Below are 57,671 nucleotides of genomic sequence, written 5' to 3'. Positions count from 1 at the left end.
GCAGAGCTGGTCGATTACTTACGTGACCCGTCAAAATTCCAGAAACTCGGTGGTCGTATTCCATCGGGCGTGTTAATGGTGGGTCAGCCAGGTACGGGTAAAACCTTATTGGCAAAAGCCATTGCCGGTGAAGCCAAAGTACCATTTTTCAGTATTTCCGGTTCTGACTTCGTCGAAATGTTCGTCGGTGTCGGTGCATCACGGGTGCGTGATATGTTCGACCAGGCGAAGAAATCAGCGCCTTGTATCATCTTTATCGATGAGATCGATGCGGTTGGTCGTCAACGTGGTGCCGGTCTTGGCGGTGGTCACGATGAGCGTGAGCAAACCTTGAACCAGATGCTGGTTGAAATGGATGGTTTCGAAGGTAACGAAGGCGTTATTGTTATCGCTGCTACTAACCGTCCAGACGTATTGGATCCTGCTTTATTACGTCCGGGTCGTTTTGACCGTCAGGTAACCGTAGGCTTACCGGATATTCGTGGTCGTGAACAGATTCTAAAAGTGCATATGCGTAAAGTGCCTTTGGGTGATGACGTAGATGCAGCCGTGATTGCCCGCGGTACGCCGGGTTTCTCCGGTGCCGATTTGGCTAACCTGGTCAATGAAGCTGCGCTATTCGCTGCTCGCACCAGTCGCCGCTTAGTATCTATGGCTGAGTTCGACAAAGCCAAAGATAAGATCATGATGGGTGCCGAGCGTCGTTCGATGGTGATGAGCGAGGCGGAAAAAGAAATGACTGCCTATCATGAAGCGGGTCACGCGATTGTGGGGCGTATGGTGCCTGAGCATGATCCGGTTTATAAAGTCAGTATTATCCCTCGTGGTCGCGCATTAGGGGTAACCATGTACCTACCGGAACAGGATCGTGTTAGTCACTCGAAAATGCATCTGGAAAGTATGATCTCCAGCTTGTATGGTGGTCGAATTGCCGAAGAAATCATTTATGGTGCCGAAAAAGTGTCCACTGGTGCTTCAAATGATATCGAGCGAGCGACCGAAATTGCTCGTAAGATGGTAACTCAGTGGGGCCTGTCTGAGAAAATGGGACCCATGCTCTATGCCGATGAAGAAGGCGAAGTATTCCTGGGGCGTACCGCTGCTAAATCCAAGCATATGTCCGATGACACAGCGAAAGATATTGACGAAGAAGTGCGTGCATTTATCGAGCGTAACTACAAACGTGCCGAAGATATCCTGAAAAATAATATGGATATCCTGCATTCGATGAAAGATGCGTTGATGAAGTACGAAACCATTGATGCGGGACAGATTGATGATCTGATGGCGCGTGTTCCGGTTCGTGAACCGAAAGGTTATGGCGATGAGAGCACGTCTGGCAAACCACCAAGTGGTTCAGCGAATGCCACCGTTGATGTCAACAAGCCGGAAGAAAATCCAGCAAATTAAGGTGATTTTCATTAAAGCCCTCGCGATTGCGGGGGCTTTTTTTTTAATATTTGTTATCTGGCCTTTATCTATCGCCAGGATACACTTAAAATTGCTATAAGCGCCCGCAGTGGCGAGACCCGCAAATCCAAATAACAACAAATCGGACATGACAGTCACACAATTTTCCATTAACAATCAAATTCTCGATTTAACCACCCCTAAGATCATGGGCATTTTAAATGTGACCCCGGATTCGTTTTCCGATGGCGGTAGATTTACCAATGTCGACATAGCCGTTAACCAGGCCGAACAAATGATCAAAGATGGTGCCAGTATTCTTGATATTGGTGGTGAATCGACACGCCCCGGTGCCGCAGAAGTTTCGTTGCAGGATGAGCTTGAGCGCGTTGTCCCGGTAATCGAAGCCATTAAGAAACGCTTCGATATTTTGCTGTCGATTGATACCAGCAAAGCTGGGGTCATGTTTGCCGCCGTTGATGCCGGGGCAGATATCATTAACGATGTCAGGGCACTACAAAACCCGGGATGCATTGAAGTGGCAGCAAAAACTCAATTACCGGTTTGTTTGATGCACATGCAGGGGATGCCAAGAACCATGCAGGAAAACCCGCAGTATGAAGATGTCGTCAATGACGTTAAACAGTTTTTTATTGAACGTGTGCAGGTGTGCGAGCAGGCGGGGATTAAGCGAGACAATATCATTCTCGATCCTGGTTACGGTTTTGGCAAAACGCTACAGCAAAATTATCAACTGCTTGCCAATCAGGCCGAATTGCTGGATTTAGGCCTGCCGTTGTTAGCCGGTATATCCCGTAAATCGATGATTGGTAACTTATTAAACCGTCCGGTAGACGAACGTCTGCCCGGAAGCCTTTCAGCGGCAGTGATAGCCGCAATGAATGGCGCATCCATTATTCGTGTTCATGATGTGAAAGAAACGGCGGATGCGATCAACGTATTAAATGCAACTCATAAGGAGATTCGTTAAGTGAGTTCTAGAAAGTATTTTGGTACCGATGGGGTACGTGGCCTGGTTGGCAAGGCGCCAATTTCGCCAGAGTTTGTGATGAAGCTGGGTTGGGCCGCCGGTAAGGTATTAGCGACCAGTGGCACCAAAAAAGTGATGATTGGAAAAGACACACGAATTTCCGGTTACATGCTTGAGTCTGCGCTTGAAGCGGGTTTCAGTGCAGCCGGCATTGATATCGGCCTGATGGGGCCAATGCCAACACCTGCGGTTGCTTACCTGACCAAAACCTTTCGTGCAGAAGCTGGCATTGTGATCAGCGCCTCTCATAACCCTTACTATGACAATGGTATTAAATTTTTCTCTAATGATGGTGAAAAACTGCCGGATGACATTGAACTTGCCATCGAAAAAATGATTGATGAACCACTTGATTGTGTCGAATCCGCAAAATTGGGTAAAGCGGTTCGCATTAATGACGCTGCCGGACGCTACATCGAGTTCTGTAAAAGCAATTTCCCGTCCGCCTTATCACTGCAAGGGCTGAAAGTCGTGGTCGACTGTGCCAATGGTGCAACGTATCACATTGCACCAAACGTATTCAGAGAGCTGGGTGCAACGGTTATTGAATATGCGACGACGCCAAATGGTACCAATATCAATGATGAGTGCGGTGCTACGTCGATGGCCAATATCAGCCGCTTAGTGGTTGAACAAAGTGCCGATTTGGGAATTGCCTTAGACGGTGACGGTGATCGCTTGATGATGGTTGATCATCTGGGTAATGTCGTTGACGGTGATGAGCTCATTTTTGTGATTGCCCGCGCGGCACAACAGCGTGGCGAATTAACCGGCGGTGTTGTTGGTACCCTGATGAGTAACATGGGCCTTGAGCTGGCACTCGAGCAGTTGGACATTCCATTTGAACGCGCCAAAGTCGGTGATCGTTATGTGATGGAAAAACTCAAAGCCAACGACTGGCAACTTGGCGCAGAGAATTCAGGGCACATTATTAACTTAAACTGCACGTCCACCGGTGACGGCATCGTCGCAGCACTGAATGTATTGCAGGCGATTCAGGAATCCGGCAAGAATTTATTTACCTTGCGCCAAGGCATGCAAAAGCTTCCTCAGGTGCTTGTCAATGTACGTTTTGTTGAAGGCAGTGATCCTTTATCCGATGCAGCAGTGCAGCAGCAGGTAAAAGTGGTTGAGCAGGAGCTTGCTGGTCGTGGTCGCGTGTTATTGCGCAAATCCGGAACTGAACCTTTGGTTCGGGTCATGGTTGAAGGTCCGGATCAACATGAAGTGCGAACCCTTGCTGAGAGTATTGCCGACAAAGTACGCGAAGTTTAACTTCGCGTACTGGATTAAAAACGAATTCTGTTAATAAATTGTTTGTCTTTTAAGCAAATAAACCAGGAAGTGATTTATTCGCTTGTATCTTGTTTTCAGGTTCGTTAATATCTCGCCACTTGATAAGGGAAGCAATTATGAATAGAAAAACCATTGTTGCCGCGAACTGGAAAATGAATGGGGACTTGTCGTTAGTTAACGCAATGACTGCCGCATTAAATGCCATTAACATTCGCACAGAACAGCAGGTTGTCATTTGTCCACCGGCACCTTATCTTGGGGCGTTAACCCAGGCGAATCAAAACCCTGGTGTCGCAATCGGTGGTCAGAATCTGAGTGAGCATCAAAGCGGTGCTTATACAGGTGAAGTTTCAGCTTTAATGCTGAAAGATTTATCGGTACAATACGTGATTGTTGGTCATTCAGAGCGTCGCAGCATGTATGCGGAGAGCTCCGAGCTTGTTGCCAGCAAAACCAAAGCGGCGTTAGATCAAGGTTTGACACCAATTGTTTGTATCGGCGAAAGCGAGCAGGAACGAGAGCAGGGCGATACCGAGAAGGTGTTATCTGAGCAGTTAAATCCTGTACTTGCTACGTTGAATAGTAACGAATTATCAGGCGTTGTTTTTGCCTATGAGCCAGTATGGGCCATAGGAACCGGAAAAACAGCGTCCGCTGAGATGGCTCAGCAAACACATCGCTTTATCCGTGAACACATCGCTGCCACGGACACACAGGCAGCTGATAACGTCGCGATATTGTACGGTGGTAGCGTCAACGCTGGTAATTACCAGGAGTTGTTCGCCCAGCCAGATATCGACGGTGGCCTGATTGGCGGTGCGAGTTTGAAAGTAGAAGAGTTTAAGAAAATCTGCCTGGCAGAATAAAGGATTCATTCATGTACGAGTTATTAATCGTTGTTTACTTAATTGTTGCTCTTATCCTGATTGGTTTCATTTTGATCCAACAGGGTAAAGGTGCTGACATGGGCGCATCATTTGGTGCCGGTTCATCAGCTACTATTTTTGGTTCCAGTGGTTCAGGCAACTTCATGACCAAAACAACAGCGATTCTGGCAACATTATTTTTTGTCATTAGCCTGTTTCTGGGCAACCTGACTGCTCACAAGACCAAGCAGGGTGAAGAATGGAATAACCTGGGACAGGGCGCTGAGCAAACTCAGTCAATCGAGCCTACAGACGTTCCAGCGAGCGACGACAACAACGAGTCAGACGTTCCAAACTAATAAAAATTTCGCGGATGTGCTGGAATTGGTAGACAGGCAACGTTGAGGTCGTTGTGCTCGAAAGGGCGTGAGGGTTCAAGTCCCTCCATCCGCACCATCACAAGGTTCTAAGCGAACCGAAAAGAGCCGAAAATCCTATTATTAACAAGGGTTTTCGGTTTTTTTATGTCCTAAGAGATTTCACCAGATTTGTTGAAAACTGAGAATTAATGCGGTACTGCAAGAAGTACCGATGGTGAGTCAATCTATCGCTACTCCATCTGATAAATCCAAAGGCCCGTATCAAAGCACAGCCTGCAGCCAGGCCTTATACCAATCACATTAAGTTTGTGCACAACTCAGAGTTAGGGCAGAGGTTCATTTACAACATAGATTTCATAGATATAGTCATTCTATATTAATGAAATATAGGGTCGTAAATGGACCTCTGGTAAACTCCCTACGGGTGAGTTTTAAAGGCGTTTATCCTGCGTTACTGATTTTGCGCTAATTTTGACTGGGGAACGACCATTCTCTGCAATCAAAGCCTTGTCTAAACGCCTTTAAATTCTCACTGAGTGAGCAATAATTTAATGTGCTTGGTATTATCATGACTGCTTAATTAGAGAGTAACGGGTATTTAAAGCTTAAAAATCCATCATCAGCGGCGATGGTAGTGCCATTGATGCAATTTGCCTGATCCGACGCTAAAAACGCAAAGACGCTGGCAATTTCCTCTGGTTGGGTAAAGTCGTTACGCATTTGCTCTTTGCGAATATGTTCCCAAAGCCCTAACTCTTCATACTTTCTCAATAGCGGTGTGTCGACACGGCCAGGGGCCACCGCAACGACTCGTACACCCAGGGGCGCGAATTCTAACGCCGCACATTTGGTCATCATATCCACGGCAGCTTTGCTGACGTTATAAATGAAGGTCATTTCGGATGCCATTTGTCCATATACCGACGCGGTATTGATGATCACTCCCCCTTTATTCAGTCGTTTAAAGGTTTTTCCCGCCGCGACAATGCCATAATAAACGCCACGTTGATTGACATTGGTTACCGCATCAAAGTCGGTTTCGGGGTCGTGGTCAATGAGCGGTTTCGCTGAACCGATACCGGCATTATTAATGACAATATCGACGGTTCCAAACTCATCAATGGCCGATTGGATCATCCGCTCCTGATCCGCATAGTTGGTCACGTCAACCGCAACCCCTTTGACCTCGCCGTTATAACTGGATTGCAACGCTTCAACTTGCTGTTGATTTAAATCTGCCGCTATCACTTTTGCCCCTTCGGCCACAAGCGTTTTCACAATGGCCCGGCCAATGCCACCGCAGCTACCGGTAACAATGGCAACTTTATTGTTTAACATCGTTTATCTCCCCGTTATCAGGTGTACGAAATCTACGACTCATTGCAGAGCCAACGTCGTAGTGATCTAGCGCCGAAGATTTTTTCACCCAGCGCTAATCATATTCAGGGTTTGGGGAGTGAGTATAGTTCTCTACATGATATTTGAACATTTTCTGCAGGCTTGAAGATGGCGAGGGCTGGATTGCGCACAGAGTGTTGTTGCTCAATAAATAACAGGTGCGAAAAGGGAATGGCGTATGTCAAACGGCAGGATAATCTGGGGGAATTCATCCAACAATCCTGTCGTTAACTGGCTAATGAAACCTGCGGTTAGAGTCGCTTGTTGGCAGGCCTTTTATTTTCTCTTGTTTCATTTGTAGTATTATATTACGATACATCCTTGTAGTATTATATTACCAAAAGATCAATCAGTTAAACATAATAAAAAATTGATTAATAAAAACCTAAATAATGATACAAGAAAGCGAGGGGAGTATGAGAATAAGCAGAATAGCTTTCGCTGTCATCGGTGTCATGGCCGTAACCGGCTGTGGTGATGGTGGTAGTAAGGTCGGCGAAACCGTTAAGGCGCCGGAAGTCCAACTAACTGCAGCAATGCCTGAACTCAGTTCAAGTGTGCAGTTAAATCCAGATACAGGTGGAGTGAATTTTGAGAATATCGCGGTTCATGATCCATCGGTACTCAAAGTTGAGGACACCTATTATATTTTTGGTTCCCATCTGGCGGCGGCGAAATCTGCTGATCTGTTAAGTTGGGAATATATATCTTCATTGTCTGCCAATCATTTGGTCGATGAAAGCCCACTTTTTAATACCTATTCGTCCGAAATTTCTGAAGGTATCGCCTGGACAGATGGTTTCACCGGCAATTGGGCGGCCAATGTGATTCAGGCGCCGAACGGGAAATTCTGGTTTTACTACAATCACTGCGCTCAGGATAACCCGGATACCCCAGAATATGATGAAGTATGCTGGAATCGTTCCTATTTAGGGCTAGCAGAGGCCGATAATATTGAAGGCCCATACACAGATAAAGGTGTATTTTTACGGTCCGGTTATCGAAATGAAAGCGAATTTTCAGATTTCCCTCTCGATAATGAGCAGATGACTTACAATCCTGCCATCGATCCCAACGCCATCGATCCTGCTGCATTTTATGATAAAGACGGCCAGTTATGGATGGTTTACGGCTCCTACTCAGGCGGTATTTATGTTTTAGCCATGGATGAAGAAACCGGCAAACCAGAAACCGGACAAGGTTATGGCACACGCCTGGTCGGTGGTGATTTCAGGGCAATGGAAGGGGCATTTGTCATGTACAGCCCTGAAAGTGACTATTATTACCTGATGTGGTCGGTTGCCGGTTTTGCTGCAAACGATGGCTATAATATTCGTATTGCCCGGGCTAAGTCACCCCAAGGTCCTTATTTAGACCCAGCTGGTGTCGATATTTCGACATTGAATGATGGCCTGGTAGTTGGGGCAAAATTATTAGGGGGATTTGAATATACTCAGGAACTTGGCGAAGACGCACAAGCCTGGGGTTATCAGTCTCCTGGTCACAATTCCGCTTACTATGATGAAGACAGCGGACGTCACTTACTGGTGACCCATACTCGTTTTCCTGCGACATCAACTAAATATCCTGCCATCCCTGAAGCCCATGAGGTTCGGGTGCACGAGATGTTTGTTAACACCGATGGCTGGTTAGTGAGCTCTCCGCAACGTTATGTGCCTTTGGATGGAGATAATGTCGTTGCGAAAGATCAGGCTTTTGGTTATTACAAATTTATCAACCATGGCGTCGATAGCAATACCAGTGCTATCCGTTCCGGCAATATTGCACTGAATACCAATATGACGGTCACCGGAAGTGAAACCGGTGTATGGTACATGTTGGATCCGGAGAATATTAAGCTTGAGCTTGAGTCTGGAACCTATGTTGGCGTTTTAAAATGGCAGTGGGATGATGCCAATGCGAAACTGGTACCGACCTTTTCCGCATTATCGTCTGAAGGGGCTTCCGTATGGGGAAGTTTCGTAGACCCGATCAGTGCTACTCAGTCAGCATTACGGGCGACCTTTGACAGCCTGGACATTAAATCGGAATTAACCATTGCCGATGAAGGGTATCGCTTACCGACTGTCGGTAAACACCATGCCAGCATTAGTTGGCAAAGCAGTGATGAGTACTACATCTCTAATGATGGTTCTATCTTTATCCCAACCCCTGACCGTGGCGATCAAACGATTAGCCTGACGGCGATTGTGACGTTAAATGGTGAATCGATTGAGAAAGCGTTTACGGTAACATTAAGAGCCCGACCGGCATTTAAGAACGCCATTGCTCACTATACCTTTAATGATTCTTTAACGGACTCGCTTGGTAATTTAGCGGATGCCGTTACCACCGATAACAACCTGCTGAACCTTGGTATGGGGGCGCAATCCTACGCTCAAGGCTATGCGGATAACGCATTTAATTTTGATGGCAATACCGGCGTCCGCTTACCAGACGAGTTGATCACTTCTGCGGGATATACGGTGTCGTTCTGGATTAACCCAAGCGAAATACCGACTCACACGCCGGCGTTGTTCATGTCCCCGGCGGATAACTTCGATCAATGGATCAGCGTCATCCCTGGTAGTGTCTGGTTCAATCCTAACTTTACCGTCTGGAGTCGTTATTTAACCGAAGCGTCGGATGACTGGAACCAGATTGCGACCGCTTCGGCGACGCCATTAAATCAATGGACACACGTGGCAATTACCTATGCTGATGGCATCATGACCCTGTATCTTGATGGTCAATCAGCAGGTACAATGCCTCGTCCAGAAATGTTTAGTGGCCAGGGTGGCGATTTTGCACTCGGCGTAAACTATGGGTGGGATCTTCCCTATAAAGGTCTGATCGATGAATTTATTGTTTATGATTACGCATTAAGCTCTTTGGATATTAATGCCGCGGCGATCAACAACTTAACCGATCCGGCTCAGTTTGCCGCTTATGTGAAAGATGGCCTGACTTTGGGAGATACCTCGGCGATTCGAGATAGTTTTGCGTTGCCACGTGTTGGTCCGTTTGTGTCAGGCATTAGCTGGTCATCAGACAATCCGAAAGTCATTGATACCGTTAATGGCATGGCTGTTGTTACCCAGCCGGGGCCAACATCGCCAGATGCAACGGTAACCCTGACCGCAACGATTAACTTCCAGGGTGTGATCGATACCAAGACGTTTGAAGTCACGGTAAAATCGAAAGCCCCGGCAGAGTTTAATTTTGATGGTGATTTGATTTCCGTTGGCGAAGCATACGGTGAAGGAAAGCCTACCGGTAACTTCATTGATGTACTGAGCGGAACGGTTGATTACGTCGATGGCGTTGTTGGTCAGGCGGTTAAGCTCGATGGTACGAACGGCGTGCGCTTGCCGGATAATTTAATTACCACTCACCAGTACTCGGTCGCTTTCTGGCTGCGTCCCGATGCATTTACCGGTTTTAGCACAGCATTTTTCGGAGCCGCTAACACGTCGAGTTGGGTGAGCTTTGTACCGGCCTGGGGAGAAGACAATATTACCCGCTTATGGTCGGGCACGGCCTGGTATGATGCGGATCCAGGTGGACAGATACCGTTAAATGAATGGTCTCACATTGCGTTTACCGTAGATAATGGCACCGTGACTTTATACATCGATGGTGAAGTACGATATAGCGGTGAGAATTATCCGAACGTTTTTGGCAGTGGACAAACGACTTACTTTGGTGTTGGCGTCAACCACTGGGATGTGCCGTTTAATGGGGCAATGGATGAACTGAAAATATATAGCGAATCGATTAGCGCTGAATTAGTTCAGCAGCTTTATCTCGTTAAAGACGCGCAATAGCGAGCAATGGAGCGGTGTAAACCGCTCCTGAGTTGCCAGTATATATATTTTTATGGATAAGCCAGGCGCTTATCAGAGACAAATTTCAGGAGAATAGGTTATGTTCAAGCGTAACTTAATTAATAGCGCAGTCGTTGCCTCATTGGCGCTGTCGGCGCAACAAGTAATAGCAGCCGAAGACGCTGTCAACGATAATAACGAAGCCGATCAAATAGAAATTATCGAAGTCACCGGTATTCGCGGTAGTTTGAATAAAGCGATGAACATGAAGCGTTTTAACACGCAGATCGTTGATTCCATCGTTGCCGAAGATATCGGTAAATTTCCAGACAACAACGTTGTTGAAGCTTTGCAACGGGTGACAGGTGTGCAGGTTACCGGACGCGGTGGTGGCGAGGTCAGCACGGTATCGATTCGTGGTTTGAATGATGTACATACCACAGTCAACGGCCGCGATGTCTTCACCGGAGCAGGGCGGGCGGTCGCTTTGCAGGATATCCCAGCAAGTTTATTATCAACCGTCACTGTCTATAAAACACGCTCTGCTTCACAGGTAGAGCGCGGTATTGCAGGTTCCATTAATATTGAAACCCATCGCCCGTTTAATTTCGATGGTTCAAAAGTCGTGCTGGCCGGCCGTGGCATTTATGCTGACCAGTCGGAAGAATTAGATCCAAACATCAGTATGTTGGCTAGCAATCGTTGGGATACGGATCTTGGCGAAGTAGGGGCGCTGTTTAACGTATCCTACGTACAAACCAACTACCGCGATGATGATTTAGTCGCAGGCGCGGCATTCCCGTTCTTTACGGCCAATCCACCTTCGGATCACCAGCCATACAAGATCATGAATTTCGGCAGCGCGCTATCTTATTGGCAGCCTGGTTTAACTAATGGCTTGCCCAGTGCCGCTGGCTCCACATTATCCGTCGATGGTGATGACATTGAATATCTATTGGCGCGGGATGCGGTGTTCGGTCGGGTATACGAAGCAAAACGCGAGCGACCAGCGTTTAATGTGTCATTGCAGTGGGCACCGAGAGATGACCTGGAACTATTGGCTGAGGCCTTCTATACCGGCTATCGCAATGAGCAGCAAACAACCATGTGGTTTACCAATACTTTTGAGGAAGATGGTAATCACGGTAATTTGCAGATTGACACACCACTGGTTTTCGAAGGAACTAATGTCGTAAAAGAACGCCAGGTCTACGCGCCTAATGGTTTTCAGAGCGGCGATGGCTCAACCGGAAAAACTGACAGTTATTTATTTGCATTCGGTGCAAACTGGTCAGCGACGGATGATTTAACCGTTAAGTCGGAAATCTTATACCAGCAAAGTGATTTTGAAACGGAATTCTTTGCCATGCGTTTTGACCGTAAAGCTTACGGTCTGGATGTTGATTTTAATGACAATAATGGCATGCCAGGCATCTCTTTCTGGGATGATCCGGCAACCAGTATTGATGAATCGGATATGTCTGAGGCTGCAAACTGGAACAGCGGTACCGTTTATGACAATGGTGGTGGCAATGATGGAGACGCACTAACCTTTACGGTTGATGCGGATTGGGTCTTGCGTAATGGCTTTATTGATACCGTTAAATTTGGTGCTAAATACGAAAAGCGCGGCGCAGAAAGTTATACTCGTGAGCAAAGTGCTACATCGGTGATGCCGCTTGCTGACATGGCGCAGGCACTGGCTGATGCCGGCGCTTCAGGCGACGGTAGCGGCTTCATCTATCAGGTCAATGATTATATGGATGGTCGAGCCGATGTCTTCGACAACTATATCACTGCGAATGGCCTGTATCTGATCAACAATGCCGATGCGGTTCGTCAGGTGTATGGCTACGAACGAGACGCTACGCAAACAACCTTTGATATCGAAGAAACCTCTTATGCGCTTTACGCTACGGCTCAATATGCGCTGGGTGAAAGCATTAGTGGTGAAATCGGTGTGCGTTATGTCGACTACAGCCAGGATATGCAGTTTTGGGATCTGGCGGGTAACTATGACACAGCAAGCGGAGGTGCAAGCGAAGTACTGCCAAGCTTTGTGATGAGCTGGAATGTTACTGATGATTTAGTCGCTCGTGCGGCATATACCGAAACCCTGCGGATGCCGGAGTTTGGCCAGTTAAACGCACTACAGTTCTGGCAAGATCCGCTGACAGACGGTGTATCATACGGTACCGGTACTGGTGGAAACCCAGATTTGCAGCCAACCCATTCAAAAAATTATGATTTATCATTGGAATGGTACTTTGCTGAAGGGAGTTCGCTCTATGGTGCATTGTTTAAACGCGACATTGACGGATTGGTCATTGGTGGTTCAAAAGTCGTTCGTCGTGTCGGTGATGACGAGGTTGAACGGGATTATATCCTAGGTGCTCCGGTTAATGCGTCAGATGGCGAACTGTCAGGTATCGAAGTTGGATTCTTGTATTTTCCAACCAACTTACCCGGTGCTTTAGACGGTCTTGGCCTGCAAGCAAGTTACACCGAGCTGGATTCGAAACAGACAACGTCAGACTTTAACGAAGATGGTTCGGTCGCGGCGGTTGTTAAGTCAAAAATGTCTGGTGTATCGGATTCGTCATACAGTGTTGTCGGTATCTATGAAAAAGAACAATTCGATGTGCGCCTTTCCTACGTCTGGCGTGAAGAATTCTTCCAGGGCAATGAAGCTTCGTTTTTTGCAAACCCACTACAGTTTTGGAGCCGACCAGAGCAAAGCCTGGATTTTCAGTTTAGCTTTGATGCGACAGAGAACCTGGTGTTGACGTTTGATGCGACAAACATACTGGATGATGTTTACCGTAATTATTATGGTGAAGGCAACGATAACCTGTTTAATTTCGGCAACGCTATCTACTCACGCACATTTGCGCTTGGAGCTAGATATTCGTTCTAAATTACCGCATAATTTAGTTGCAAAAAGGTGCTGATATAGCACCTTTTTTTTTTAACTGAACCGCGCGGCATCAAAAGGTTGTAATGAATGGAAGATATTTCAGTTGGCAAATTACTATTTACCGTAGATGCGGCGAACCAATTGGGTGAAGGCGTGCAATGGCACGAGAATAGTCAGTCAATCTGGTGGACGGATATTCAGCGTTCGTTGTTGTTTAGTTATTGCGTTAGTAGCAATAAATTAAATCATTTTACCATGCCGGACCGGGTCGGAAGTTTCGCTTTTACAGACAATGATGAGCGGCTGATCATTGCGTTTGCAAAGGGGATCGCCTGGTATGATTTATCTAGCCAGAACCTGCAATGGTTACACCAACCCGAAATTGAGCTAGCCGCCAATCGATTTAACGACGGGCGTGTTGATCGTCAGGGCCGGTTCTGGGCGGGCACTATGGTCGAATCCGAGCATCAACAGACTGCAGGTGGGGCCTTATATATGGTCGATAGTGTAGGTATTCATAAAAAAGTGCCTGGATTACACATATCAAATAGCCTGTGCTGGAGTCCTGACGGCATGACTATGTATCATTCGGACTCGCCAGGTCGAGTCATATACCAGTATGATTTTGAACCGCAAACGGCAAAGCTTGGTAATAAAAAAACCTTCGCGACAACAGCACCAGGTGCGGTTCCGGACGGTGCTGCGGTTGATGCCCAAGGTGGTGTATGGTGCGCGCATTGGGGCGCTGCCAAAGTGGTTCGTTATTTTCCCAATGGCAAGGTTAGCACTGTGGTTGATTTGCCGGTACAAAACCCTACCTGTGTTGCCATCGGTGGTCCCAACTTCGACTGGCTTATCATCAGCTCGGCCCGGCAAGGCCTTGGTAAAGACAAGTTGCAGGCAGAGCCACAAAATGGTGACCTGTTGGTGTACTCCATCCATGGTGTAACAGGTTTGCCGGAAGAAAAATTCCGTCACAAGCCGCAAGCATAAACCATGCAAAGGTGGTTATCGCCGCTTGTCGTGATTCTCGAAGCGATGCAAACACCTCTCTTATGCCTGGTATTCGGTTTCGCCGTAATGGCTACTCTTTACCTGGCTAAGAAAGTCAAACCTTTGCCCCTCAGCCTAATGTTTCCTTACCGTCTCAGCACATTCCGTTCCACCTGGTAACAATGGTTTTTGCTACTTCTTTCAACTCCATCTATATGATTTTATTAAAGATAATAAAAATCTCTTCGCGACATTCTTAACACTCCAGTCGCTTAAAAATGAACACGCTGAACCAGTAAGAAAAAATAGTCGAATTCAATTTCTATTCATACTACAATAACACATATTCTATAGTATTATTGTAGTATGATTGTTTTTTAGAATGAGTTTCTAAGCAATATAGGTATTACAAAAAAAGCAATAAGGTATTTATATGGCTTGTTATGTTCTGGGTATTGATTATGGCTCTGATTCGGTCAGGGCATTGTTAGTCAATCCTGAAACTGGCGAAGAAGTGGCGACCAGTGTTGAATTATATCCGCGATGGAATCAGGGTTTGTATTGTGATCCAGGCAAAGACCAATTTCGTCAGCACCCGCTTGATTACATTGATAGTTTAATTAACGCGGTTGCCAAACTGTGGCAGGTGGCACCTGAAAATGCCGCGCAGGATGTGATTGCGATTGGATTTGACACCACCGGCTCAACACCGATTGCGGTAAATGAGGATGGTGTAGCACTGGCACTAACTGAGGAATTTGCCCACAACCCTAATGCCATGTTTGTCCTTTGGAAAGATCATACGGCGATTCAGGAAGCGAAGGAAATTACCGATGCTGCCAACCGTTCGGATGAGAATTATTTAAAGTACGAAGGTGGCATCTATTCATCGGAGTGGTTCTGGGCGAAAGCCTTGCATGTGCTGCGTAATGATCCGGCGGTTCGAAACAAAGCTCACTTCTGGGTCGAACATTGTGACTGGATGTCGGCGCTGTTAACCGATACCACACACCCAGACTTGTTCCGGGCAAGTCGTTGCGCTGCCGGTCACAAGGTAATGTGGCATGAAAGCTGGGGTGGCTATCCTCCGAACGAATTTTTCACCAGTATTGATCCGTTATTGGACGGCTTACGAGATCGTCTTCCTGCGCAAACATACACCGCCGATCAGGTATGTGGTGAGCTAACCCCACAATGGGCTGAAAAGCTAGGGTTAAGGCAAGGTATTGCGGTTTCGTTTAGTGCTTTTGATTGTCACGCAGGCGCCGTTGCAGCCAATGTGAAACCAGGCGTGCTGACCAAAGTCATGGGCACATCGACCTGTGATATTACTGTCGCAGAATATAACGATATTGGCGATAACTGTATTAAAGGTATTTGTGGTCAGGTTGATGGTTCGGTGATGCCAGGATATATCGGATTGGAAGCCGGGCAGTCAGCGTTTGGAGACCTGTATGCCTGGTTCAGAAACCTGATTAGCTGGCCGCTACGTCATATCGACAATTGTGATGTTATTGATGCGGCGCAACAGGCTGAATTGCTTAAAGCGTTGGAAAATCAAACCCTGATTGCTCTTGGTGAAGCCGCGGCACGCATTCCTGTCGGCGGCACCGGTATTACCGCTCTTGACTGGGTTAATGGACGCAGGACGCCGGATGCTAACCAGGAAGTATCTATGGCGCTGACCGGACTGAAAATGGGCAGTGATGCGCCGCAGGTGTTTCATGCTTTGGTTGATGCCACAGCTTTTGGTGCCAGAGCGATCATTGACCGTTTCAAACAGCAGGGGGTTGCTATCGATCGGGTAGTCACCATTGGCGGAATTTCGAAAAAGTCGGATTACATCATGCAAACCTGTGCAGACGTTTGGAATTGTTCAATTGATGTGTTGGAGAGTGAGCAAAGCTGCGCTTTAGGTGCTGCTATTTATGCGGCTACGGCTGCTGCTAAACATCCAAGTGTCGCCAAAGCGCAGCAAGTAATGGCGTCTGGTGTTGCGAAAACATACCACCCAAATCCAGAAAATGCGGATAAGTACGATACCTTGTATCAACGCTATCAGGAGCTTGGCCTGTTTGTTGAAGGAGTTAGCCGATGAGCTTTATTGAACTTAAGCGTGAGGTTTACGAGGCCAATATGGAATTACAACACCGTAACCTGGTGACGTATACCTTTGGTAATGTCTCGCAAATTGATCGTGACCGGGCGGTCGTTGCCATAAAACCCAGTGGTGTGCCTTATGAGGCGTTAAAAGCTGAAGATATTGTCATCGTCGATCTTGAAAATAAGGTTGTTGATGGCAAATTTAATCCTTCTTCGGATACAAAAACGCACACCTACCTTTATCGTCAATGGTCGGATATTGGTGGTATTACCCACACTCATTCGACGTACGCGACGGCCTGGGCCCAGGCACAACTGGCAATTCCTTGTTTGGGTACTACTCAGGCTGATTATGTCTTTGGCGAGATACCCTGCGCGCCGGTGATGACTGACGCTCGTATCAATGGTGATTACGAAGAAGAAACCGGTGCCCAGATTGTCGACTGTTTCGCCGGCAGAGACCCGAATGAGTCACCTATGGTCATCGTCGCCGGTCACGCGCCATTTACCTGGGGAAAAGACGCGGCCAAGTCTGTCTACCACGCCGTTCTGCTCGAGGAAATCGCCAAGATGGCCTATTTGACGAAAACCTTAAACCCAGCAATTTCACCACTTAAACAAGGGCTGGTGGACAAACATTATTTACGTAAAAACGGCAAAAATGCCTATTACGGACAAGCTAGTTAAGGCTGGCGTGTAACCTAATTATGAGAGAGAAATCGTTATGAAAGTATTCGGTCCTAAACAAGTTTGGTTTATCACTGGCTCTCAAGACCTATACGGTCCTAAAGTGCTTGAAGAAGTAGCCAAAGACAGTCAACAGATTGTTGCCGGTTTTAACCAGTCATCGACAATTTCTGCGGAAATTGTTTATCAACCAACGGTTAAATCACCCAAAGAAATCCATGCGGTTTGCCAGCTAGCCAATCGTGATGAGAATTGTATTGGTGTGATTATGTGGATGCATACCTTTTCGCCGGCAAAAATGTGGATAGCCGGATTAAACGAATTAAAGAAACCATTCATGCATTTACATACTCAGTTTAATGCGGGTTTGCCGTGGGCTGACATTAACATGAATTACATGAACACTCATCAAAGTGCACACGGAGATCGAGAGTTCGGTTACATCGGTACTCGCATGCGCAAAGAGCGCAAGGTTGTGGTTGGTCACTGGCAAAAACAGGATGTGCAGCTGCAAATCGATGACTGGTGCCGAGCCGCTGCTGGTTGGCACGAGAGTCAGAATCTGAAAGTCGCGCGCTTTGGCGATAATATGCGTCAGGTTGCAGTGACCGAAGGAGACAAAGTCGCAGCGCAAATTCAATTTGGCTACGAAGTTCACGCACACGGTTTGGGTGAATTGTCCGAGGCGGTAAATTCAGTTACTCATGCTGAAGTCAGCGCTCAACTCGATTTATATGCGACAGAGTATGCGGTTGCTGATGACCTGTTCCGTGACGACCATAAGTTAAAGATGCTTAATAATGAAGCACGCCTGGAATTGGGCATGGAGCGATTTTTGGTTGCGGGTGGCTTTGGTGCATTTACTAACTGCTTTGAAAACCTGACCGGATTATCGGGACTGCCAGGACTGGCAACGCAGCGCCTGATGAGTAAAGGCTATGGCTATGGCGGTGAAGGCGATTGGAAAACGTCGGCAATGGTGCGCATTATGAAAGTCATGTCGGCGGGCCGGGAAGGTGGCACATCCTTCATGGAAGATTACACCTACAACTTCGGCGCCACCGATCAGGCACTTGGTGCACATATGCTGGAAGTATGTCCATCAATAGCGGCAGCCAAACCTGAGCTAGATGTCCATCTACATACCATTGGAATGCGCTGTGATGTCGCCCGACTGCTATTTAAAGGTAAGCCAGGTGCGGCGATAAACGTGTCGCCAATTGATCTGGGCAATCGTTTCAGAATCATTGTAAATGAAGTCGATGCAGTTAATCCTCCGGCCGAAACGCCTAATTTACCGGTAGCCTCTGCGCTATGGGAACCTCGCCCGAACCTGTCGGTTGCAGCCGCGGCCTGGATTCACGCCGGTGGTGCACATCATACTGCATACAGCCAGGCATTGACGGTAGATAATATTGCTGATTTTGCCGAAATGGCCGGCGTTGAGTTGACCGTCATCGATGCGGATACACGCATTCGCCAATTTAAGAATGAACTGCGACAAAATGCAGCTTACTATGGACTCGCGCAAGGGTTATAGTCTCTACATCAATAAATAAGCCGCCGATGGGCGGCTTTTTTATTGCATCATGGTTGCAGCCGATTAGTCAGCCAAGTAGCCGGTGACTCTACACTCAGCGTGTGTGATTGGTAAGAGCATTTAGCTTTGATTTGATATTGATACCAAAGGGCTAGAGAAACACTCTTGCAATATGTTAAAGAACCATATACTTATGATTATGTATGACGATTTTGACGCCATTATTTTTGATATGGATGGTACCCTGGTTGATAGCGGTCGCCTGCATCAGCATGCCTGGACAAAGACGTTGGAGCATTATGGCATCCCCGTTGATCCGCTATTAATGCGCTCGTTGGCAGGCATTCCCACCATCGGCACACTGGAGTATCTGATCGATCATTTTAAGCTCGACCTGGCATTGGATTTAACACAGGCGAATGCTTTTAAAGAGTCGATCGTTCGCGCAACAATGGCCAACTATGTTAAGCCTACCGCACTAGCAAATTTTGCTAAGGCTAATAAAGATATCAGGCCTATGGCGGTTGGAACCGGCGCCTATACAAACGAAGCTAAAACCATCCTCGATATTTGCGGCCTTGCCAGCCTGATTGATCATGTGGTTGGTGCCGATCAGGTGAAAAATCCGAAACCATCGCCTGACACCTTTTTACGATGTGCCCAGTTGATGGGAGTAGAGCCAAGGCGCTGTATCGTCTTTGAAGATGCTCGTAAAGGTATAGAAGCGGCACAGGCGGCGGGGATGTTTGTCGTCGATGTGGAACAAACCCTGCAGATTAAAAACGATTACTTTTTGTCTTAACCACTAGGTTTGACCCTGACCCTGCCGGTTTGGCAGAGTCAGGGTAGTAGGCAGGAATTATAACGCCATATTCTGTTGTTTCAGGTCAATGACGGTATTGATCACATTCTCCGTAGTAAATCCGAAGTGTTTCAATAAGTCAGCACCAGGCGCTGATTCACCAAATTGAGCCATACCAATCACTTTTCCATAACTACCGACATATTTGTGCCAGTAGTCGACGTGAGCAGCCTCAATGGCAACAATGGTTTTCACCTGTTTTGGCAGGACATGCTCTTTGTACGACTTGCTTTGTTGATCGAATACATTGGTACAGGGCATAGAAACCACCCGGACTTTGTGATCGGCTTCATTGAGTAATTGCGCCGCCTGGTTAGCGACACTCATTTCAGAACCAGTTGCAATCAGAATAATCTCTGGTTCACCATCGCAATCCGTTAAGATGTAACCACCTTTAGCGATATTTTCGACTTGCTGGGTATCGCGACTCTGGTGATCAAGATTCTGACGACTGAAAATTAACGCCGAAGGGCCGTCCTGGCGCTGAATTGCCGCTTTCCAGGCTACAGCTGTTTCTACCGTATCACAAGGTCGCCAGGTATGCAGGTTTGGTGTCATTCTTAAATTAGCCAGTTGTTCAACGGGCTGGTGGGTAGGTCCATCTTCACCCTGGCCAATGGAGTCATGAGTGTATACAAAAATATTTTGAATACCCATCAGCGCAGACATTCTGACGGCGTTGCGGGCGTACTCCATAAACATTAAAAACGTTGCACCATAATGGATAAATCCACCATGCAAGGAGATGCCGTTCATGATCGCACTCATCCCGAATTCACGAACACCATAATATACGTAATTGCCGTCAGCATCGTCTTTACTGATGCCCTTGGAACCAGACCAAAGGGTTAAATTTGAGCCCGCCAGGTCGGCCGACCCTCCCATTAACTCGGGTAGCATGGAGGCAAATACTTCGATGGTATTTTGTGATGCCTTGCGGCTGGCAATATGTTGCCCCTGTTGCTGACATATATTGATAAACAGGTCCGCTTTTTCAGCAAAGGAATCTGGCAGGGCACGTTCAATGACCCGGCGCTGAAACTCTGCCCCTAGTTCAGGATAGAGCTGCTGGTACTCCTGAAATAAGTGCTGCCATTGTGACTGGGATCGAGCGCCAGGTTCTCTGGCATCCCAGCCTTTGTAAACGTCATCAGGGACTTCAAATGGAGCATGTGGCCAATTGAGAAACTCACGACTGGCGGCAATTTCGTCCTTACCTAAAGGAGCTCCGTGGCAATCATGGCTGCCGGCTTTATTTGGTGAACCAAACCCGATGGTGGTTTTACAACAAATGAGTGTCGGTTTATCCGTAACCGTTTGTGCCTGTGCAATCGCAGCTCGAATTTCTTCAGGATTGTGGCCATCAACATGTTCGATTACGTGCCATTGGTACGCTTTAAATCGAGCTGGGGTGTTATCGGTAAACCAACCTTCGACGTGTCCATCGATGGAAATACCATTATCATCCCAAAACGCGATCAGTTTCCCTAAACCCAGGGTACCTGCCAGTGAGCATGCTTCATGGGAGATGCCTTCCATCAAACAACCGTCACCGAGAAAACAATAGGTGAAGTGGTCGACAATGTTGAACTGGTCACGATTAAAGTGTGCGGCCAGGGTTTGTTCGGCGATGGCCATGCCCACGGCATTAGCGATCCCCGCCCCTAATGGGCCGGTTGTGGTTTCGACTCCGGGGGTATAGCCGTATTCCGGGTGGCCGGGCGTTTTAGAATGTAACTGACGAAATCTTTTCAGTTCTTCTATCGGTAAATCGTAACCACTTAAGTGCAACAATGAGTAAATCAGCATTGAGCCATGGCCGTTACTCAACACAAACCGGTCACGGTCAGGCCAGGCAGGATCGTTCGGGTTATGTTTTAAGAAATCATTCCAGAGAACCTCGGCAATATCAGCCATTCCCATTGGCGCGCCGGGATGGCCTGAATTTGCCTGCTGTACGGCATCCATGCTAAGCGCACGGATCGCATTGGCGAGATTTTTTCTTGCGGTAGTCATCTTCTATCCTTATGTATTGCTAGCAGGCAACAGCTTCTTTTAAGAGGCTGGCAACTAGGCTTTCGAGTGTGCGCTGGTCTTTGGCGAAATTGCGAATACCTTCCGACAATTTTTCGGTTGCCATGGCACTTTCATTGAGGAGCCAGTCAAATTGCTGCTGACTTAATTTTTCTCCTTTGACTGCAGGTGCGGTTGTCGGGCGATCAGCCGATAATTTTGTGACCAGGGAACCTTCTGTTGCCTGCAGTTCGTTAAGGAGGGCAGGCGAGATGGTTAATAAATCGCATCCAGCCAGTTCGATAATTTCCGATATATTTCTGAAACTGGCTCCCATCACTACCGTGTTGTAGTTATTGGCCTTGTAATAGTCGTATATCGCAGTGACCGATTGCACCCCAGGATCGTCAGCACCGATAAAATCCTGGCCTTCGGCATTACGGTACCAATCTAAAATGCGACCCACGAAAGGAGATATCAGGGTTACATTCGCTTCGGCACAAGCAATCGCCTGAGGCATGCTGAATAACAAGGTGAGATTACAGGCAATCCCTTCTTTTTCCAGCTGTTCAGCGGCTTTAATCCCTTGCCAGGTTGAAGCCAGCTTGATCAATACCCGGTCTTTGCTAACCCCGGCTTGTTGGTACAATTCAATTAATTTTCGACCTTTGTCGATGCTGGCCTGAGTATCGAATGATAAACGGGCATCGACTTCGCTAGAGATTCTACCGGGAATGTGTTTTAAAATTTCACAGCCGAAATTGACGATAAGTTGATCACAAATCGCATCAATATCGTTGCCGGCTTTATCGATAGCGTCATTAACTAAATGTTGATATTGAGGCAACTTTGCTGCCTGTAAGATTAACGATGGATTGGTGGTAGCATCCGTAGGATTTAACTGTTTGATGGAGTCTACATCACCACTGTCTGCCACGACTACGGTGACCTTTTTGAGCTGTTCGAGTAAGTTCATATCAAGCCTTATCATCATGTTATTTTTTATTTGTAGTATGATAACACGAATAAACTAGTACCTTAAAGTATTCCGTTTTGGTTTTCACAAAAAAGCTTAAAAATTAAGCAAAGGTGCTGATTTATTGGGATAAAATAGTAGAATAATTACGGGAATGTGATTTAATGAAACAATTAAATACTAATTAATGTTATTGTAGTAACAATGTATTTCGCCTCGCAACAGGTGGAACTAACAATGTTAAACGAGGAGCACTATGGCCAATACCAAAAGTAACCGTCCGATAAGCATTCACAAATGGGTCACCGGCGAACTGGGTGCCCGTATCGTCGGCGGCGAGTACCGGCCAGGGGACTATATTCCTAATGAAACGAATTTAGGGGAAGAGTTAGGAGTGTCGCGTACTGCTCTGCGCGAAGCGTTCAAGACCCTGACTGCGAAAGGGTTGATTGAATCCAGGCCGAAGCTGGGAACCCGAATCACAGAAAAAAAACATTGGAATATGTTTGATTCTGATGTGTTGGAATGGTTTTTCAGGACCGAACCCTCGATAGAGTTTTATCACTCCCTGTTTGCGATCCGTGGAATCTTTGAACCTGCAGCGGCAAAACTGGCGGCGCAAAATCGGACCCAAGAGCAGGTAGTTCAGTTGGCCGAAGCTTATGAGAAAATGGAAAAAGCCTCGATAGGTACGGATGACGTGTTTACCAGCGATTTAGAATTTCATATGACTATTCTGGAAGCGACAAACAATGAGTTTGTTATTTCGCTTGGCAAAACCATACAAACCGCGTTAGCTGGCATTTTTAAGCTAAGTAGCTCGACCGAACAAGAATACATTGACGCGCTGCCTGGCCATAAGGCAATCTATCAAGCGATTGCCAATAAAGATGCTGACGGTGCTGAGCAGCAGATGTTAGTGTTACTTGACGAATCGGAGCAATCGGTAAAAGAGGCACTGGAGCGATAAATTCAGAAATCTATCTGTACTGTTATCGCTATCACCGAGTGACTCAAAAGCGCCAATCACCATAGCCATTCCCCTTCTATTATTATCGCCTGAGCCTGTAAGTCTGTTGCCAATTAACCAGATGGCTCTGGCGACATCTGCAAGCCCATTGATATTCATTCAACTTGCTGTCAGCCAGCAGCAACCTTGCTGATAAAGTTATGTCTGCCAGATTGCAAAAACGCGTCGATTGAGCTTCCATCCTTAGATTCTGCAAAGACCTATTTGCATCCGATTTTTACTGCCTGCATGAATTAAGTTTTTTCATTTATTGTAATGAATATTGCTCTAGTGTTATTGTAGTATTAATTGATTTTAGTGGCAGAAAGTCATGAGTGGCGAAGGTAAAAAGCTTAAATTGCGATCCGCGAGCTGGTTTGGAAGCAACGATAAAAACGGTTTTATGTATCGTAGCTGGATGAAAAACCAAGGGATTCCTGATCATCATTTTGATAACAAGCCGATTATTGGCATTTGTAACACCTGGTCAGAATTAACGCCCTGTAATGGCCACTTACGTGAATTGGCCGAAAAAGTGAAGAACGGCGTGCGCGAAGCTGGTGGTATTCCAGTCGAATTTCCGGTGTTTTCCAATGGTGAATCGAATCTGCGCCCAAGTGCAATGTTAACTCGCAACCTGGCAGCCATGGATACGGAAGAAGCCATTCGTGGCAACCCGATCGATGGCGTGGTTCTGTTAGTAGGTTGTGACAAGACCACCCCGGCTCTGCTGATGGGGGCTGCAAGTTGTAACTTACCGACCATCGTTGTGACCGGTGGCCCGATGCTAAACGGTAAGCACCAGGGGCAGGATGTTGGTTCAGGTACTTTAGTGTGGCAGACCCATGAAGATTTCAAAGCGGGCAACATCACATTAGATGAGTTCTTAAGTGCCGAATCGTCAATGTCACGTTCAACAGGTACCTGCAATACCATGGGCACAGCGTCAACAATGGCATGCATTGTTGAAAGTTTAGGGGTCAGTTTGCCACAGAATGCCGCTATCCCTGCACCTGATTCGCGTCGCCGGGTACTCGCCCATATGTCAGGCATGCGCATTGTCGAGATGGTGCGTGAAGATTTAAAACTGTCGAAGATACTGAGCAAAGATGCATTTATCAATGCAATTAAGACGGTTGCCGCGATCGGTGGCTCCACCAATGCGGTCATTCATTTAAAGGCGATTGCTGGGCGGGTCGGCGTATCGTTATCGCTGGAAGATTGGCGTCATGGGTACGACATACCAACGATAGTGAATCTTCAGCCGTCAGGACAATATCTGATGGAAGATTTTTATTATGCCGGCGGGCTTCCTGTCGTGTTGCGCACGTTAACCGAAAATAACCAATTGGCTGGCGATGCAATGACCGTTAATGGCCATACTATCTGGGATAATGTGAAAGCAGCCAAGTGCTTCAATAATGCGGTCATCAAGCCTTTTCAGACCCCGATATTTGCCAATGGTGGTATTCGCATATTACGCGGAAATCTGGCACCGAGAGGGGCGGTTATCAAGCCCTCGGCGGCAAGTACACACCTGCTCAAACATCGTGGTAAAGCCGTTGTGTTTGAGAGTTTTGATCATTATAAACAGCGCATAAATGACCCGGATTTAGACATCAGTGCCTCGAGTGTCATGGTGTTAAAAAATTGCGGGCCGAAAGGTTATCCGGGAATGGCCGAGGTGGGCAATATGGGGTTACCGCCAAAATTACTGAAACAAGGCGTTACTGATATGGTGCGTATTTCCGATGCCCGAATGAGCGGAACCGCATTTGGTACTGTGGTATTGCATGTAGCACCTGAAGCCATGGATTGTGGTCCGTTAGCTGCGGTCCGGGATGGTGATTACATTGAGTTGGACGCATTTGCGGGAACATTGCGACTCGACATCAACGAAGATGAACTGGCGCGGCGGATAGAACACCTCGAGTCGCAGCAACTGAATGTGCGCAGTGGCGGATATCTGGAATTGTTCCGGGAAAGGGTACTGCAAGCTGATGAAGGCTGTGATTTTGACTTTTTAGTTGGATGCCGAGGTGCTGAGGTGCCTCCACATTCGCATTAAAAATCATTGATTTCTGTTTTATAATGAACGTTTTAAGTATTTATCGGGTTTGTTATGGCATTAACTAATCGTTACCCAAGCCTTAGTGGCAAAAACGTATTGATTACCGGTGGCGGCACTGGCATCGGCGCGTGTTTGGTTGAAGCGTTTGCGGAGCAGGGAGCCAGAGTTTGCTTTATCGACATTCTCGCTGAACCATCGACTAAATTGGTGGACAGGCTGAATCAGGAATTCCCGGATGCCAGGGTAAAATTTTACCAGGCGGATTTATTGGACATCAGCAAGCTTCGTCAAGTGATCAAGGATATCGATGAAAATTTTGGTGGAGTTAGCATTTTAGTGAATAACGCTGCCAGTGATACTCGTCATCATGTCCAGGAAATTACCCCCGAGTATTGGGATGAGCGTATTAACACCAACCTAAGGCATTATTTTTTTGCGATTCAGGCAATACAGCCGCAAATGCAAAAACTAGGCGGCGGTTCCATCATTAATATGGGATCCATGTGCTGGCATGACTGCCACGAAGGGTTAGCAGGCTATTCGGCCGCCAAGGCCGGTGTCGTCGGCCTGACCCGGGGCCTGGCCAAAGACCTGGGCAAAGATAAAATTCGCATAAACACCATTACTCCGGGTTGGGTCATGACTGAACGGCAGCTGAGTCACTGGATTAATGAAAATACCATGAAGAAAATTGAAGAAAATCAATGTATCAAGGATTACGTGATGCCAGAAGACATTGCCGCAATGGCATTGTTTCTGGCATCTGAAGATAGTAAACATTGTACAGCACAGGACTTTATTGTTGATGGTGGCTGGATCTAACCTGGAATAAAAAATATAGAAATGAAAAACCTGTCAATTAGTGAACAAGTATTGAGTGACGATGCGCTAACAGCTCCTGTAAATTTGATTAAACTGACCAATAGCCATGGCTTGTCGGTTACCTTGTCGGATTTAGGAGCAAGCATCTGGGCCGCAAGCTTTGATAACTCTACCCAAAAAATTGATTTTGTATTGAATTATCAGAATCTTAGCGACTGGGCAAATAACCCATATTATTTCGGGGTTACCGCTGGCAGGGTGGCGAATCGCATTGCTAAAGCGTCGTATCAACATCAGGGAAAGGACTATAAACTTACTGCTAATGAAGGCCAAAACCAATTGCATGGTGGGCCCGGTGGCATCAGTACCCGTACCTGGGCATATGAGACTCAGTTGAGCGACCAGGATGCAGCGGTAACGTTTCGCTTAACCAGTGCCGACAAAGATCAGGGCTTTCCTGGCAATCTTGATATCGAGTTAGAATATCGCCTGACCAATAATAATGAATTGATCTTATCGTATAAGGCAATCGCCGATCAAAGCACTCCCGTTTGTCTTACCAATCACGCCTATTGGAATATAGCCGGCACCCACGTCGACGATGTGCTCGAGCAGACCTTGCAACTGCCAGCGAGTAACGTATTAGCATTGGATCAGGAGCAAATACCTACCGGTGAACTCATGCCTACGGCTGGCTCAGCATTTGATTTTAGCCAGGGTAAGGCGATTGGTGAGGATATTCAGCAGCTTGAAAATGGTTACGATCACTACTTTGTGATTGATCGCGACAACGATAAGTCTTTACAGAAAATGGCGAGTTTAACTGATCCGAAATCGGGCCGTAGCATGGAAATTTACTCTACCGAATTAGGAGTTCAGTTCTACAGTAGTAACTTTTTAGATGGTTCGTTGCCGGGCATTAATGGCAAACCATTAAACAAGCATGCCGCCCTGTGCCTGGAAACCCATGGCTATCCGGATGCAGTAAATCACGGTCATTTTCCCAATATTATTGTCAATAAAGGTGAAGAATACCGGCAAACCACGATACACCGTTTTTTAAACCTTCCATCGTCATCCTAATTAATAACTTCCAACAATAAATTAAAACTAACGCGTTAAAACGCGAACATAGCAAAGGTAACAACAATGCATATTCGTATTATTATATTATCTATATCAATACTTATGATAAATAAGGTCGCCGCCACTACCATAGGGTTTTCCCAAGTTGGCTCAGAAAGTGGTTGGCGCACCAGTTTCAGTGAATCGGTAAAGGCACAGGCACAAGCAAGAGGCATCGAATTGAAATTTAGCGATGCGCAACAAAAGCAGGAAAATCAAATCAAAGCCGTACGCAGTTTTATTGCTCAGGGCGTTGACGGCATCATTATTGCGCCGGTTGTTGAAACCGGCTGGAAGCCAGTGCTCAGGGAAGCAAAACGTGCACGTATTCCGGTTGTGATCGTTGATCGCAATATTAAAGTAAAGCAGCAATCGTTATTTTTGACCCGTATCGCCTCCGACTTTGAAGAAGAAGGCGAAAAAATTGCCAATTGGTTAATGGCCCAAACCAAGGGTGAGTGCGCGATTGCCGAATTACAGGGGACAGTAGGGGCGACCGCAGCTATCGACCGGGCCAAAGGTTTTAACCGGGTGCTGGCAAAATTTCCAAAAAGTAAAATTATCCGCAGTCAAACCGGAGAGTTTACCCGCAGCAAGGGTAAAGAAGTAATGGAAAGCTTTTTAAAAGCGGAGCAGGGTGGCAAGAACATTTGTGCGGTCTGGGCGCACAATGACGAAATGGCATTAGGGGCAATTCAGGCCATAAAAGAAGCGGGCTTGAAACCAGGAACTGATATTTTAATTGTTTCGGTTGATGGGGTTCCTGATTATTTTAAGGCCATGGCTGAAGGTGAAGCAAACGCAACCGTAGAACTGAGTCCTCATCTGGGTGGTCCGTCTTTTGACGCGATTGAAGCTCACCTTGCCGGTAAAAAAGTTCAAAAGCTGATCAGCACCACCGGTGACCTCTTTACCCAGGATACCGCTGCAGCGGAATACCAAAAACGACGCTTGCAGTAGGGGAAACTCGTGAATAAATCGCACTCTCTATTAACTAAGACCATGGGGATGTTATGCAGCCGGTTTTAGAATTAAAACATATCAGTAAGCGGTACCCTGGCGTAAAGGCCCTGGAAAACGTCGATTTTCGGATTTTTGCTGGCGAAGTGCATGCATTACTTGGCGAAAATGGTGCCGGTAAATCGACCTTGGTCAAAGTGATGACAGGAGCCGAATCGAAAACTGCTGGTGAAATCATCATCGACAATGTTGCGCATGAGTTTGCCACCCCAATCGCGGCCCAGAAAATGGGGATCAGCACCGTTTATCAGGAAGTAAACTTACTCCCTAATTTATCGGTTGCCCACAACCTGTTTCTAGGCCACGAACCCAAACGATATGGCTTGATTGACCATAAGGCGATGACAACGCAAGCAGAACAATTGTTAAGCCGCTTTAAGCTAGATATTGATGTTAATGCTGATCTGGCAAAGTATTCGGTAGCGGTGCAGCAATTAGTTGCCATTGCCCGGGGCGTTGCTATGTCTGCCCAAGTCCTGGTGCTTGATGAGCCGACGGCGAGCCTTGATGCCGAAGAGGTGCAAACCTTGTTCGCAGTGATGGAGCAACTTCGCTCACAGGGGGTTGCCATTGTCTTTATCACCCATTTCCTTGATCAGGTATATCAAATCAGTGACCGCATTACCGTACTTCGCAATGGTAAACAGGTTGGTGAGTATTTAACCGCCGAACTACCGCAAACGAAACTGGTTGAGGCGATGTTAGGTAAAGAGTTGCAACAACTAACAGCTCGCCGTTCAAATCCTGACGATAAGCACATGGCAGGCGATGACGAAAATGCCGTAACGTTCAGCAATGTCAGTGCCAAAGGCTCAATTCAGGAGTTTGACCTGGAAGTACCCAAAGGCCAGGCGATTGGCCTTGCAGGCCTGCTGGGATCGGGTCGAACCGAAGTCTGTAACGCCTTGTTTGGTATCGACACCTTATCGTCCGGTAGCATTAGCCTTGGCGGTAAAGTTTTACAGCTGTCGCAGCCCAGCGACGCGATACACGCTGGTATAGCTTTGTGTCCAGAGGACCGGAAAACGGATGGTATCATCGCACCACTTTCGATTCGCGAAAATATCATTCTGGCACTCCAGGCGAAACTGGGCTGGTGGCGCTACCTGTCTAAAACGAAGCAACAGACCCTCGCCGACTTTTATATCGATAAACTACAAATTGCCACGCCGGATGCTGACAAACCTATTGGCCAACTCAGTGGCGGCAATCAACAAAAGGTGATTCTGGCGCGTTGGTTAGCGGTTGAACCAACCTTATTGGCACTGGATGAACCAACACGAGGTATCGATATTGGCGCTCATGCCGAAATACTGGCGCTGATTAAGTCGTTGTGTGATGAAGGGATGTCATTATTGGTGACATCGTCAGAGCTCGAAGAATTAGTCGCATTTGCGAATAAAGTTGTGGTGTTACGCGATAGAAAAAAAGTGACCGAACTCAAAGGTCAGCAGCTGACATCACAACACGTGATGCAAGCCATCGCGGAGGGGTAAATGAAAGATTCAATACAAACAGTATCTGCAGGTGCAGATCATAAACTATCAGAGCAAGACCTGGCTGAGGCTAAGGCAGCTCGCTATCAGGCAGGGAAAAGTAACAGTGTTGGCCGTTATATCTGGCCGGTTTGTGCGCTGGCGTTATTGTTGGCAGTAAATTTACTGTTAGATGCCAGCTTTTTCTCAATATCGTACCAGGATGGACGTTTCTACGGCTCTCTCATTGATATTTTAAATCGCAGTGCCCCAGTGGCGTTGTTGGCCATTGGCATGAGTCTGGTAATTGCCACCGGCGGCATCGATCTCTCCGTTGGCGCAGTCATGGCAATTGTTGGTGCCGTGTGCGCTAATTTACTGATAACCGATATCAGTGTTTTCGCGGTCATCATTATTGGCCTGAGCACAGGTATCCTCGCCGGTGTTATCAATGGGGCGTTGGTAAGTTACTTATCGATTCAACCCATTGTTGCCACCTTGTTATTGATGGTTGCCGGACGAGGCGTTGCGCAACTGATCAATCAGGGACAGATTGTCACCTTTCAAAATGATACGTTCAGCGCCATTGGCGTTGGCAACTGGCTCGGCCTGCCAATGCCAGTGTGGTTGGTTATTGCCACGCTTTTATTTTGCCAGCTACTGGTCCGGCGTACCGCATTGGGTCTGTTTATCGAAGCCGTAGGCTGTAATGCCAGTGCCAGTCGATACATGGGGATTAATGACCGACACGTTAAATTATTTGCATACGCAATGGCGGGATTGTGCGCGGCTATGGCGGGCATGATCGCCACTGCAGACATTCAAGGCTCCGATGCGAATAACGCTGGGCTGTGGCTTGAGCTTGATGCAATCCTGGCAGTCGTTATTGGTGGTGCGGCACTGACCGGCGGCCGGTTTTCACTGGCGCTTTCTATCATTGGTGCGTTAATTATCCAAACGCTGGCGACAACCATTATTGTCAGTGGTTTACCGGCAAAATTTAATCTGCTGATCAAGGCTATCGTGATCCTGGTTGTCCTGTTGCTGCAATCGGAGAAGTTTAGAAATCAATGCAAACAGTTATTGCGAATCAGCGCCAGGGGAGATGTGTAATGTTTAAACAACGTTATTTGCCTTTATGGATCACCACGTCATTATTGATGGTACTTTTTTTGATTGGCTCAATGCAGTTTGATGGTTTTGCCAGCTCCCGGGTGGTAATGAACTTATTCAGTGACAATGCATTTTTGATGATCACCGCCATCGGTATGACCCTGGTGATTATCTCTGGCGGCATTGACTTGTCGGTAGGGGCGGTGATCGCACTAAGCGGCGTTGCCACAAGCGTTTTGATTACCCAGTATCAATGGCATCCATTGGCAGCATTTGCCCTGATCCTGCCGGCAGGTACTTTGTTTGGTGCGCTTATGGGTACGATTATTTACAGCTATCGACTACAGCCTTTCATCGTAACCCTGGCCGGTATGTTTCTGGCCCGAGGACTCGCAACAACGTTAAGTGAACAGTCATTGGAGATTGATCACCCGTTTTACGATTTTGTCGCAGACTTTGGCTTTGAGCTGCCTGGTGCTGCCTGGCTCGATCTGAGCACTCTCATATTTGCGTCTGTGTTCCTGCTGGCAATTTTGCTGATGCATTATAGTCGCCTGGGGAACAATATTTATGCATTAGGGGGTAATGAGCATTCCGCCCAACTGATGGGCGTGCCGGTAAAACGAACGACCATCACCATTTATGCGGCGAGCAGTTTCCTGGCGACTCTCGCGGGTATTGTATTCACCTTTTATACCTTCTCAGGCTACGCACTGGCGGCAGTAGGGGTTGAACTGGATGCGATAGCTGCAGTCGTGATTGGAGGTACGTTACTGACCGGCGGCCGCGGATTTGTAGCAGGTACCATACTGGGTGTGCTGTTAATGGGGGTCATACAAACCTATATAAGCTTTGATGGCAGCCTCAGCAGTTGGTGGACCAAAATTGTGATTGGTCTGTTGTTGTTTTTCTTTATCGTCCTGCAAAAAGGCCTTAATGGCAAACCAGCAAAAACAATTACTAGTCACTAACAACGAAACCCAGTCACCATAATGGTCACTGGGTTTTTTACAGGAGCGCTTATGCAAAACTCTTTGATATCGTATTTTCGTACATTCTGCTCATTGGTCAGCAGACCAATATCGATGTTGCTCTGGACTGTTGCATTGATGTTGTGTTTGCCGCTTACCGGGGTCCATGCGGAGGACTCCCTTAGCGTCAATCGAAAAGCAAACCTGGTGCTTAATCGAGCCGATCCCTGGGTTTATCGGTCCGAGTCCGGGCATTACTACTTTACCGCTTCGGTACCGGAATTTGACCGCATTATTTTGCGACAATCCGCCACCATTGATGGTTTGAGTGAAGCAAACGAACAAGTTATCTGGCGCCAACATCCCAGCGGTGAGATGAGTGCCAATATCTGGGCGCCAGAGTTACATCGTATCGATGGAGCCTGGTATATCTACTTTGCTGCGGGAAAACAGGAAGCACCGTTTTCAATTCGCATGTATGTTTTGCAAAACACGTCCACGGATCCTATGCAGGGACAATGGACTGAGCTGGGTAGATTGGTAACCGCCCGTGATACGTTTTCTCTCGATGCCACCAGTTTTACCCATGGTCAAAAGCGATACCTGGTTTGGGCTCAGCAGGATGATGCACGCAGTTATAACAGCGGCCTGGTGCTGGCTGAGCTCGATTCGCCAAACGCGGTATCGGGTAAAGAAGTCTACATTGCTGAACCGACATACGATTGGGAGGAGCGGGGTTTTAAGGTCAATGAAGGAGCGGCGGTTTTAAAGCGACACGGTAAAATATTCATTACTTATTCGGCCAGTGCTACCGATCATCGTTACGCCATGGGTTTACTTTGGGCCGATGAAAATGCTGATCTACTCGACCCCGCAAGTTGGCATAAATTGCCTGAACCTGTGTTCACAACCAACGAATCCTTGTTTCGGTTTGGACCGGGACATAATAGTTTTACCCTGGCAGAAGATGGCAAAACGGATATGATGATTTATCATGCCCGTGACTATAAAAAACTGCAGGGAACGCCATTGACGGATGGAAATCGTCATACCCGATATCGGCAAATAACCTGGACGCAAGACGGTTTTCCTGAGTTTCACAATAATCGCGGTGATTAAAGCCAGGTAGATGCCAGAGGCAAGGGACGCCTGATTACAGGTCGCGGTAAGGGAATCGGTAAATCAGAGAGTTAAAAAAAGCCATCTGCTTAGCAGATGGTTTTTTTTTGGGGTCAGTGTTTTAATAATCGAATGCCATACAGACCCCCGGCAATGGAGTCTTTGTGTGCTTTAAACGTGATGCGAAGGTAATGGCTGTCGGTTGGCAATAAATGGCTTGGAATAGGGTAGTCAACGCTGTAAAACGTTGCTCCTTTGTCACCGCTTAATGACACGCTAGTCAGCAGTTTATTGTCAATCAGAATATCAAAACGTCGATCTTTGTCTAAGCCAAAATACGTAAGCCGTAGCACAGGGTTTGTCTCACCTTTGGTATTTAATCGGTAACTAAACCAATCATGGGCATGGCGCCAGTGCCTGCGGCCATTAATACCAGCTTCACTGTTTTGCCCTTCAAAAAAGTGATCCGCCTCCGGTTGCTGCTGTCCCGGAGCAATAACATCCAGAGTGTTTTCAGCCAGGGCCTTTTCGCGTTGGGCGACTAATTGAAGTTGTTGCTTTTGTGCCTGCCAGTCTTTGCCATTTACCTGAGGAAAATACAGGGTATAGCGGCTGTCATGTAAACGGAAAAATGGTATTAACTCGAGTGGCGCCGACTGGTTCATGCTGGCATCTGTGGTAGAAAACCTGAGTTTCTCGCTATCGGTACGTTTGATGTGTTGCAAAAAAGAGTCGCCATCGCTGATAAACAAAGGCGCTTCGGTTAGATCACACAGTGGACCCTGGGCAATGTGGCCCATTCGCGAACTGTCGGCAATGAAATTTAAGGTTTCGTTAGCAAAGGGCAGGGTTTTGGCGGCCAGAACAATGGGACCATGCAAAATTGAGTAATAATTTGACTGATCCGGAAGTTGTTCAAGCGTGGTTTGCATGGGAACACGCACATTGATCTCGTCACCCGCCTGCCATTCTCGATCGAGCGTAATGTATTGTCCCGGCCTGGCGGAGATAGCTACAGGTTTGCCGTTAACCGATAATTCAATATTATGATTTACCCATGCCGGATACCGAATGTTGAGTGCAAACTTACCACTATCGTGAATGACAATTTTGCTACTATCGGAGTCAGGAAAGGCGGTTGTTTGTGAGAATCTAATATTTTTAGCAGCCCAGTTTACCTGCGAATCGATAAACAGGTTGATATAGAACTGATTATCCCCGGCGCTATATATCATTTCGCCGTATTTAGAGTGGTTTTCAATCCCCGAACCGACGCAGCACCACATTCCCTCAGATACGGCTGAATACATTCGGTAGTGATTGGGACGCATCGGCGTAAAATAGACTAACCCACCGTGGACGGGGTGCTGAGAGGATAAGATGTGATTAAACAGTGCCCGTTCATAGTAGTCGAGATAGTTTAATTCGCCTTTTTGCTGATAAAGAAGTTTTGAAAGCTTGAGCATATTATAGGTATTACAGGTTTCCGGCCCCTCCACATCCTTGACCATACTGGAAAAGTCTTCGCTGGGATGGAAGTGCTCGCGCACACTGTTGCCGCCAATGCTGACACTGCGTTTAGTTACCACCTGCTGCCAAAAATAATCGGCACTTGCCAGCCAACTGTGATCGTTTGCCAGACTGGCGATGCGGGCAACGCCAACGATTTTGGGTATTTGCGTATTGGCATGGAGGCCATTGAGCTTATCCTGCTGAGCCAACAATGGGGTCAATAAAGACATGTCAGTATAACGCCTGGCTAGGGTGAGGTATTTCTGCTCGCCAGTGATTTGATAAACATCAGCCAGAGTCTCATTTAGTCCACCGTATTCTGTACGCAGCATGGTTTGCAGTTGCTGGTCATTCAATTTATTACTTAAGGCTAGCATCCAGTCGCTAAACTCAATGAGCATCGTTTTGGCTTGTTGGTTATCCGTATAAAGATAGGCGTCCCTGAGGCCGGAAAATACTTTATGCAGGTTATACCAGGGTACCCAGCTTTGGTTTAAGGTAAACAAGTCGGCTTGTATGTTACCTGCAGCGATTTCTTTCCAAATGCGAGTGCCATCAGGGACGGCACCGAGATAGCCATTACCGTGTTGCTGCTGACATTTGGCTAGTTCAGCCACCATATAGTTGAGGCGGGCTAATACTTCCTTATCACCGGTCGAAGCATACATCAGTGACAGGGCGGTCAGATAATGACCGCCAATATGACCGTCGAGTCCGGTATTCTCCCAGTTAGGATAACTTTCTGTGTTAACCGGCAGGTTCGCTTCACGACGGTAGGGCGCTAATAAGCGTTCTGGATCCATCGCTAACAAATAGGATAAATTGGTTTGCTGAGCATGCAGGAACGGTCCATCGGTGATCCTGACATCCGTAAGTGGGATGGCTTGTAGCGGTGTCCCTACAGAAATTGAGCTATAGCTGAACGCTACAAATAACAACACCTTGAGTACTAATTTTTTCATTATTATTGGCTTATTTTTTATGACAAAAAAGCCCCTAAATAATAAATTACCAGGGGCCACTTGGGTTGCGCGAGCAAATCTTACCTTCACAGCAGAAGGCTATTATGATGGTTTATTCCTGAATTGATGGCTTTCCAAAAATCGGCATGCCGTTTTCGTCCCAGCGAACCTCTTTTACATAGGTGTGACGGTTCGGATCCCATAATGGGTCACCTTCAATTTCGGTGTAGGTTCTGGCGTGGTATACCAAAATATCGGTATCGTTATCTTCCGCTTTAGTAAAGCTATTGTGTCCGGCTCCATAAACCCCATGTTCATAACAACTGGAAAATACCGGCTGCTGCTCTTTATGCCAGCTTTTGGGGTCAAGTAAATCGGCATTTTCGTCAGCGGTTAGCAATCCCATGCAATAGTTTTCATCGGTAGCGCTGGCAGAATAACTGATAAAAATTTTGCCATTACGTTTTAATACCGCAGGCCCTTCATTTACCCAGAAACCCTTAATCTCCCATGGTAATTCTGGCTTTGTCAGCATCACCGGAGCTGAGCTAATTTTGTCCGGAGTATCCATTTTCGCAATGTATAGATTACTGTTGCCGGTGATACCATTTTCTTTTTGCGCCCACAGGTAATATAGCTGGCCTTGATGGCTAAAAGTCGTGGCATCTAAACAAAAGGTGTCGATACCAGTGTCCAGTTGGCCGAGAAATTCCCACTGTCCGGTTAATGGATTCGCATCGGTGCAGCGCAGCACATACATTCGATGTTGAAATAAATCGTCTTTAATTTCGCGACTCGGGGCAATGGCAACATAGACATACCAGGCTCCCTGATTAAAATGGATTTCCGGGGCCCATACCAGATCCGAATAAGGTCCGGTTTCCGGCTTATGCCAGATATCAAAGGTCTCCGCCGTCGCTAATTCGGCGATGGTTTTTGCACGACGGAGTTCGATGCGATCGTAAGCAGGTACCGATGCGGTGAAATAATAATATCCATCCGTGTGCTTATAAATGAAAGGGTCGGCACGCTGCTCAATTAAAGGGGTAAGGATTGTCACTTGTTACTCCAGTGTTAGGTTAAACGGCTGTTGATGCTGCTGAATCGTCAGCTTTGACTTGCAACGTCACGCTGTCATTGGGTTGTTGTTGGCCTTTGGCTAAGTCCTGTTTAATATTTTCGTACACATTGTTGGTAATCCGATATTTGAACATCATTACCCCCATCAGGGTGTGGAATACTCCAGGGATAATACACAACATCAGCGCAATACCTGTCAGGGTAAAGTCGCTCTGTACCTGATCGGCCTGATAATTAAAGTAGGTCAGTAGTTGACCAACAATAAACCCGGCCAGGCCCATGCCGGCTTTCTGGGCAAATGAAATGCCGCCGTATGCGAGCCCTGATACTCGTTGACCGGTTTTTAACGTGCCATAATCGACAGATTCAGAGATCACCGACCAAAATATTGGTGCATGCAAGTCAACCACAAATGACAGGGTGAAATAAAACAGGAAAGCCAGCATCACATCACCCGGTTGCACCAGGTAGTACATGGCGACACTGATAATACCAACAAGAATCTGGCTGTAGCGGAACAAATTAATTTTGCAGTAGTGTTTAGTAATCCAGGTAGATACGACCATAGCAACGATAGCTGCTGCCACCCCGGTGGCCAGGAAACTCGACAATAGGGTGGCATCGCCACCGAGGTAATATTTTGCGTAATAAGCTGCGACCGAACCTCTGATTACGTATCCGATGGTGCCGATTACGCAGATGGTCACTAATACCAACCATTGGTCATTGCGTAACAGAAGTTGTAACTGGGTTAAAAAGGGTTTGGTTTCTACCTGATGTTCGATGCGTTCGGTAGTGGTAAAAAAGCAAAAAATAAACAAGAATGCTGCCAGTATTGCCATTAACCCCATGGCAAATTGATATCCGGCGGCGATATTCTCTTCGCCACCCCAATATTGGGCAAGCATGGGGACTACGATGGTAACCAGGAAGGCAGCAATTTTAGCAAAGAACAATCGATAGCCATTGGCGGAAAGACGTTCTTTCGGGCAATCGGTTAATACTCCGATAATGGAGATATAGGGGATGGTGACTATGGTAAACATGATGGTCACCAGAATGTATGTCGCATAAGCCCATACTAATTTACTGTTATAGTCCCAGTCTGGCGTGCTGAAAGTCAGAAAAACTGAAATAGCGAATGGAATTGCCATAAATAAGAAGTAAGGACGATAACGGCCCCAACGAGTGGTATAGCGGTCGGTGACTATTCCCATAATGGGATCGGTTATCGCATCAATTAGGCGAACCGATAAAAATAATATGGCTAAATCGCTCGGTTTGAGCCCAAATATGTCCGTATAAAAAAAGGTGATTATCAGCATCATCGCTGAAATCACTACATTGACAGCCATGTCTCCGGCGCCAAAACCAACTTTTTCTAATACTGAAAGTTTATGTGAAGACATAGGTAAACCTTTTTCTATTTTTAATACATCTGTCATTCATGTCTGCAAAATCGATCACTGACTAAAATTGAAAGTACCGTTTGCCGATTATTTTATGTTAGCATTAATCATCATACAATAGTACTTATGGCGATAGTTGAAATTTTTTACGAAAATCGAGGGGGAGTTTAATTTGATTTCGTTGTTAAAAAAAGCAATAAAAATAAGAGCCGTATTGCTGTCTATAGCGCTTGCTGGTTTTTCTGGCGGTTGTTGGGCACAGCAATTTCCGCAATTAGATATTCACGATCCGGTGATGATTCAGGAGGGGGATACCTATTACCTGTTCAGCACCGGACCAGGCATCACCATTTATAAATCCGATGACATGATTCACTGGGATTACTCCGATCGAGCTTTTGCAACTGAGCCTGATTGGGCAAGAAGTGTTGCACCAGGTTTTAACGGTCATTTATGGGCGCCAGATATCATAGAACATAACGGCTTGTTTTATCTTTACTATTCCGTTTCGGCGTTCGGGAAAAACACCTCGGCCATGGGAGTCGCGGTTAATAAGACCCTGGATACCCGATCTGAGGATTATCATTGGCAGGATAAAGGCATGATCCTGCAGTCAATTCCTCACCGAGACTCATTTAATGCCATTGACCCGGCAATAATCTTTGATAAAAAGGGTACACCCTGGATGAGTTTTGGTTCTTTCTGGGGTGGATTGAAAATGGTGCAATTGGCCGACGACTTAGTTTCCCTGGCACAACCTGAGCAGTGGGCAACGATCGCCAAATTATCTCGTGAACCGTTTACCAATGAGGCTGAACCCGGTGCCGCGCAAATCGAGGCGCCATTCATTTATCAAAAAGGTGAATACTATTATCTTTTCGTTTCATATGGCCTCTGTTGTCGCGGTGATGACAGTACATATCATATTGCCATGGGGCGATCCAAACGTGTGACGGGACCTTATCTGGACAAACAAGGAAAGGATCTGGCCAACGGCGGTGGCAGTGTTTTGTTAAAAGGAACAAAAGCCTGGCCAGGTCTTGGCCATAACAGCGCTTACCAATTTAACGGCAAAGATTATCTGGTATTTCATGCCTACGAATCTGCCGATCAAGGTCTACAGAAATTGAAAATTGCGGAAATATCCTGGACTGATGATCACTGGCCCAGTATCGATCCGAAAGTTTTGGATACCTATCGCAGTGCATTGAGAACCACAAAAAAATAACATTATGAGTTTTTACATGAAGAAATATTTTAATAAAATCATTAAATTATCCGGGAGCCTGGCGCTTGCGGCAGGGATAGCAAGTTTATCAGCTTGCCAGCAATATCAAGGCAACAGCGCAGAAAACACCAGAATGGCGGCGGGTGATGACGCCTTGCAAATCGCCAGTGACACGTTCGCCAATCCATTGTTTAGAAACGGTGCGGATCCCTGGATGCACTATTACCAGGGCAATTATTACTTAACGACTACGACCTGGGCATCCGAACTGGTTATGCGCAAGTCGCCGACCATTGCCGGGCTAGCGGACGCTCCGGCTCATAATATCTGGACTGGGGATGACCCAAGCAGATGCTGTAATTTCTGGGCATTTGAATTTTTCCCTTTTGAAACAGAGCAGGGGATTCGCTGGTATGTGATCTACACTGCGGGCGTTGAAGGTAACAGTTATCACGAGCAGAAAAACCATATTCTTGAAAGTGAAGGTAGCGACCCGATGGGGCCGTATCAGTACAAAGATACGCCGATGAAAGGACACTGGAACATTGATGGCAGTTATTTTCAACACAACGACGAGCTGTACTTTCTCTGGTCCGAATGGCACGGCGAGGATCAGGTTAACCTGATTTCCAAGATGACCAATCCCTGGACCTTAGAAGGCGAGCGGGTGGTGATCACCAAGCCTGAGCACGACTGGGAAACGTCGGGTTTGCGAGTCAACGAAGGACCAGAAATTATTAAGCACAATGGCCGGACGTTTCTTGTTCATTCGGCAAGTTTCTGTAATACCCCAGACTATAAATTGGCAGTGGTGGAGTTAACTGGCGACAATCCGTTAAAAGCCGAGTCCTGGACCAAATACAGCGAGCCGTTCTTTTCCAAAGGTAATGGCGTATACGGACCGGGGCACCATGGATTCTTCACGTCACCGGATGGCAGTGAAGAGTGGTTGATATATCATGGAAACTCATCACCAACGGATGGTTGCAGCGGCACCCGCTCAGCACGTGCGCAACCTTTTAGCTGGCACAGCGAAGGTGCAAAACAAGGCCTGCCAAATTTTGGTGAACCGATGCCCGACAAACAGCAACTTCCGGTACCAAGTGGTGAACAGGGACCGTTATTCGCAGATGTACAAGGCGTGAAATACCAAATCGTTAACAAAAACGCCAACCTATGTTTATTAGCAAATAATGAAGGTGGTGTGAGTATTGATTCCTGTGCAGCAAGCGCCAGTCAGTGGGTTATCGATCCAGCCAATGATGGACTTTATCGTATTGCCAATGCTGAATTTGGTTCGTTTCTGACCGAACAAAACTGCAGTGCAGGAACCGCAAATGGGATGGCGGCAGAAGCCTGGCAGTCATCAAGGTGTCAGCGCTTTAGCATTGATGCATCCCGCGATGGTTGGTTTAGTGTAAGCAATGAACATTCCATTAACTATCTGCAGGTAGATAGCTGTGCGTCAACTCAGGGCTCGTCGGTGGTGACTGGTGAAAAACGTGTGGAAAACTGTAGCGAATGGCGCATTGAACCTGTGTCCAGCCTTGCTGTGGTTAATGCCCACAGTGGTAAAGTTATCTCTGCAGAAATGTGTAGTGCGCAGCAACAGACAAACGTCATGCAACAAGCCTACACCGACTCAGCCTGTCAGAAATGGCAGGTTCAAGCCACAGATAATGGTTATTATCGCTTCCACTTAGCAAACAATGCGCAGCAATGTCTGGCCATTGAAACTGGCGAGCAGGTAGCCGTTGCTGGAAATCTGGTGGTGAGTTCCTGTGCAGCGGATTTCACTCAGTGGCGAATCGAGTTTTTACCTCAGGGTACTGTGCGTTTAGTCAACCGCCAGGGTGGTGCGTTGACCATCGACAATAAAAAGTTGATCGACAATGGTGCGAATGCGTTTGATCAAGTATGGAAAGACACCATCGATCAACACTTCTATCTACGCGTTGCCAATTAATCTAATTTAACGAAACAATCGCTGAGCCATAACCGGCTCAGCGATTTCAGGTTATGTGAATAATGAAAAAATTGATAAATAAATTAATGCTATCAGGCTTTACCCTGGCCGTTACCTGTCAACCACTGACGAGCCTGGCGAAAAACCCGATCATTGACTCGGTGTTTACCGCTGATCCTGCTGCAATCGTCCATCAGGATACCGTGTATTTGTATACCGGGCATGATGAGCAATTGCCCGGAAAACCGGGCTTTGTGATGAATGACTGGTTACTGTTTTCTTCCCAGGACATGGTCAACTGGAAGTCTCATGGCCCGATTTTAAAGGTGAGTGACTTTGCCTGGGCGGAGAATTCAGCCTGGGCTGCGCATATGATTGAACGTGATGGCAAGTTCTATTTCTACACCTCGGTTTATTACGCTGGCGGTGAAAAGCCAGGTTTTGCCATCGGTGTTGCTGTTGCGGATAGTCCAACCGGACCATTTAAAGATGCTCGCGGTAGTGCGTTGCTCACCAATGATATGACCGACCATAGTCCGATTCACTGGGATGATATCGATCCCGCAATTTTCATTGAAGATAATGGCGATGCCTATATGTTCTTCGGCAATTCGGTGCCCAAATACGTGAAGCTGAAGGACAATATGGTTGAGTTGGATGGCGACATCAAGGTCATTGATATACCCAACTTTACCGAAGCCCTGTGGGTCCATAAAAAAGGCGATAATTACTATTTAAGTTATGCCAGTGGCTTGCCGGAAACGATTCATTACGCGATGAGTAAAAGCATTCATGGTCCCTGGGAGTACAAAGGGCTGCTCAATGAAGTGGCGGGCAACAGTAACACCAATCATCAATCGATTATTGAATTCAAAGGCAATGACTTCTTTATTTATCACACCGGTGCGATGCAACATAATTCGCCAATTGGCATAGGTGGCGAATTCCGCCGAGCTGTGGCCATCGATAAGTTGGAATATCGACAAGATGGTACATTAAAACCTGTGGTTATGACCAGCCGGGGAATCACTGAGCCGGTTAATTAAACGCGCAACAGGCGAAAGAGAATGAGTTAATGATGAAAAAAACAATAATGATGCTGCTTGCCAGCAGTTTAACCTGGAGTGTTCCCAGCCTCGCTAAGAATCCAATTACTGATAAAATGTTTACCGCAGATCCTGCAGCTATCGTTTATCAGGATACGGTATTTTTATACACAGGTCATGATGAGGATACCGATAATACGTTTTACAAGATGAACGATTGGTTATTGTTTAGTTCTACCGATATGGTGAACTGGCAACACCACGGGCCGATAATGAAAGTCACGGATTTTAAATGGGCCGAAAAACACGCCTGGGCAGCCCATATGATCGAACGAGATGGCAAATTTTATTTTTATACCTCGGTATACCACAATAGCGAAAAACCCGGGTTTGCCATCGGAGTAGCGGTGGCTGATTCTCCATATGGGCCATTTAAGGACGCTCGTGGTAGTGCATTGCTGACCAATGATATGACGACCCAGACTGACAATGACTGGGATGATATCGATCCGGCGGTTTACATCGAAGAAAATGGTGATGCCTACATGTTTTTCGGCAACCTGGTTCCTAAATATGTGAAGCTAAAAGACAATATGATCGAACTTGACGGTGAGATAAAAGTATTGGACTTGCCGAACTTTACCGAAGCACTGTGGTTACATAAAAAAGGAGAATACTATTATTTATCCTATGCCAGTGGTTTTCCTGAAACCATTCATTATGCAATGAGTAAAAGTATTCACGGCCCTTGGCAATATAAAGGCTTGTTAAATGAGCTTGCCGGTAATAGTGAAACCAATCACCAATCCATTATTGAATTTAAAAATAAGGATTACTTCATTTATCACAATAGTGCTATTCAGCACGATTCTGCCATAGGTGCGGGTGGACGTTATCGACGCTCTGTCGCTGTTGATAAACTGGAATATAATGTTGATGGCACCATAAAACGGATTATTATGACCAGTGAAGGCATTACCGAACCGGCTCGATAATCTTTAAACGGTTACCCTCAAAGTCATCTGCCTGCCACACCTGTTCGGCGGGCAGGTATCGGACCAATAATTCTATTTGTCTGGGCAGTTTCTGTCTTACGTTCAATCAAACCAGTAATCTATCGCTTTGGATTAAAGTCATACCCGCTAAACTTGGCATTACATTTTTCACCGCGCTCAATCCTTAAGAATCAGAATTGACCCTTACCTGGTTCAATCACATTTGCTGCCAACAGCTACACTAATAGTTTTATGGCTATTACGGTACTGAGTTGTTCGCAATTAATTAGGCTTTAACGCAAGAGTAGCAATTGCCTAATTAACCCGAGCCAGTGATCACCGTAAAGCGTGATTAGATGTTATGAGGTAGAGAGAGCGCGATAGATGAGGTCAAAATACGCCAAACAAGTGGTAGAAAAGTTAAAACATAATTACGAAGGCGAACAAGAATATCTGCAAGCCATAGAAGAATTGGTGGATTACAGCCAACTGGAACGGTCATTAAACGAGCGTTTTGTTGGTGATAACGTTCTTGAGCGCCTGTTGTTACCGGATCGGGTGATTAGTTTTAAGGTTCCCTGGGTAGATGATGACGGTAATGTGCAGGTTAATCAGGGCTGGCGTGTGCAACACTCTAATTTAATTGGGCCGTACAAGGGCGGCCTGCGTTTTCATCCTACGGTCACTGAGTCTGTACTCAAATTCCTTGCCCTGGAACAAACCTTTAAAAATGCACTGACCGGGCTTTCTATTGGCGGGGCGAAAGGTGGTTCTAATTTCGATCCTAAAGGTAAGTCAGAGCGGGAAATCATGCGCTTCTGCCAGGCGTTTATGGATGAATTATTTCGCCATATAGGTCCGAATACCGATGTCCCTGCAGGCGACATTAACGTTGGCACCCGTGAAATCGGATTCTTGTTTGGCCGCTTTCGTCGCCTGCAGAATCAATTTACCGGCGTCATAACTGGCAAGGATACCGAGTTTGGTGGCAGTCCGGCGAGAATTGAATCAACCGGATATGGCGTTTTGTTTTTTGCCGAACGCGCATTGCAAACCCAGGGTTCATCCTTACAGGACAAAACGATTTGCATCTCCGGGGCGGGAAATGTGGCATTGCATGCCGCGCAAAAGGCGATAGCGCTTGGCGCCAAAGTGCTCACCCTGTCAAACAGTAAAGGCTGCTTGCACACCGACAAGGGACTCAATGAATCGCAGCTGGAACAATTGTTACAGGCGCAACACTCTCCCAATCTTGAAGCCTTTGCCAATGAGCATAATCTTAACTGGCAACAAGATAAAAAGCCGTGGCAAATCGCTTGCGACATTGCGATTCCCTGCGCAACCCAGAATGAACTAACTGGTGATGATGCCATACAGCTCATTGAAAATAAGGTGCAATGGATTTTTGAAGGAGCCAATATGCCGTGTGATGCTGAGGCCATCAAATGTTTTCGTGAATCCCGGGTAACCTTCGCTCCGGCCAAAGCAGTGAATGCTGGCGGGGTAGCGGTCTCGTTATTCGAAATGGGACAAAATGCGTCGTTTAGTTCGCATTCTTTTGAAGAACTGGAACAGCGCTTAAAGGAAACCATGTATGAGATTCACGATAACTGTCTGTCTGACGGAAGCAACGATTACCTGCAAGGGGCAAATAGTTTTGCATTCAATCGACTGGTTCAGGCAAGGATATTACAGGGTATTTAAACTGCTGAATAAGGTATGCAATAGTCTTGGCTGCTGATTTAATATGGTTCACATCGATGCATTGCGCTCATTATCAATGCGCAGTTCTTCGACAGAATAAGATGGGAAATTGAGCAAAGGTTAAAACTTGGTTAGTATGAAACCTTCTAATATCAATTGGCATTGATATGGGATCTGTTCAGAATGTTTTGCGAGCGTTTTCGAATCCGTGAATATGAAAATATACGGATGATGTTCAAGCGATTTTATACGAATAAATGTCGATAAAAAGATCGCTAACTTAACAGTCCTCAATGCTGATAGGTATCAATAAAACAATAACAATAAGGAAGTAACCATGAGTGACGTGCAAGTCTCTTTGCCGCAACCGTCGTTAGTACAACGGTGCCTTGACCGGGTGGAGGTTGTTGGCAATAAACTACCCGATCCTGCCGCATTATTTATTTCATTGCTATTTATCGTCTGGCTTTTGTCCTGGGCGCTGTCGGGTATCAACTTTGACGCCATCGATCCGAGAACTGGCGAAGCCTTGCTGATTAATAACCAATTGACCGGTGACGCGCTGGCCGCTTTCTTTTCTTCCATGGTGACCAACTTTTCTCATTTTCATCCGGTTGGTGTGGTACTGGTAGCCATGTTAGGTATCGGCGTCGCCGAATACAGTGGTTTTATCAATGCTGGCCTGCGGGCGATTATGGCAAAGACCGCAACCTGGTTACTGACGCCTATGGTTATTTTGGTAGGCATTGTCAGTCATTCCGCGGTTGATGCAGGTTACGTGCTGGTCATTCCACTCGGTGGGGTTATCTTTTATGCTGCGGGACGGCATCCGTTAGCCGGTATTGCGGCAGCGTTCGCTGGTGTTTCCGGTGGTTTTTCTGCCAACTTTGTGCCATCAGCGCTAGATCCAATGTTGCAGGGGATTTCTCAGGCAGGCGCGCAATTACTAGACCCGAACATCGTCCTTAATCCGTTAAATAATTATTACTTCACAACGGCTTCAGCTTTGGTGGTTACTGCGTTGGGTTGGTTTATCACCGACAAAATCGTTGAGCCGAAGCTTGCCAAAAATGAGCTGGATGGCGATTTATCCGATTTACCGACGATGGAACCTTTGCAGGATAACGAGCGCAAAGCATTGCGCTGGGCGATGGTTTCAGTGGTTATCGGACTAGCCATTTTATTCGTAACCGCGTATCCAGCCAGTTCATCCTGGCGTGCTGATGACGGCACGTTAACGGCCTTCGCGGCGCCATTAATGAAGTCTATCGTGCCATTGATTTTCCTACTGTTCCTGATCCCGGGTTTGGTGTATGGCATTATCATCGGTAAGATCAATTCTTCGAAAACTTTCATTGAAGGCATGTCTAAGGCGATGTCCAGCATGGGCTATTACCTGGTGATCATGTTTTTCATTGCCCAGTTTATTTATGCGTTTGGTCAATCAAACCTGGGAATTTTGCTGGCAGTGGAAGGCGCGGCAGCATTAAAAGCGATGGCGTTACCCGCGGGAATCACTATCACCGGTATCATTATTCTAACCGGGTTTATTAATTTATTTGTCGGTTCAGCGTCGGCAAAATGGGCGTTGTTGGCGCCTATTTTTATTCCTATGTTGATGCAACTGGGGATCTCTCCGGATCTGGCCCAGGCAGCCTATCGAATTGGTGATTCCAGTACCAATATCATTACGCCGTTAATGCCATACTTTCCATTAGTTGTGGTATTTTGTCAGCGTTATGTTACCAGTGCCGGGATTGGTACCTTAACCGCAATGATGTTGCCGTTCTCAATTAGCTTTTTGATTATCTGGACATTATTCTTGATGGCTTACTGGGCGCTGGGCCTGCCTTTAGGACTGCAAGCGTCTTATGAATATATGGTCAATTAATCGCAGGTAGAATTTAATAGCCTGAAGAAAAAAGCGCCGCTCGGTTATCCCTGCGGCGCTTTTTGTTGTTTGTTTGACCTAGAACCAGTTAAACAAAGTGATAGCTAATATCACCCCGATGACCGGGATCACTACCGTCAATGCCCCAACGGCCCAATAGGCATTGGCATGGGTCTCCTTACAAATGGCCCTGATGGTGGTTACCACATAACCATTGTGGGGCAGGGAATCTAAAGCGCCAGATGAGATAGCAACGATGCGATGTAATTCATCGGGTTCAACACCTTGATCCATATAATGAGGCGCCAGTAATGGCAGGGCGATAGCCTGACCCCCTGATGCAGAGCCGGTTAATCCGGCGATCACACTAACCGCCACCGCAGCCCCGATTAATTCATTTCCGGGCAGCTGAGTCATAAAGTTTACCGCTACCTGAAAGGCCTCAGTTGACTTGGCTACAGAACCAAAGCCAACAACCGCTGCTGTGTTGCCAAGCGCGATTAGGGCGCCACTTGTCCCTTCAGTTACCGCATGATTGATATTGTGAAAGTGTTTATAGTTAATCACCAATATGCTGATAACCCCGGCCAGTAACGCAACAATCAATGCCGATTGCTGTAACTGTTCGTGCAACAAGAATGAACAGGCCAATACAACCAGCAATGGAATGACGCCGGTGACTGGATGAGGGTAATCTCGTTCGGGAATTTCCGGATCGTCTGCCCGTGCATCAAATACTTCGCCATTAGCAACAGCTTTGCCGATCATCCGTTTCAGCCACCAAAAACCGAATGACGCCATAAAAATAGCAACTACCAAACTTACTTCCCAGCCAGCATAGGGAGAGGTACCCAGGTATTTTATTGGGATCCAGTTTTGAATCTCCGGCGAGCCGGCAGAAGTCATGGTAAAAGTCACCGAGCCAAAGGCGAGTGCTGCCGGGATAAAACGGCGCGGCAAGTTGGCATCTTTAAACAGGCTTAACGCCATCGGGTATACGGAAAAAGCAACGACAAACACACTGACACCACCGTACGTCAATACCGCGCAAGCCAGGACCACAGCGGCAACCGCATGCTTCATCCCTAATTTGTCAACGATCCATCGCGCCACACTGTCAGCGGCGCCGGTGTCTTCCATGAATTTTCCGAATAGTGAACCGAGGAAAAACATAAAAAACCAGGCAGCGATAAATCCGGAAAAGCCCTGCATGTAGGCATTAATAAAATTTAAATCGGCATTAACAGGAAAGATGGCAAGGTCACTGGTCAGTGCCACACCCAGAGCACACAGAGGTGCAGTGATAAATAGACTCCAACCGCGAATCGTCAGTACGATCAGTACTGCCAGGCCGGCAATCAGTCCGATAAAACTCAGCATAGATGTTCCTTTCTTCTTATTATTATCATTTTATTATCACGCAATTCTGCGCCAAGCTAAAGCTATGTGGGCATAGTACTATAGTACAGTAGCCGCCTTGATTTTTGTTCATTAGTTTAATCCTGAATCAGATTAGGCTTATAACAAATCACAGGGAATTATATGCAAGATCATCAACCTCTTCGGGGGAAAGTCGCGCTAATCACTGGCTCCACCAGTGGTATTGGATTGGCAACCGCACACGTACTTGCCAGTAATGGTGCCGATATTGTTTTACACGGGTTAATGTCAGAAGCCGAAGGCCAACAACTGGCTCAGCAATTTATCCAACAGTACAAAGTTCGGGCATTATTTGATGATGCGGACCTGACCTGTGTCGAACAAATCAACCGGTTGATGGAGCGGTCGGTTGCTGACATGGGGAGTATCGATATCCTGGTAAACAATGCTGGCATCCAGCATACCGAAGAAATTGATACCTTTCCTGCTAGCCAGTGGCACGCGATCATCGCGATTAACTTATCAGCGGCTTTCTTTGCTATGCAAAAGGCGATACCAGCAATGAAGAAAAAGGGATGGGGTCGTATCATTAACATTGCCTCAGTTCATGGCCTGGTTGCATCCGTGAAAAAGTCGGCATATTGCGCGGCAAAACATGGCATTGTTGGCTTGACCAAAGTCGCCGCGTTAGAAAATGCTGATCAGGGGATCACGGTTAATGCGATCTGCCCTGGCTGGGTTGATACCCCGATACTGTCTAATCAGATTCAGGAATTTGCCGACAGGAAAAACATTCCTTTCGAGCAGGCAAAGCGGGAAATTGTCAGTACTAAGCAACCGGTTCCGGAAATGATGAACCCTTCACAAATCGGTGAGTTCATCTTGTTTTTATGTTCGGATGCTGCGAGGACAATTAGTGGCGCTTCGTTACCTATGGATGGTGCCTGGACCGCACAATAACGAACATTGATGTATCGCAAAAAACTTTAACCTTTGTTTTGGAAATATCATCAGTAACCGACTAAATTTAACATTGCCTCTTTATCCCTTTGTTTTATATCCATTTTGATATGTAACTGCAAAGGAAAGCTAACTCAAATTAATTGGAGACCGACATGCCAAAATACGTAATTGAACGGGAAATACCAGGAGCGGGTTCTTTATCACAAGCGGATTTACAGGGTGTATCACAAAAGTCCTGCGGTGTTTTACAGAACATGGGGCCGCAAATCCAGTGGGTGCAAAGCTATGTGACCGATGACAAAGTTTATTGTATCTATATTGCGGATAATGAAGACTTAATTAAGCAACATGCGGAGCAGGGGGGGTTCCCGGCAAACTCCATTTCTGAAGTTCGCGGTATTATTGATCCTACTACGTCGGAATAACCTTATCTTTTAGCCGGAAAATTTCTCACACAGCATAGTCCCAGTTTTATAAACTATGCTGTGTGCTTACCAGACAGATTCGGCCGTTCTTTTTGTCTCGCATATTGTACTATCTAATTGATTTTATGCGACTAAAACAACAGATGCTCGCTATCAAAAGCAATGCGGCTGTAGCAGGCTCTGGTACCGGAATGTCATTATTTCGGGATCGTTGTACATCTTTCACTAGCATAAATGAAAATGGGATCGGGTAGTCGTCGATTTCCTCGGCATAATAGTCTTCGGATATAAATACCGGTGCCGTGTAAGTAAATAAATGGTAATAAAAGTCATCAAAATGCAATTCTTCAGGGTATCTGGGATCGTCAAAGCCCGGTAAAAAATTATTGAAGCTTAGATGAAATGCAAGATAGTCCAGACTTCGACGGGAAATAAAAAACGTATGAGCAAAGTATTCATCAATTACCTCGTTAAGTCCGATTTTCGATTGAAATGTTGGCCAAATTGAACCGTTGTCGCTATCAGAATAAACGAAAGTACAGGACGCTTCGGGAATACATATTAGTGGAAATTCGCGACTAGTGTCGGTTTCAAACCTGTTGGTATACATAAAGGCGAAAATTCGTTGCGTTTCACTTAATGTTGGCATTCGCCAACCCTGCGCAGCCAGGCCGCCGTCCAACAAGGCCTGTACTTCACTTTTGTCCAGATTCAGCAGTTCTGATGCGTCCATCCAGATCAGGTTGTAACGGGGAAAACTTAACGTAAACGCTTTATTGTCGCCCGCTTCGAAGGCGTCTGCTTCAATCAATTGAGCGTTCGAAAGCGAAGGCAGTAATAGCATTATTGTAACAATCAGGTATTTTAAACTCGTCAAAAGAGTATTTGAGCTGGGTTGGTTCATAACGATTCTCGGCATACATTAGTTAAAATGAACAATGAACAATGAACAACCAGGGACTTATTCAGCAAACCCATACAAATCATTAGCATTTACTAAGCAATTCGTATTCCAAGTTATATTTTCCTATATATCAATAAGTTAAAAAGATACTAATTTGTTGCGTAAAGTAATCTGACGCTTTTTAATAGACAATACAGACTGATTATCCGGGCCAAGATCAAACACTTACAGCTTACAGCTTACAGCTTACCGCTTACAGCTTACCGCTTATCAACCATTCCCTGTTAAGCCGATAACAATGAAGTCCGATCCTGAAACGGTGAGCTTTTCGCCTTTGGCTCCAGTAACCTGCATTAAATGCCGGGGTTGCAGCTCTAACTGTTCCGATTCGCTGCCAATGCTGACTTTGAGAGAGTCGCTTAACCCATAAATAAAGTGGATATCACTGACGTTTTTTTCGATGCTGCTTTGTTCTGCATAGGTTGCAACGTCCGCTGAATACGCACCCGATGCGGTGATTAAATTGAAATCGGTAATGGGTCCGTCAAGTAATGTTGATACGGTTTTACTGGCTCCATCAAAGGTGGCAAATGCCAGGTGCTGGTCAAGATTATCAACTCGCTGCTCGTTATGAGTCAGGGTTAATCCATTACCTTTAATCAGAATCAAGTTTCTCTGGTACCCGGAAAAGTCCGAAAACTGCCCATTCTCCGTTACGTCGGCCATGCTTAAACGCCAGTCAAATTTATCTAACGTTGCGCCATCATTGATGGCGATTTCTACGGTCGAACCTTTACCGTTTTTCCAGGGAACGGTTTTAAACATTGATGGTGAGATAATCGTATAGGGCATGGTTATTCTCAGATTGCGTTAACTAAGCGGCTAATGATAAATAGGTTTACTTGTTTTCGCCAGCCTGAGAACGACGTAAGTTTTTGAGAGACGAGAGACGAGAGACGAGAGACGAGAAACCTGAGATCGGTAGCCGGATACCAATACTTAAAATCGTTATCAGGCGAGCTGGTAAATCCACCGTTGCCAGGAGTGAGCAAAGGGATGAAGTGTACAAAATGCTACACAACTTTGTCCCGATTTGCGTTCCTAATTGATTAATTTTAGTTATATTCAATCTCCCCCACACGCCAGATAACTGGCGCAATAATAATCATGGGGTGGTCTTTCCCGTACCACTTTTGATTGCTCTTCCTGAGCTGTGCAGTGAGCTGCGTAGCGCTTTTGAACGAGATTCTGCCCCAATTTATGAGGAATTTTTATGAAGCAATTCTTTCGACCGAGTCGGTTATCGACCGCATGTCTGTTTGCACTATGCTCGACCAGCTTATCAGCATTTGCTGATCCGGCGTTGACTGAACAACAAAGTAAAGCCGTAGAATTCACGCTTATCACTGGTGATAAGGTATCCGCCGTTGTTAAAAATGACGGTTCGCTAGCCGGCATCCGTTTATTGTCTGCTGATGATCAAGAGCTAATCACCAGCATTTTTAAACGAGGCAGTGACATCTATTTGGTGCCGGAAAAAGCCAAAGCCCTGGTTGATGCCCAAGCCATTGATTTAGAGCTGTTTAATATCAGTAAATTGCATCAATCTGGCTATGATGATGCTTCCACGCCTAATTTGCCAGTGCTTATTGAGTATAGCGATGGCACCCTGGCCGGCGCAGCCACACCACATGTTTTAGCGGGTACTGAGCTGATTGGAGAAGTTGAAATTATTGATGTTGCAGCTTTTGGTATTCAAAAAGATAAGGCTGCAGAAGTCTTCGCAAAACTCACCGCTGACGGTAAGGTTGAGGGAGTATGGTTAGACGCAATGGTTCACGCTTATAAAGCGTCCGCGGCAGAGACCCTGACTACCACCGTTCCTCTGACCGGTGCCTATGGTAATTATGCTTCACCTTTTAATGGTGAAGGCGTAACTGTGGCGGTTCTTGATACCGGTTACGATATTGAACACAGCGACCTAAATGGGCAGGTAGTTGCATCGAAAGATTTTACCTGGTCACGTAATGGTGTTGATGATTTAAACGGTCATGGTACCCATGTTGCAGCCACGGTGGCTGGAACGGGTCAGGAATCCGACGGCAAGTGGGTTGGTATGGCTCCAGGTGCAAATCTGTTAGTGGGTAAAGTTCTTGGCAATACCGGCGGCGGTTCCACTTATGGTATTTTAAGCGGCATGCAGTGGGCCGTCGATAATGGCGCTGACATCATTAATATGTCATTAGGTGGCACCGCGACCTATTGTGGTGGCCCTATGGTTGACCTGATTGAAGCGTATCGCAACCAGGCATTATTTGTTATCGCCGCCGGTAATAGTTTCACTCGCCAAACCGTTGGCTCTCCGGGTTGTGCACCGAGCGCATTAACCGTTGGTGCCATTGATCGTGACAATAACACGGCATCATTTTCGTCTCGTGGTCCGTCTCCCGATGGTCACTCTGCCAAGCCTGACATCGCCTCCCAGGGGGTAAATGTGGTCGCTGGCGCATCAGGTGGTAATGCCGGAACGGCATATCGTAGCCTGTCCGGAACGTCGATGGCATCACCTCATGTTGCAGGCGGTGCAGCGTTATTGATGCAGGCACGCCCGGAACTTAGTCCGCAACAAGTGAAAAGTGTGCTGACTTCATCGGCTGTGAATAATGACTCCCATGTTCTCGAACAGGGCGCTGGTCCAATGGACGTTAACCAGGCGATGATCCAAGCAGTAGTTGGCCAGGCGAACCAGGAGTTGGGGATCTTCCCATATGGTCTCGACAATCAGCGAATCTATCGCGACGTTTCCTTACAAAACCTGAGTGATGAAGAGATTAGCCTGAAATTGAAAGTCGATTTTATCGGTGAAGATGGTAATACTCAGTTACCTGCTACCATCGCAGGCCTGGACACTCATAATGTGGTGATCCCTGCAAACGGCAGTATCGATTTACCGGTATGGGTTGATCCGGGTGTTGCCCTGAGAAATTCTGCCTATGGCACCATCACCGGCCGTATTATTGGTACCAGCACCGCCAACGGCGAACAACGTTTAAGTGTTCCGGTGTCGTTCTGGATCCAGGCACCGCAGGTGGAACTGACCATTAACGCGATTGACATGCGCGGTAAGCCGGCAACATCACCATCGCGAGCATTTATTGTCAATGACGAGGATGACTGGGGCCAGGCGGTCACGTTGAAAAACGGTCAGGCACAGGTGTCATTACCAAAAGGTGATTACACGGTTGTCAGCAATATTATGACCTATGATAACGATTCAGATTTTGGTGGCCTGGTTGAATCTGCCGCGCAAATGGCATACCTGAACAAAAAAATTGAATCGGATACTTATCTTGAATTTGATGCCAGAACTGCGCAGAAAGTTGAGTTTAAAACCGACCAGCCGATTTCAACCCAGGGCTATGCCTTTGGTTTTACCTACGCCCTGGATGATAATAAAGTCGCTAAACTGGCGGCCGTTGACCTGGCACCAGATTATGTGAAAGACATGTATCTCTGGTCACAAGGTCACGATGACAGATTCCGCTCTTTCGTAACGACCCGTGCTTATGCGCCGCAATCTCGACTATTCATGGCCAATGGCCAGGAGCTTGACCCGGTTCGTCAAAGTCTCGCTTTGACTTTCCATGGCGAGGGCAGTGCTCAGGTGGTCAATGTCGGTGATGCGGGTTATGCGACCGATTGGAGTCAATTTGAATTAGAAGGCAAAATCGCGTTAATTGCACACCCTTATTATGTGACGTCTTACATGGTACAAAATGTGATGAATCAAGGGGCTATTGGTGTCCTGTTTTATCGTCCAGGAACGTCTGGTCGTTATAAAACCAGCATTCACGGCACCCCGAAGATCCCGGTTGTCGGTTTAAGTGCTGAAGAAGGGGAATTGCTGGCCGCAGAAATTATCGCCGGCAACGACACAATCCGTTGGTCTGGTACTGCATTAGAACGCTCTCCATACGCCTATTCCCTGCATCATATTACTGATGGTCATAGCGATGGCGGTTTGATTCGTGTTCACGATAAAGATCTGCACACGATTGATGCCAAGTATCATGCGCAGAATGACGAGCGTCCGGCATGGACCGATGTGATGGCAATGACCAACAGCAGCGGTGAATTTTACTCTACCGGTAGTTCGCAACTGATGATGTTACCGATGCAGCGTAAAGAGTACTACACGGCAACGCCTAAAAACGCCTGGACCAATGTGGTCATGCCGAATTTCCGCATTCAATCGGATGGGGCTTATTTTGATGGCTTGCGTCTTATGACTGCCGGAGCGAATGAGCAAACCGAGTGGTTTAAAGGTCCTCGCGGTGCATCCTTGTTATCCAATGGTACGCCAATCGCATATCGTGATACTAATGTGCTGACCTTTAAATTTCCGGCGTTCGGTGATTCATCCGGTCACGATGGTATCGGCGGCTATAATGGTTCGACCGCCTATGGTATCCAGCTAAATGGTGAAGTTCACTATCTTGACCAGGGTATGCTGAGCGTTCCGGATAACGTTTCTGATGTGCGTTTGGAAGTACGATACACCGCTCGCGGTGTTGGTGAACGCTCGCCGGTTAATGATAAATTAGGCTCGTATTATCAGGGAATTTTCCATTTTAATACCGATGCCAGCATTCAGGGAGCGCAGCGCCTGTTAGTGCCGGTCGTTGATGTACCAGTTGATATCGATAATGCGATGAGTGCAGGACAGGCAGCGCGCATCAAAATCACCGGTATGGTGGATACGTTAGGAGCTGTACCGTTAACAAGCGTTCGCCTGCAATATGGTTATGGTCAGGAATGCATGCTGGATGGTGCATATGGGTATTCCTATTGCCCTGTGTTCCAAAAGTTCAGCCCGGATAACTGGCAGGATGCGCAAATTGAGCAAGTTGGCGACGACTGGTTCGCGATTGTTCCAAATGACGCTGCCGCCGGAGAGTTTGTTCACCTGAGGATTGAGGTTGCTGATACGCAGTCAAGTACCAGCGAACAGACAACATTACGCGCTTATATGTTGAAATAGTTTGTTAGATTAGTTAGCAAAAACATCTGTCAAAATTAATCAGGCCGCATGTGATACACGTCGCATGTGGCCTTTTTTTGTAAGGTGAAAAACATCTAGCACGTATCGTAGACGATACTCCTGGCACGTGGCAGAAAACGCCACTCCGAGCACACAATCGAAGATTGTTCCTAGCTGCCGACAGGGATGTTGGTATGCGGAATTTGTCTGGAACTGAAATTCTGTACCCGCGACAAAAAACGTCCCTCCGAGTGAGGTAAGCTGCGCTGGTTATGGCCATGGATTGGCCGGTATGCCGAAAATGCACAAGTACACGGATGTGCGCAGGTAGAATAACGCAGGAGCAGTTATCGAGGAGCAATTTTCGGTGGAAGAAAACGCAAAAAACCTTGAGTCATTCCCTGCTACGACAGGGAATCTTAGTCAAGACTGAACGGAAGCTTTGTGCCTAAAGCGGGAGTTGAAACTCCCTGAGTACGTATCGTAAACGATACTCCGAGTACGTATCGTAAACGATACTCCGAGTACGTGACGTAAAACGTCACTTCGGGCACACAATCAAAGATTGTTTCGGGTACGCGACATAAAACGTCGCTTCGAGTGAAAAGCAAAAACCTTGAGTCTTTCCCTGATAGTACAGGGAATCTTAGCTGGAGCCGAATGTCTCTTAAGTGCCAAAGGCGGGAGTTGAAACTCCCTGAGTACGTATCGTAAACGATACTCCGAGAACGGGGCAGAAAATGCCACTCCGAGCACACAATCAAAGATTGTTCCGAGCACGCGACAAACAGCGTCGCTTCGAGTTAAAAGCAAAAGCCCTTGAGTCATTCCCTGATACTACAGGGAATCTTAGCCAGCAGCCGAACGTCTCTGATGTGCCAAACTCGGTCCTTTAGAAACTTCTAATATAAGGTCATCTAGGGGTTTAAGACTCTACTGCAGATGTACTGATATTATGAACCAAATATCTTACAACAAAGCGCATTATTATTCATGCGACTCTTACACGAGACAAATCATTCTCCAATGGCGTTCTGTTACGCTGGGTTTCAGACAACGTAACCAAAGTAACTCTTGATCCAATAGACTTGTAATAGTCACTTCTTCTTTCTCACCCTTAACGCGGATTTTTCCATATGAGTAATTTTCAGAAGGTATAAATCTAATAAATCCAAAACTTTTGCTGCTTGGGGCATATATATCAATCTTCTCTATATCTGCCCAATTGAAGCTACGAGTTAAAGTTTTCGATGATATCGAAATAGATGTCCCAATCTGCTGTATGTGAAAAGCATTATTAATTATTGAATACCTAGCGTGAAGTATTAGTTGGGGGATCAAAGCTAATGCAAACCAAATTAAAATAAGAATACTATGAGCCCCTGTCCATCCTTGGCCTTGCTGGATTGAAAAGTGTGCCCAAATGGAAAGACCCAAAATTAACGTAATTGCAGTAGGAAAGAATTCTTGAAGGTGAGCTTTACTAGATACGTGTAGGGTTTCAGAGGCTTGTTTATTATAGGACTTTTCCTGGTTAATAAGTCTTTGACTTTCGATAAAAAGCTTCGATTCCAAGTGAAGTTTTGCTGCCTCATATCTTTCAGGATATTTGTGGTTATTGATATTGGCGCAAACTTCCCTTAACTCATGAATTGAGTATTTTGAATAATCTGGAATCATGGATTTCCTATCTTGGCTAACCTTTCGATATGTAGATATGTCTGCACGTTTTCCCTGCCATGCTCGCTACGACTGTAGATCGCTCAATCCTGCCCTTCGGCTTTCAGCAAAGTTTTTTCAAGACTTCGTTTCTTATAGTTTCTTCGCCCAGCCAAGTAACCAAATAGATAAATTAACGGCATACTCAGAACAATTACAGTGGAAATGTTAACAAATAGCTTGGGAATGTGGATTTCCAATGTACGCGCGCTTCTGACTTCCATTAAGTCAGCAAGTTGTTCCGTGGTTAATTGAACCGCTCCTGTTCTAAGATCTTTAGCGAGTTTAGTGCCTGATTGCTCTTGCTGGAATTGAGAATCCAGGTAAGTTTGAATCGCCACTAGTTCCCTAGACACCTCTAAGTTAGATAAAATGACTAAAAAGAGAGGTGCATATGAGCGG

At 46.5% G+C, this 57,671-nt stretch carries 41 protein-coding genes and 1 tRNA gene (1 of these 42 running past the window's edge); 31 read left to right on the top strand and 11 right to left on the bottom strand.

Features of this window, described 5'->3' with window-relative positions:
* From ftsH to E8M12_RS13810, 6 genes are all read left to right on the top strand, one after another.
* Positions 1 to 1,410: the 3' portion of an ATP-dependent zinc metalloprotease FtsH gene (gene ftsH / locus E8M12_RS13835; RefSeq protein ID WP_136736854.1), read on the top strand. 507 nt of this gene lie to the left of the window's left edge; 1,410 of the gene's 1,917 nt are visible here — the last part of the coding sequence; the start codon falls outside the window, past its left edge; the stop codon is at positions 1,408 to 1,410.
* Positions 1,411 to 1,558: 148 nt separating this feature from the next.
* A complete protein-coding gene (gene folP, locus E8M12_RS13830) occupies positions 1,559 to 2,401 on the top strand; it encodes a dihydropteroate synthase (RefSeq protein ID WP_136736853.1) in 843 nt (280 codons plus the stop codon).
* On the top strand, positions 2,402 to 3,736 hold the full coding sequence (gene glmM / locus E8M12_RS13825; RefSeq protein WP_136736852.1) for a phosphoglucosamine mutase: 1,335 nt from the start codon (positions 2,402 to 2,404) through the stop codon (positions 3,734 to 3,736).
* 137 nt (positions 3,737 to 3,873) lie between these two features.
* On the top strand, positions 3,874 to 4,623 hold the full coding sequence (gene tpiA / locus E8M12_RS13820; RefSeq protein ID WP_136736851.1) for a triose-phosphate isomerase: 750 nt from the start codon (positions 3,874 to 3,876) through the stop codon (positions 4,621 to 4,623).
* 11 nt (positions 4,624 to 4,634) lie between these two features.
* Entirely contained in the window at positions 4,635 to 4,982 is a 348-nt protein-coding gene (gene secG / locus E8M12_RS13815) for a preprotein translocase subunit SecG (protein WP_136736850.1), read from the top strand.
* Between the two features lie 10 nt (positions 4,983 to 4,992).
* A tRNA-Leu gene (locus E8M12_RS13810) sits at positions 4,993 to 5,079 on the top strand.
* A gap of 500 nt (positions 5,080 to 5,579) precedes the next feature.
* Here the strand turns inward: E8M12_RS13810 and E8M12_RS13805 are convergent.
* Positions 5,580 to 6,341 carry an SDR family NAD(P)-dependent oxidoreductase gene (locus E8M12_RS13805; RefSeq protein ID WP_136736849.1) on the bottom strand — a complete coding sequence of 254 codons (762 nt, stop codon included), beginning with the start codon at positions 6,339 to 6,341 and terminating at the stop codon, positions 5,580 to 5,582.
* Between the two features lie 476 nt (positions 6,342 to 6,817).
* Between E8M12_RS13805 and E8M12_RS13800 the strand changes: the two genes are divergently transcribed.
* From E8M12_RS13800 to E8M12_RS13770, 7 genes are all read left to right on the top strand, one after another.
* Positions 6,818 to 10,228, top strand: a complete 3,411-nt coding sequence (locus E8M12_RS13800) for a LamG-like jellyroll fold domain-containing protein (RefSeq protein WP_136736848.1) — start codon at positions 6,818 to 6,820, stop codon at positions 10,226 to 10,228.
* A gap of 100 nt (positions 10,229 to 10,328) precedes the next feature.
* Positions 10,329 to 13,145: a TonB-dependent receptor gene (locus E8M12_RS13795; protein WP_136736847.1), complete on the top strand. Its 2,817-nt coding sequence runs from the start codon at positions 10,329 to 10,331 to the stop codon at positions 13,143 to 13,145.
* Positions 13,146 to 13,232: 87 nt separating this feature from the next.
* Positions 13,233 to 14,138 (top strand): SMP-30/gluconolactonase/LRE family protein, encoded by a 906-nt coding sequence (locus E8M12_RS13790; RefSeq protein ID WP_136736846.1) that lies wholly within the window; start codon positions 13,233 to 13,235, stop codon positions 14,136 to 14,138.
* A 433-nt stretch (positions 14,139 to 14,571) separates the two neighbouring features.
* Positions 14,572 to 16,236, top strand: a complete 1,665-nt coding sequence (locus E8M12_RS13785; protein ID WP_136736845.1) for a ribulokinase — start codon at positions 14,572 to 14,574, stop codon at positions 16,234 to 16,236.
* Entirely contained in the window at positions 16,233 to 16,928 is a 696-nt protein-coding gene (locus tag E8M12_RS13780) for an L-ribulose-5-phosphate 4-epimerase (RefSeq protein ID WP_136736844.1), read from the top strand. Before E8M12_RS13785 ends, E8M12_RS13780 begins: the two co-directional genes overlap by 4 nt.
* A gap of 37 nt (positions 16,929 to 16,965) precedes the next feature.
* Complete coding sequence (gene araA / locus E8M12_RS13775) at positions 16,966 to 18,468, top strand: L-arabinose isomerase (RefSeq protein ID WP_136736843.1); 1,503 nt, start codon at positions 16,966 to 16,968, stop codon at positions 18,466 to 18,468.
* A gap of 199 nt (positions 18,469 to 18,667) precedes the next feature.
* Positions 18,668 to 19,270: a beta-phosphoglucomutase family hydrolase gene (locus E8M12_RS13770; RefSeq protein ID WP_136736872.1), complete on the top strand. Its 603-nt coding sequence runs from the start codon at positions 18,668 to 18,670 to the stop codon at positions 19,268 to 19,270.
* A gap of 57 nt (positions 19,271 to 19,327) precedes the next feature.
* Here the strand turns inward: E8M12_RS13770 and tkt are convergent, their stop codons facing one another.
* The gene (gene tkt, locus E8M12_RS13765) at positions 19,328 to 21,346 is read right to left on the bottom strand and encodes a transketolase (RefSeq protein WP_136736842.1); all 2,019 of its coding nucleotides are present in this window, start codon (positions 21,344 to 21,346) and stop codon (positions 19,328 to 19,330) included.
* A gap of 19 nt (positions 21,347 to 21,365) precedes the next feature.
* Complete coding sequence (tal, locus tag E8M12_RS13760; RefSeq protein WP_136736841.1) at positions 21,366 to 22,319, bottom strand: transaldolase; 954 nt, start codon at positions 22,317 to 22,319, stop codon at positions 21,366 to 21,368.
* Between the two features lie 256 nt (positions 22,320 to 22,575).
* Between tal and E8M12_RS13755 the strand changes: the two genes are divergently transcribed.
* From E8M12_RS13755 to E8M12_RS13715, 9 genes are all read left to right on the top strand, one after another.
* Positions 22,576 to 23,289, top strand: a complete 714-nt coding sequence (locus E8M12_RS13755) for a FadR/GntR family transcriptional regulator (RefSeq protein ID WP_136736840.1) — start codon at positions 22,576 to 22,578, stop codon at positions 23,287 to 23,289.
* Between the two features lie 370 nt (positions 23,290 to 23,659).
* A complete protein-coding gene (locus tag E8M12_RS13750) occupies positions 23,660 to 25,396 on the top strand; it encodes an IlvD/Edd family dehydratase (RefSeq protein WP_136736839.1) in 1,737 nt (578 codons plus the stop codon).
* 54 nt (positions 25,397 to 25,450) lie between these two features.
* Positions 25,451 to 26,221, top strand: a complete 771-nt coding sequence (locus tag E8M12_RS13745) for an SDR family NAD(P)-dependent oxidoreductase (RefSeq protein ID WP_136736838.1) — start codon at positions 25,451 to 25,453, stop codon at positions 26,219 to 26,221.
* Between the two features lie 21 nt (positions 26,222 to 26,242).
* The gene (locus tag E8M12_RS13740; protein ID WP_136736837.1) at positions 26,243 to 27,304 is read left to right on the top strand and encodes an aldose epimerase family protein; all 1,062 of its coding nucleotides are present in this window, start codon (positions 26,243 to 26,245) and stop codon (positions 27,302 to 27,304) included.
* 105 nt (positions 27,305 to 27,409) lie between these two features.
* Positions 27,410 to 28,306, top strand: coding sequence for an ABC transporter substrate-binding protein (locus E8M12_RS13735; RefSeq protein WP_281277722.1), 897 nt, complete (start codon positions 27,410 to 27,412; stop codon positions 28,304 to 28,306).
* 53 nt (positions 28,307 to 28,359) lie between these two features.
* On the top strand, positions 28,360 to 29,862 hold the full coding sequence (locus E8M12_RS13730) for a sugar ABC transporter ATP-binding protein (protein WP_136736835.1): 1,503 nt from the start codon (positions 28,360 to 28,362) through the stop codon (positions 29,860 to 29,862).
* Entirely contained in the window at positions 29,863 to 30,954 is a 1,092-nt protein-coding gene (locus tag E8M12_RS13725; protein WP_136736834.1) for an ABC transporter permease, read from the top strand. It begins immediately after the preceding gene.
* A complete protein-coding gene (gene yjfF, locus E8M12_RS13720; protein ID WP_136736833.1) occupies positions 30,954 to 31,925 on the top strand; it encodes a galactofuranose ABC transporter, permease protein YjfF in 972 nt (323 codons plus the stop codon). The genes E8M12_RS13725 and yjfF overlap by 1 nt, the downstream gene beginning before the upstream one ends.
* Positions 31,926 to 32,039: 114 nt before the next feature.
* A complete protein-coding gene (locus E8M12_RS13715; RefSeq protein WP_169303147.1) occupies positions 32,040 to 33,044 on the top strand; it encodes a glycoside hydrolase family 43 protein in 1,005 nt (334 codons plus the stop codon).
* 113 nt (positions 33,045 to 33,157) lie between these two features.
* Here the strand turns inward: E8M12_RS13715 and E8M12_RS13710 are convergent, their stop codons facing one another.
* The 3 genes from E8M12_RS13710 to E8M12_RS13700 form a co-directional block, all read right to left on the bottom strand.
* Entirely contained in the window at positions 33,158 to 35,518 is a 2,361-nt protein-coding gene (locus tag E8M12_RS13710; RefSeq protein WP_136736831.1) for a glycoside hydrolase family 127 protein, read from the bottom strand.
* Between the two features lie 112 nt (positions 35,519 to 35,630).
* Positions 35,631 to 36,578 carry a glycoside hydrolase family 43 protein gene (locus E8M12_RS13705; protein ID WP_136736830.1) on the bottom strand — a complete coding sequence of 316 codons (948 nt, stop codon included), beginning with the start codon at positions 36,576 to 36,578 and terminating at the stop codon, positions 35,631 to 35,633.
* A gap of 19 nt (positions 36,579 to 36,597) precedes the next feature.
* Positions 36,598 to 38,007: an MFS transporter gene (locus tag E8M12_RS13700; RefSeq protein WP_136736871.1), complete on the bottom strand. Its 1,410-nt coding sequence runs from the start codon at positions 38,005 to 38,007 to the stop codon at positions 36,598 to 36,600.
* Between the two features lie 214 nt (positions 38,008 to 38,221).
* Here E8M12_RS13700 and E8M12_RS13695 point away from each other — a divergent pair, with 214 nt between their 5' ends.
* The 6 genes from E8M12_RS13695 to E8M12_RS13670 all read left to right on the top strand — a co-directional run bounded on the left by E8M12_RS13695 (position 38,222) and on the right by E8M12_RS13670 (position 46,837).
* The gene (locus tag E8M12_RS13695; RefSeq protein ID WP_246034152.1) at positions 38,222 to 39,235 is read left to right on the top strand and encodes an arabinan endo-1,5-alpha-L-arabinosidase; all 1,014 of its coding nucleotides are present in this window, start codon (positions 38,222 to 38,224) and stop codon (positions 39,233 to 39,235) included.
* Positions 39,236 to 39,251: 16 nt separating this feature from the next.
* Entirely contained in the window at positions 39,252 to 41,201 is a 1,950-nt protein-coding gene (locus E8M12_RS13690; RefSeq protein ID WP_246034151.1) for a family 43 glycosylhydrolase, read from the top strand.
* 62 nt (positions 41,202 to 41,263) lie between these two features.
* Positions 41,264 to 42,247 (top strand): glycoside hydrolase family 43 protein, encoded by a 984-nt coding sequence (locus E8M12_RS13685; RefSeq protein WP_136736829.1) that lies wholly within the window; start codon positions 41,264 to 41,266, stop codon positions 42,245 to 42,247.
* Between the two features lie 29 nt (positions 42,248 to 42,276).
* The gene (locus E8M12_RS13680) at positions 42,277 to 43,242 is read left to right on the top strand and encodes a glycoside hydrolase family 43 protein (protein ID WP_136736828.1); all 966 of its coding nucleotides are present in this window, start codon (positions 42,277 to 42,279) and stop codon (positions 43,240 to 43,242) included.
* A gap of 384 nt (positions 43,243 to 43,626) precedes the next feature.
* Complete coding sequence (gene gdhA, locus E8M12_RS13675; protein ID WP_136736827.1) at positions 43,627 to 44,946, top strand: NADP-specific glutamate dehydrogenase; 1,320 nt, start codon at positions 43,627 to 43,629, stop codon at positions 44,944 to 44,946.
* Positions 44,947 to 45,283: 337 nt separating this feature from the next.
* Positions 45,284 to 46,837: an AbgT family transporter gene (locus E8M12_RS13670; RefSeq protein ID WP_136736826.1), complete on the top strand. Its 1,554-nt coding sequence runs from the start codon at positions 45,284 to 45,286 to the stop codon at positions 46,835 to 46,837.
* Between the two features lie 78 nt (positions 46,838 to 46,915).
* On the opposite strand, the gene E8M12_RS13665 is transcribed toward E8M12_RS13670, so the two are convergent.
* The gene (locus tag E8M12_RS13665; protein ID WP_136736825.1) at positions 46,916 to 48,217 is read right to left on the bottom strand and encodes a GntP family permease; all 1,302 of its coding nucleotides are present in this window, start codon (positions 48,215 to 48,217) and stop codon (positions 46,916 to 46,918) included.
* Positions 48,218 to 48,379: 162 nt separating this feature from the next.
* Between E8M12_RS13665 and E8M12_RS13660 the strand changes: the two genes are divergently transcribed.
* Positions 48,380 to 49,177 carry a 3-hydroxybutyrate dehydrogenase gene (locus E8M12_RS13660; RefSeq protein WP_136736824.1) on the top strand — a complete coding sequence of 266 codons (798 nt, stop codon included), beginning with the start codon at positions 48,380 to 48,382 and terminating at the stop codon, positions 49,175 to 49,177.
* Positions 49,178 to 49,332: 155 nt separating this feature from the next.
* A complete protein-coding gene (locus E8M12_RS13655; protein ID WP_136736823.1) occupies positions 49,333 to 49,605 on the top strand; it encodes a DUF4242 domain-containing protein in 273 nt (90 codons plus the stop codon).
* A 109-nt stretch (positions 49,606 to 49,714) separates the two neighbouring features.
* On the opposite strand, the gene E8M12_RS13650 is transcribed toward E8M12_RS13655, so the two are convergent.
* On the bottom strand, positions 49,715 to 50,416 hold the full coding sequence (locus tag E8M12_RS13650; RefSeq protein ID WP_169303146.1) for a PEP-CTERM sorting domain-containing protein: 702 nt from the start codon (positions 50,414 to 50,416) through the stop codon (positions 49,715 to 49,717).
* A 363-nt stretch (positions 50,417 to 50,779) separates the two neighbouring features.
* Entirely contained in the window at positions 50,780 to 51,361 is a 582-nt protein-coding gene (locus E8M12_RS13645) for a HutD/Ves family protein (RefSeq protein ID WP_136736821.1), read from the bottom strand.
* Positions 51,362 to 51,782: 421 nt separating this feature from the next.
* Here E8M12_RS13645 and E8M12_RS13640 point away from each other — a divergent pair, with 421 nt between their 5' ends.
* A complete protein-coding gene (locus tag E8M12_RS13640) occupies positions 51,783 to 55,550 on the top strand; it encodes a S8 family serine peptidase (RefSeq protein WP_136736820.1) in 3,768 nt (1,255 codons plus the stop codon).
* A gap of 1,002 nt (positions 55,551 to 56,552) precedes the next feature.
* On the opposite strand, the gene E8M12_RS13635 is transcribed toward E8M12_RS13640, so the two are convergent.
* Together E8M12_RS13635 and E8M12_RS13630 are read right to left on the bottom strand one after the other, a co-directional pair.
* Positions 56,553 to 57,230, bottom strand: coding sequence for a PH domain-containing protein (locus tag E8M12_RS13635; RefSeq protein ID WP_136736819.1), 678 nt, complete (start codon positions 57,228 to 57,230; stop codon positions 56,553 to 56,555).
* 83 nt (positions 57,231 to 57,313) lie between these two features.
* The coding region (locus tag E8M12_RS13630) for a hypothetical protein (RefSeq protein ID WP_211245048.1) at positions 57,314 to 57,671 on the bottom strand (358 nt) is incomplete at its 5' end.

The sequence above is a fragment of the Thalassotalea mangrovi genome, from assembly GCF_005116735.1.
Classification (GTDB): Bacteria; Pseudomonadota; Gammaproteobacteria; order Enterobacterales; family Alteromonadaceae; genus Thalassotalea_A; species Thalassotalea_A mangrovi.
This window is presented reverse-complemented; position numbering and strand designations above follow the sequence as displayed.

Excerpts from the sequence above, each read along its gene's own strand:
- E8M12_RS13645 (WP_136736821.1), bottom strand. The coding sequence starts at position 51,361 with ATGCCCTATACGATTATCTCACCATCAATGTTTAAAACCGTTCCCTGG.
- tpiA (WP_136736851.1), top strand. The coding sequence starts at position 3,874 with ATGAATAGAAAAACCATTGTTGCCGCGAACTGGAAAATGAATGGGGAC.
- E8M12_RS13750 (WP_136736839.1), top strand. The coding sequence starts at position 23,660 with ATGAGTGGCGAAGGTAAAAAGCTTAAATTGCGATCCGCGAGCTGGTTT.
- E8M12_RS13755 (WP_136736840.1), top strand. The coding sequence starts at position 22,576 with ATGGCCAATACCAAAAGTAACCGTCCGATAAGCATTCACAAATGGGTC.
- E8M12_RS13685 (WP_136736829.1), top strand. The coding sequence starts at position 41,264 with ATGAAAAAATTGATAAATAAATTAATGCTATCAGGCTTTACCCTGGCC.
- E8M12_RS13715 (WP_169303147.1), top strand. The coding sequence starts at position 32,040 with ATGTTGCTCTGGACTGTTGCATTGATGTTGTGTTTGCCGCTTACCGGG.
- E8M12_RS13725 (WP_136736834.1), top strand. The coding sequence starts at position 29,863 with ATGAAAGATTCAATACAAACAGTATCTGCAGGTGCAGATCATAAACTA.
- E8M12_RS13660 (WP_136736824.1), top strand. The coding sequence starts at position 48,380 with ATGCAAGATCATCAACCTCTTCGGGGGAAAGTCGCGCTAATCACTGGC.
- E8M12_RS13670 (WP_136736826.1), top strand. The coding sequence starts at position 45,284 with ATGAGTGACGTGCAAGTCTCTTTGCCGCAACCGTCGTTAGTACAACGG.
- E8M12_RS13640 (WP_136736820.1), top strand. The coding sequence starts at position 51,783 with ATGAAGCAATTCTTTCGACCGAGTCGGTTATCGACCGCATGTCTGTTT.
- E8M12_RS13805 (WP_136736849.1), bottom strand. The coding sequence starts at position 6,341 with ATGTTAAACAATAAAGTTGCCATTGTTACCGGTAGCTGCGGTGGCATT.
- E8M12_RS13745 (WP_136736838.1), top strand. The coding sequence starts at position 25,451 with ATGGCATTAACTAATCGTTACCCAAGCCTTAGTGGCAAAAACGTATTG.
- E8M12_RS13795 (WP_136736847.1), top strand. The coding sequence starts at position 10,329 with ATGTTCAAGCGTAACTTAATTAATAGCGCAGTCGTTGCCTCATTGGCG.
- E8M12_RS13790 (WP_136736846.1), top strand. The coding sequence starts at position 13,233 with ATGGAAGATATTTCAGTTGGCAAATTACTATTTACCGTAGATGCGGCG.
- E8M12_RS13635 (WP_136736819.1), bottom strand. The coding sequence starts at position 57,230 with ATGATTCCAGATTATTCAAAATACTCAATTCATGAGTTAAGGGAAGTT.
- E8M12_RS13740 (WP_136736837.1), top strand. The coding sequence starts at position 26,243 with ATGAAAAACCTGTCAATTAGTGAACAAGTATTGAGTGACGATGCGCTA.
- tal (WP_136736841.1), bottom strand. The coding sequence starts at position 22,319 with ATGAACTTACTCGAACAGCTCAAAAAGGTCACCGTAGTCGTGGCAGAC.
- gdhA (WP_136736827.1), top strand. The coding sequence starts at position 43,627 with ATGAGGTCAAAATACGCCAAACAAGTGGTAGAAAAGTTAAAACATAAT.
- secG (WP_136736850.1), top strand. The coding sequence starts at position 4,635 with ATGTACGAGTTATTAATCGTTGTTTACTTAATTGTTGCTCTTATCCTG.
- E8M12_RS13770 (WP_136736872.1), top strand. The coding sequence starts at position 18,668 with ATGTATGACGATTTTGACGCCATTATTTTTGATATGGATGGTACCCTG.
- E8M12_RS13710 (WP_136736831.1), bottom strand. The coding sequence starts at position 35,518 with ATGAAAAAATTAGTACTCAAGGTGTTGTTATTTGTAGCGTTCAGCTAT.
- E8M12_RS13780 (WP_136736844.1), top strand. The coding sequence starts at position 16,233 with ATGAGCTTTATTGAACTTAAGCGTGAGGTTTACGAGGCCAATATGGAA.
- E8M12_RS13690 (WP_246034151.1), top strand. The coding sequence starts at position 39,252 with ATGAAGAAATATTTTAATAAAATCATTAAATTATCCGGGAGCCTGGCG.
- tkt (WP_136736842.1), bottom strand. The coding sequence starts at position 21,346 with ATGACTACCGCAAGAAAAAATCTCGCCAATGCGATCCGTGCGCTTAGC.
- E8M12_RS13665 (WP_136736825.1), bottom strand. The coding sequence starts at position 48,217 with ATGCTGAGTTTTATCGGACTGATTGCCGGCCTGGCAGTACTGATCGTA.
- E8M12_RS13680 (WP_136736828.1), top strand. The coding sequence starts at position 42,277 with ATGATGAAAAAAACAATAATGATGCTGCTTGCCAGCAGTTTAACCTGG.
- araA (WP_136736843.1), top strand. The coding sequence starts at position 16,966 with ATGAAAGTATTCGGTCCTAAACAAGTTTGGTTTATCACTGGCTCTCAA.
- E8M12_RS13785 (WP_136736845.1), top strand. The coding sequence starts at position 14,572 with ATGGCTTGTTATGTTCTGGGTATTGATTATGGCTCTGATTCGGTCAGG.
- yjfF (WP_136736833.1), top strand. The coding sequence starts at position 30,954 with ATGTTTAAACAACGTTATTTGCCTTTATGGATCACCACGTCATTATTG.
- E8M12_RS13730 (WP_136736835.1), top strand. The coding sequence starts at position 28,360 with ATGCAGCCGGTTTTAGAATTAAAACATATCAGTAAGCGGTACCCTGGC.
- E8M12_RS13735 (WP_281277722.1), top strand. The coding sequence starts at position 27,410 with ATGATAAATAAGGTCGCCGCCACTACCATAGGGTTTTCCCAAGTTGGC.
- folP (WP_136736853.1), top strand. The coding sequence starts at position 1,559 with ATGACAGTCACACAATTTTCCATTAACAATCAAATTCTCGATTTAACC.
- E8M12_RS13655 (WP_136736823.1), top strand. The coding sequence starts at position 49,333 with ATGCCAAAATACGTAATTGAACGGGAAATACCAGGAGCGGGTTCTTTA.
- E8M12_RS13800 (WP_136736848.1), top strand. The coding sequence starts at position 6,818 with ATGAGAATAAGCAGAATAGCTTTCGCTGTCATCGGTGTCATGGCCGTA.
- E8M12_RS13700 (WP_136736871.1), bottom strand. The coding sequence starts at position 38,007 with ATGTCTTCACATAAACTTTCAGTATTAGAAAAAGTTGGTTTTGGCGCC.